Below are 57089 nucleotides of genomic sequence, written 5' to 3'. Positions count from 1 at the left end.
CGCGCACGGTGGCCGATGCAGTGGCGGACGCAGCGGCCGGTGCAGGCGCCGGGACGCCGGCCCGGTCGGCCTCGATCAGGGCGGCGAGGTTGGCCGCGAACTGGTCGAGGAGGCGATTGGAGACCGCGACGATGGCGCCCTTCCCGAACTGGACGATCTTCCCGCGGATGAGCAGGTCGGTCTCGACGCGCAGGACGGCTCCGCCGGGCGCGTCGTCCACGGTGAGGGCGACCTCGGCCTCGGCGTCGCCGTTGCCGTGCGCGTCCGCGCCACGGCCCTGCAGACGCAGCAGGCGCCGCTCCCGGTCGACCTCCAGGAACCGGACGGTGCCGGTGTAGGACGCCGTGATCGGGCCGACCTTGACCTTGACCCCGCCCGAGCAGGTGTCGCCCTCACGCCCGTCGAGGGTCGCGCCGGGAAGGCAGGTGACCACCCGCTCGACATCGTTGATCAGCGCGAACACCGCGTCCGGCGCGGCGGCGACCGCGATCTGGTTGTTGAGGATCATCGTGCTTCTCCCGTTCGGCGCCGGGCGCAGTCCTCGATCGCGTCGACGATGGTCTGGTAGCCGGTGCAGCGGCACAGGTTGGCGGACACGGCCTCTCGTATCTCCTCTCGGGAGGGTGCCGGGTGCTCGTCGAGGAAGCCTTCGGCGAGCATGAGGAATCCGGGGGTGCAGAACCCGCATTGCAGGCCGTGATGCGCCGAGAACGACCGCTGCAGATCGTTCATCTCCCCGTCGGGGGCGAGCGATTCCACGGTGCGGACGTCATGCCCCTCGGCCTGGGCGGCGAAGATCAGGCAGGCGCGGACCGGCGCGCCGTCGAGCAGGACCGTGCAGGCCCCGCAGATGCCGTGCTCGCAGCCGACATGGGTGCCGGTCAGCCCGATGTGGTGCCGGAGCACGTCGACGAGGGTGTGGCGGGACTCCACGACAAGTTCGTGCTCCGCGCCGTTGACGGTTAGGTTGATCAGCAGCTTCTCGGTCATGAGGTCGCTCCGCCGGAGTGGAGGGTGCACCGCACCGTCTCCGGATGGATGGGGGTGTCGTCCAGCTCGACACCGGTGCGGCGCAGGGCGTCGTTCACCGCGTTGAGGACGGCCGCTGGCGCGCCGATGGTGCCGCCCTCGCCTGCGCCCTTGGCCCCGCTCTCGGTGAACGCGCAGGGCGTCTCCAGGTGGTGGATCGTGATGTCGGGGATCTCGCTGGCCGTCGGCACCTTGTAGTCAAGGAAACCGGCGCATGACGGCTCGCCCTGAGCGTCGTAGGTGACCTCCTCGAACAGGGCGCCGGCGATGCCCTGCGCGATGCCGCCGCGTGCCTGTCCCTCGACGACCTGCGGGTTGATGGCCACGCCGCAGTCCTCGACGCAGACGTACCGCAGGATCTTCACCCCTCCCGTGCCGGGGTCCAGCTCGACGACCACGCCGTGGGCGGCGTTGGAGAAGGTGCCGTCGCCCTGCACGTCGAAGCTGGCGGAGGCGGTCAGCCCTGGCTCGGCGTGCTTGGGCAGCAGATGCGCCTTCAGGTAGGCGACGTCGGCCAGGTCCTCGAACGACAGCGCCCGCGCCGGATCGTCGCGCCTGCGGACGCCGCCCTGGTGGAGCTCGATGTTGTCCCGGGTGGTCTCCAGCAGGTGGGCGCCGAGGTGGGCGAGCCGGTCGGCCAGGGCGGTGGCGGCACGGGCCACGGCGCTGCCGCCGATCGTCGCCGAGCGGCTGGCGAAGGTGCCGAAGCCGTAGGCGACGCGGTCGGTGTCGCCCTGGCAGATCTTGACCTTGGCGATGTCCAGCCCGAGGCGGTCGGCGACGATCTGCGCGAGGGTCGTCTCGTGACTTTGGCCGTGGCTCATCGTGCCGGTGGTCACCGTGACGCAGCCGGTCAGGTCCATGCGGGCCTCGGCGATGTCGAATCCCGGGACGACGGCCATCCTGCGTTTGGCGAATGCCGTCGAGCCGTATCCGGTGCGTTCGCTGAAGCACGAGTAGCCGATGCCCAGGAACGGGTCGTCGTCCCGCTTGGCGTACCAGCCCTCCTCGCGCAGCACCTGCTCGCACAGGTCGAGCGACTCCAGGTAGGAGCCCGGGTCGTAGGTGATGTCGTTGACCCCGGTGTAGGGGAACTCGGTGATCAGGTTGCGGCGCCGGATCTCGACCGGGTCGATGTCCAGCTCGCGGGCGGCCCGCTCGAAGACCCGCTCCATCACCATGACGATCTGGGGCCGGCTGACGCCGCGGTACGGCGCGGTCGGGGCCTTGTTGGTGGTGACGGCGCGGGCGCGCACACGGTAGGCGGGGACGCGGTAGACGCCCGGCATCTCCGCCGAGGCCATCAGCGGCTCGATCCCGGCGGTGAAGGGATAGCAGGAGTAGGCGCCCATGTCGCAGACGATCTCGGCGTCGAGCGCCAGGATGCGCCCCCGGTCGTCGAACGCCGCCCGCACGTCGTAGCGCTGCTCCCGGGCGAGGAACGAGGCGGTCAGCGCGTCCCGGCGGTCCTCGATCCACTTGACCGGGCGGCCGAGCCGCAGCGCGACGGCCCCGGCCGCGATCTCCTCGCGGCCCACGACGCATTTCTGCCCGAAGCCGCCGCCCATGTCGGGCACCACCACGCGGACGGCCGCCTCCCGCAGCCCGAGGCAGGCGGCCATCACCGTCCGGACCTGGTGCGGGGTCTGGGTGCACGTCTGGACGAGCAGTTGCTCCTCGCGCGCGTCCCAGTTCGCCACCACTCCCCTCGTCTCCAGCGGCAGCGCGTTCTGCCGGCCCGTCTTGGTCCGCACGCGCACCTTGCAGGGGGCGGAGTCGAGGACGGCGTCGATGCCCTCGGTGGCGAACATCGACACGTCCACCAGGGTGTTGGCCTTGGCGGCGGCGTGGACGAGCGGCGCGCCGGGTGCCAGAGCCTGCTCGTCCGACAGCACGGGCGGCGCCGCCTCGTAGGTCACCTTGGCGGCCTCCAAGCCGTCCTCCACCGCGTAGGCGTCTTCGGCGACGACGATGGCGAGCGGCTCACCGACGTACCGCACCCGGTCCCGGGCGAGGATCGGCATGGCGGTGGGCACGAACTCTGCGGGCGGACGGTCGAGCACGGCCTCGATGTCGCCCAACTCCAGGTCCGCTGCGGTGAACGCGGCGACCACGCCGGGTACCGCTCGGGTGCCGGACAGGTCGATCCCCGTCACCGCGCCGTGCGCCACCGTGCTCCGCACGAACTGCGCGTGGAGCATCCGCGGCAGGTGGATGTCGTCGACGAACCGTCCGCGCCCCGTCAGCAGGCGCCGGTCCTCCCGGCGGGCGATCGAGCTGCCGACCCATTGATCGGACGTCTTCACCGCGTCGCCTCCTCACAGGCGCGTAGGACGAGGGCCCGGGTGAGGGCCCGGCGCTGGTCGTCGGTGGCATCGACGGTGGCGGCGGCCGCCTCGGCGCATTCCTCGAACGACCGTGACAGGGCGGTCTCCGCCTCCGGGACGCGCACGGGGGCGGGCGCGACGCCGCCGAGGACCACGGTCCGCGCGTCCAGATCCACGGCGGCGGCCACGATGGCGAAGTCGCCGCGGCGCTCGGCGAACTCGGTGAGCGCGGCACGCGGGGCCGGCCGCGGGAAGACCACCTCGATGATCATTTCGGCAGGGTCCAGCGCCGTGGTGAAGAAGCCGAGGAAGAGGTCCTCGGCCGGGACGACGCGCCGGCCGTCCGGCCCCTGGACGACGACCTCGGCCCCCAGCAGCAGGGCGAGCAGACACCACTCGGCGGTGGCGTCGCCGTGGGCGAGGCTGCCGCCCACCGTTCCTCGCGTGCGGATCGGCAGATGCCCCACCCGCTCCATGGCGCGGGCGAGCACCTCGAAGCCCGGGATCCGAGCCTTCGCCACCTCGTGGTGGGTGGTGAGCGCGCCGACGCGAAGGGCGTCGCCGTCCCGCCGGACGAAGGCCAGTTCGGAACGCAGCCCGCCGAGGTCGACCAGGTGCGCGGGGCGGGCCAGCCGGAAGTTCATCATGGCGATCAGGCTCTGGCCGCCCGCCAGGTACTTGGCGTCCTCCAGCTCCGCCAGCAGCCCCACGGCCCCGGCCACGTCGCGGGCGCGGTGGTAGGTGAAGGCCGCGGGCTTCATCAGGCCCTCACCTCCGCCGGAGTGCCCGCGCCCGCGTCGCCCGTCTCGGCGGCCCCGTCCAGCTCGCGGCCCTTGGTCTCGGGCGCGCCGACCGCCATCCACAGAACCGCCGCGAGCGTGACGGCCGCGAGGAGCGTGAAGGTCAAGGTGAGGCCGAACGCGGGACGCAGCAGGCTGCCGAAGATGTACGGGACGAAGCCGGTCACCGCGCGGCTCACCGAGGAGGCCCACCCGAAGCCGCTCGCCCTGATCGGCGTCGGGTAGAGCTCCGACACGTAGGCGTACAGCACCGGAACGGCCAGCTGGATCAGGAACCCGAACACCCCCAGCCACACGAGCGCCGCGGTCTGCACGTCCAGCGCCGCCGCGAACGCCACCAGCGCCGCCGCGGCCAGGGGCGCCGACGCGCCGATCACCCACTTGCGCCCGACGACCTCCACCAGCCACGCCGAGAGCAGCACGCCGAGGACGCCCACGCCGGTCATCAGTGTGGTCTTGCCGAACGCGGCGACGTCGCTGTAGCCCTCGTCCTTCAGGATCGTCGGCATCCAGGTCAGCGCGACGTAGTAGACCGTCATCACCACGACGAACAGCAGCCAGGCCACCGACGTGACGCGCGGGCTGAACGACCACACCAGCCGGAGCTGGTCGTAGGCCGCGCGCGGGCCGCGGCGCCGGCCGTCCGCGGCGGGCGGCGCGGCGACGGAGTAGGGCTGGACCGGTGCGCCGGTCCGGGCGACGAGGTCGTCGATGACCGCGCGGGCCTCGCGTTCGCGGCCCGTGCGGACCAGGTAGATGGGCGACTCGGGGATCCCGCGCCGCACCCAGAACAGCAGCAGCGCGGGAAGGATCATGATCGTGAGCATCCAGCGCCAGTTGCCGTCGGCGGGTTCCAGCAGCGTCGCCACCAGGCCGCAGAGCGTGGCGCCGATCGGCCACCAGACGTCCATCGCGGAGAGGATCTTGCCGCGCAGCCGGCTCGGCGAGAACTCCCCGACCAGCGCGTAGTCGACGGGGATGCAGCCGCCGAGGCCGACGCCCGCGAGGAAGCGGAACGCGAGGAAGACCCCGTAGCCCGGCGACAGCGCCCCCAGTACCGAGAAGAGGGCGAACACCAGCAGTGTCAGGCTGAAGGCCCGCTTGCGGCCGAGCCGGTCGGCGACGGTCCCCCACGCCACGGCGCCGACCGCCATCCCGACCAGGTTGGCCGTGGCGACCAGCCCTTTCTCCCCGACCGTGAGACCGAAGTCCTTGGCCAGCAACGGCGTGAGGAAGCCGTTGAGCGCGACGTCCCAGGCGTCGAACATGTAGCCGAGGCCACCGATGATGAAGATCTTTCCTTGGACGCCCCACTTCCAGGGCAGCTCCTGGACGATCTCGTTCCCTGTTTTCATGCTGGCTCGCTTCTCGGCCGCTTACTCAGCCGTGGAACTGGTAGGAGAAGGTTTCCTCGTCGGGATCGTTCAGCGGGGTGCCCCGCCACAGCCACTCGTAGGAGACGTCGGACTCCCCGCCGAAGCGGGTGAGCTTCCTGTCGCGTTCGCGCTGCTCAGGGCCGTCGGGCAGATGGTAGAAGGTCATGTTGTTCCAGGCGGCGTCCTGCACCATCCCGGCGTGCTTGGCGCGTCGCGCCACATACCGCGCGAGTGCGTCCTGCACGTTCCCCACCGGGACGGATCCGAGCTCCTCGGCGAGCACCGCCGCGTCCTCCATCGCCTGGGAGGCTCCCTGCGCCTGGTAGGGCAGCATCGCGTGGCACGCGTCGCCGAGGAGCGCCACGTGGCCGTCCACCCAGACCGGATCGCGGCGCCGGTGGTACATGGCCCACGCGGAGATCTCGCCCTCCGCCTTGGCGAGCATCGCGGGTACCCGGTCGTCCCAGCCTGGAAACGCCTCCGCCAGCTCGTCGACGGTGGCGGGCGCGGTCCAGTCCCGCTCGACCTCCGGTGTCGACGGGACGATGGCGACGACGTTCAGGTACTCCCCGCCCCGGATCATGTAGTGGACCAGGTGCCGGTCCGGCCCGTACCAGATGGTGCTCTGGTACCGGTCCACCAGCCAGCGCGTCGCCGGATCAGCGGCGATCTTGTCGCCCGGGATGAGAGCGCGGTAGGCCATCTCGCCGGAGAAGAGCAGCGAGTCGGGCATCCCGAGGGCGTCCCGCACCGCGGACCTGATGCCGTCGGCGCCGACGAGCACGTCGGCGGCGTGCCGTTCGCCGCGCGCGGTGACCGCCGTTGGACGAGCGGGATCGCCCTGGTCGATCTCGACCACCTTGCTGCCCGTGCGCACGTCCACCGCTGGTCCGGCCCCCTCCGGGTCGAGGCAGGCGTCCAGCAGGACCTTGTGCAGGTCGGCGCGGTGGTAGTGCCAGTACGGGGCGTTGTATTCGCGCTTGCAGAACTCGCCGAGCGGCGTGAGGCCGATGACGCTGCCGTCCTGCCAGCGGCGGCGCACCTGATCCAGCGGCTCGGTGCGGATGGCCTCCAGCGCGGCGCGCAGTCCGAGCCCCATCAGGACTCGGCTGGCGTTGGGCGCGGTCTGGATTCCCGCGCCCACCTCCCCGAGTTCCGCCGCCTGTTCCAGAACGGTGACGCGAAGTCCCCGCTGCCGCAGCGCGAGCGCCGCGGTCAGCCCGCCCAGGCCGCCGCCGACGATCGTGACGCTGTACGACTGGCTCGCCGACAATGCTCCTCCAAGAGATCGTCCGTGTTCGGACTAACTAATCCGAACACGGACGATCTCCGAAAAGCAAGGCCCCGGGAGGAAGTAACCGGGGATCGGGGCTAGTGGTCTTCCAGCAGCCCTTCCCAGTGACCGGCCAGCGCGGTCATCTCGCGGAGCCACCGTTCGCGCTCGGCGGCGGAGTAGCCGCGCATCAGGTCCTCGTCGAGGCTGCGAGTGCGTCGCTCGGCCTCTCTCAGCCGCCGCTCCCCCTCGTCGGTCAGGTACAGCAGCTTGCGGCGCCCGTCATGCGTGGCGGTGTGGCGGACGATGAGGCCGTTGTCCTCCATCCGGCGGACGATGTCGGCCATGGTCGACCGGTCGAGGGCGACCGTGGCGCCCAGCGACCCCTGGTCCACACCCGGATAGGCGTTCACGGCGGTCAACACGGCGAACTGCGGACCGGTCAGGACGGGATCGACCGCCCGCGTCCACAGCGCCACATACGACTGGTACAGCCGCCTCGCCACGTACCCCGGGGCGGCCAGCAGCTCCTGAGGTGTGGTGATCTCCCCGCCCCGTTCGGATACACCCTTGCCCACGTCCGCCATGTCCTTAGCTAATCATGACCTTGAGGTCACACGTCCAAGACCCCGGCCGAGGACGGCGGCACGTGCCGCCACGGCGGTCGCCGCCGACCTCATCGACGTCACCGATCGCCGCCTGGAGAGGCCTACCGGCCGACGTCACCGCCGTCCCCTCGCCGGCCCGGCAGTAAGATCCTCTTGGTGAGCTCCTCCCCCCGCGAACCGGAGCTGGCCGCTCTGGCCTCCGGCGCCGGAACCGACCACCCGCGCAAGCTCAAGTCGGCCTTGACCAGACTGGCCCGGCCGCTGTCAGCGGCGGACCGGATCTCCTTCTTCGAGGACGCGTGCCGCGCGTTCGTGGCCGCGGGTGTGTCGGACACAGCCGCGGAGCTCGCGACATGGTCCTTCACCCAGGCCCGCAAGGCCGAGAAGGACGACGCGAGCGCGTGCGACCTGGAACGGCTGCACGCGACGCTCCTGGAGTTCGTCCCGGCGGGAGTGGTCGGTCCGGCCGTCCTGCGCGACCACGCCAAGACGCTCAGCGGGCAGCTTCCACCAGACGAGGCGCATGCCCGGTTCCGCGAAGTGATCTGCGCGGGCTTCGACGCCGGGCTGATCCCGTACGCACGCCTCTTCCCCGACCTGCGGAAGCTGGCCGTCGCGACCGGGATCGCCAAGCACGATGAGGAGGAGTTCCTCGCCGCGCGGCTGCTGCGCGACGGGCTGCTGCCCGGCGCGTCCCAGACGATCTGGGCCGCCGCGCGGAAGGCCCTGGCGGCGGTGGCCGGCCGCGACGGCGACCTGATGGAGCTGCTGATCGCGGCCGAGCCCGACCGGGCACGGCACGAGGAGGAGGGCGGCGCCGAGGTCGCCGAGATGATGCGGCAGATGTGGCTGGCAACGCTGGCGGACGCGGGAGCAGGTGCCCGACTGCCGGCGGACTGGTTCGCGACCACCGGCCGCCGCTGCGCCGTCGACGTGCTGCTGACGCTGGTCGACCAGGCCGGGGAGCGCCTCTTCCGGGACGGCGCGGAGCCCGGCGGCGACATCGACCCCGACAGCGATCCGGCGGCCGTCCCGCGCAGCCGCGCGCGCTGGAGCGATGTGCCTGACGCCGAGCTGAGGACCCGGCTGAAAGCCGACGTCGAGGCGGGTTACCTGTACCGCTTGAACCGAGCGCTGTCGTGGCTGGTCGACGAAGGGTACCGGTTCCGGGAGCGCAATCCCGGACTCGCGCGCGAGATCGAGTTCTGCGATCCGGTGGACGCACTGCTGACGGAACTGCGTGCCGGCATCCCGGAAGAGTTCGGGATCCCCGTCTCCTTCACGGACAATGTCGCGCGGTCCGTCGTCCAACATCGCGAGTCCCTGTCCGTGCGGACCCGCCGGGAGGTCGAGGTCGACGACGGCGGCGGATCCCCGTGGAAGGTGCATCTCGGCCGCTTCCCGAAAGAGATGATGCCCTGGTACGACGGCGAGGCCATACGCGTGTCGCGGGTAGGGCCCGGCGGCCGCTGGCAGACGTTCCGGGCGGAGGGCCCGGTCGCCGCCGGGCCGGAGAGCGGGGAACTCGCGCTGACGTACGAGCCGGGGGCATGCACGGCGCGCCCGGAGGCGCCCGGGACCGGGGAGGTCACCTATCCGGGGGCCTCCGCGCCGAGCCGGGTCCGGCTTCATCAGGGCCGGATCAGCGTCACCGCACCTGACGGCTCACAGAGCGCCCGGCTGGGCTACTCGCCGAGGGACCCGTCCGTGCCGCCGCCCGCCGTCTGGGGCAGGCGGAACCCTGTGGACCCGGCCGGGTCGGCCGCGCTGCGCACGCTGGACCGGGACACCGCCGTGCGCATCGTGACGGCCGCGCTGCCGGCCTCTCGCTGGGTGCTGCGGCCCGTACGGGACGAGCTCCTCCGCCTGGTGCCCGAGATCACCGAGCCTTCGCTGATCGCCGCAGTGACCCAGCGGATGCACAGCACGGCGCAATGCCTGCTGAATGAGCATTGGCTCCGGATGAAGGATGGGGCGGCGCCCCGGCCGCCGTGCTCCCCGCTGCCGGAATTCCATCCCGAGTTGCCGGTGATGGGCGTGCGGGACCTTGTGTCGCTGCGGGTATTCGAGAAGCACGCGCTGGCGGCGGCGGAGCGGCCGAACCCCGCGGAGCCCGAGTTGCTGTACAAGGTCGAGCAACCGCATGGGGCCGACCGTCTCATCGAGGATTTCGGCGGGCTGGCGCGCCACGTGACACCCGTCCTGTGGCCGTGGCAGCGGCCCCATGCCGTGTGGAGCCTGGACGAGCTGAGCACCTGGGCCAACTCCGGATGGGGCGACGGAAGCGGACGTTACCGGCTTCTCTGGTTCGAGCAGCCGTCCCCCGGCCCGCCGTCAACGCCGAATATCCAGGTGTGGCGTACGCACAACGGATCGCTGCTGTCGTTCAGCGGATGGCACCTGCGGGGGTTCGCGGCGGTCGAGTATTCGTCTGGCGGACGTTTCGTCCCGATCCGCCTTCCGGAGCGTGACCTCGTCGGCGATCCCGTGCCGCAAGGATGGCTCTCCCAGGAGAGGTTGCTGCGGCTGAAGCGCCTGCTGACCGAGAACGGGCCGCCTCCGGTTCGTGCCGAGACCGCGCGGGAACTGGCCGCCCGGACCCGCCTCACGACCGCGCAGGCAGTCGATCTGCTGTACGGGGACGCGGACGGCAACCTCCGGCCTCGGGCTCTGCCGTCAGGGGCGGACCCGGGTCTTCCCTCCGAGATCGTCGACCTGCTCGAAGCCACGAGGAATGAAAGGCCGGACCGGAATCACCAGTTCGCGTTCCGCCGCGACTCCGGCCGCCTGGGACTGATCCGGGAACAGCTGATGCCCGACGACCCGGCCGAGCTGTGGAACACCGGCTTCGACCTCGCCCGGGCCGCCGACTGGTGGCGCCTGGAATGCGAGCGCGAGGGCTGGTGAGAAACGCGCCTTGACCCCGGATCGCACGTCAAGGTGATCGGGAGACCTGCGAGGCGGCCTCCTCCATGACCCTCCGCGCGTCGCGCTCGAACGACGCCCTCGCCCCCAGCGTGAGGAGCCCGCCGGCGACCGTCGGGATCACCAGGATGTACATGCCGGCGAGCAGCGACCCGAGCCGGTCCGAGGCGATGCCGACGACGAGGGGCCCGAAGGCGCTGCCGGCCGTGATGAGCAGTTGGAGGACGCCGAAGCCGAGGCCGCGCGAGGCGGCCGGGAGCACGTCCGCCAGGCACGCCGTGAGGTTCGGGATCGCGATCGCCATCAGCGAGCAGGAGAGCAGGACCAGCGCGGTCAGCGGGCCGATCGACTCCATCGACAGCGCTCCGGCCAGGACCAATGAGCCCGCCGTGATGCCGCTGCCGCCGGCCAGCAGCCGGCCGCCCCGGCGGGTGCCGTGCCACTTCCCGCCCAGCCACGAACCGGCCAGAGTGCCGGTCAGCGTGCCCGCGACCGGGATCAGTCCGCTCAGCGAGCCCGCCGTGCCGGTGCCGGTGCCGAGGGTGCGCACCATGAACGTGGGCAGCCAGTAGAAGATCCCGGCCAGGCCGAGGATGAGCAGGGACTGTCCGGCACAGACGAAGACCAGGGTGGGGATGGCGAGGACCTGCCGGACCTGCCCCCGGAACGGCGGCTTGGGCATGGGCTCCGCGGAGGCGTTGGAAGTGGACATGGAGACGGCGGAGTCCGGACCAGCGGCTACCGGCAGGGGCGGGGACACGGCGTCGGCCGCCACCAGGCGGTCGAGCTCGCCGCGCTGCGGCTCGCGCAGCAGCCAGACGAGCATTGCGGTGAGCACGCCCGGCACTACCATGACCAGGAACGCTGTCCGCCAGGAGAACACCTCCGCCAGCACCCCGCCCAGCAGCGTCCCGATGCCCCCGAGGTGAGCGGTGACGCGTGTGAGCCCGTACGCCTGGGCGCGGCCGACCGGCGGGTAGTAGTCGGCGAGAAGGCTGCCCGAGGCGGGGTTGTCGATGTTCTCGGCCGCCGTGAGCAGCACGCGCATCAGGTAGAACATGACGAACCCCGTGGCCAGCCCAGAGCCGAGCGTGGCGATCGCCCAGAAGAAGACGACCACCGCGATGATCCGGGTGCGGCTGAACCGGTCCGCCAGATACCCGGCGGGCAGGCACACCACCGCCGCGGCCAGGGCGGCGGCCGTCGGGATCGAGCCCGCGGCCGTGTCACCGAACCCCCACTCCCGCTGCACGGCCGGGAGCACGCCGGACAGCAGGTTGTGCTCGATCCGGTCCACGAGTCCCACGATGAACAGGACGACCAGCGGCGCCCAGCCGAACGGCGCGCGCGAACCCGCGTCGATGACGCCGCCGCGCCGAGGGCCGGTCACAACCTGCCGAGGGCCTTGGCGAGGGCGGTCGCGGTCGAGGCGATCACCTTGTCATCGTGCGGGGTGTCGTCGACGTTGCGGTTGGTGAGCACCGACAGGATGATCGGCGCGTTCGATCCGGGTGTCCAGGCGATCGCGATGTCGTTGGCGGTTCCGTGGTTGCTCGCGCCGCCGGTGCCGGTCTTGTCGCCGACCGTCCAGGTCTTGGGGAGTCCGGCCCGGATCCGGGTGGCGCCGGTGAGGCTGGCCTTCAGCCAGCCGACCAGGCGTGCCCGGTCGCGTGGGTGAAGGGCCTTCCCGGTGGTGATCCGGGTGAACGTCTGCGCGGCTGCCGCGGGAGTGGTGGTATCGCGCTGTTCACCGGGCTCCCACTCGGTCAGGGTGGGCTCGGGCCGGTCCAGGCGGCTCATCCGATCACCGGTGGAGCGGAAGAACCCGGTCAGCCCGCGCGGCCCGCCGATCTGCTTCAGCAGCGTGTTGCCCGCGAAGCCGTCGGACTTGGTGATCCCGGCGCGGCACAGCTGTGCGGGTGTCATGCCGGTGTCGGTGTACTCGGTGGTCTCCGGGGAGTTCGCGGTCAGCCCGGCCATCTCGGCAGGTTTCCAGCGGACCACCCTGTCCATCAGCCCGGGGTCGCCCGTGCGTGCCTTGTGAAGCACCGCCGCGCACGCGAAGACTTTGAACATGGAGTTGAACGGGAAGCGCTCGCCTGCCCGGTAGCCGACGGTCCTGCCGGTCCCCATGTCGATGCCCACCGCGCCGATACGCCCGTTGTAGGACGTCTCCAGGTCCCGCAGCGTCTTGTCCAGATCGAAGCCGGACGGAGCGGTGTTCCCCGTCCGGGCGGCGACGCTTGAGGCGTCCTTCTCCCCGATGGCGGCACCCCCCGCGTAGACGAGGCCGCTGAGTAGGGCGGAACCGGTCAGCGTTGCGACTCCAAGTCGCAGCCGGAGGCGTCGTGTCATACGGAGAAGAACATCAGAAAGCATCCACATCGGTCCAATACCGATATGGATCAATTATTGATATGTGAATCCATATCAACGCTGGTTCTCTGCGGACCCGATGCAGGTGGTGCCATCAGTGCTGTGCCGGGTGGTTCTGCCGAGGCTCGTTGCGGCGCGAACCATCGGCCGGCGTCACGAGGGTCAGGGGGAGCCGGAGGACGAAGCGGGCACCGCCGCTGGTGGATTCGCCCACCTCAAGCGTGCCGTGGTGGGCGTGGGCGATCTCGCGGGAGATCCCCAGGCCGAGGCCGGTGCCGTCGCGGTCGCGTTCGCGGGAGGCGTCGAGCCGGACGAACCGCTGGAAGATCTTTTCCCGGTCGGCCGCGGCGATGCCGTCGCCGTCGTCGGAAACGATCAGTTCGGCGCTGTCGCCGTTGCGGCAGGCCTCGACCACGACATTCCGCTTCGCGTGCCGCTGGGCGTTGTCCAGCAGGTTGGCGAGGACCCGGGCGATCTCGCCGCGGACGCCCGTGACGGTCACGCCTGGTTCGAGAGTCTGCCCGGCGGCGAGCCGGTCCGGCCGGTGAGCGAGCTCCGAGGCCACCAGTTCGGCCAGGTCCATCGCCTCGAGCTTTCTGCCCCCGTTCACGTCGTCGCCGTTCGTCGCCTCGGCCTGAGACAGCAGGCGCAGGTCGGTGACGATCGCCTCCAGCCGGCGGACGTCGCGCAACGCATCTTCGATCAGATCGTCCATGGAGGTCTGGTCGGGGTACAACTGGGCCTCCTCCAAGCGGGCGCGCAGCCCGGCGATGGGGTTGCGCAGCTCGTGGGAGACCTCGGAGGCGAACCGGCGCTGCTTCTCAAGCGCCCGCTCCAGCCGTCCGATGCGCCGGGTGAGGAACCGGGTGAGCCGAGTGGCCAGGCGCGTACCGGGCGACGTGGAGATCTCGGTGGGCACGGGGATGCTCTTCTCACCGTCGGCTGTCGGCGGAATGCTGAATGTCCTGGTGGGCCGATGCAATCTGATCAACTGTTCCATGCAGGTTGTCCTCGATCTGACCGGCGCGGTGCCGCCATAGCCGAGCGTCCTTCTGGTACAGCCCGATACTTGCCAACGGCCCGGCACCGCATATCCCCCATCCATGCGGGTTGTGGTGGCGATGTCGATGACCATGCCCGCGGGTCCTGCCGGTCGATGTGCTCACCGGCCTCACGAGTCACAGGAGATATCAGCCGTCGGTCGAGTCGATCCCGGTGCGCCTGCCCGCCACGGGCAGGTCGGCGGACGACCCCGCGTCGGCGTTCTCCGGATCCAGCAAGGCACGGGCGACGCCGAGCAGCACGCTGACATCGGCCGGTTTCTGCACGTATTCGTTGGCGCCGGCGGCGATCGCCTTCTCCCGTTCCCCGGCGATGACCTTGGCGGTGAGCGCGATGATCGGAAGATCGGCGTAGCGCTGATCGCTCCGGATCGCCCGCATGGTCTCGTAGCCGTCCATGCCGGGCATCATGACGTCCATCACGACGAGCGACACGTCGGGGTTCCGCTCGAGCGCTTCAATGCCCTCTTCACCGTTCGTGGCGTGCGCGACCGCCATGCCCGCCCGTCCAAGGACGTGGGTCAGGGCCGTGACCATGCGGGGATCGTCGTCGACGATGAGGACCTGGGCGTCGGACAGACTCTGCGGCGCGCGGTGCTCGTGAACCGTATGGGACGTACGGTCCTCCTCTCCGGCGTACGCGGTCCGGTCGGCCGTCGGGCCGTCGAAGGAGGCGTCGCGCGACGGCGGCCGGGCGAGCAGGGACTCCGCGGAGCCGGCGCCCGTCGTCGCGGGAGCGGGCTCCTCGGGGACGGTCCATGCCGCGGCCTCGCCACGCTGCGGCGGCTGTTCGAGCAGGTCCGCCGGCATCTGGCGCGCCACGGGCACCAGCAGGGTGAACGAGCTGCCGCGGCCCGGCTCGCTCCTGGCCGTGATCCTGCCGCCGAGCAGGCCCGCGAGTTCACGGCTGATGGACAGGCCGAGGCCGGTGCCGCCGGTGCGGCCGTGTGGATCGTGCGCCTGCTCGAAGGCCTCGAAGATCGTGGTGAGCTTCTCGTGCGGGATGCCGATGCCGGTGTCCTCGACGGTGAAGGCCACGAACTCCTCGTCGGGCCGCGGGGGCTCCTCGTCGCTGCTGGTGGCCTTCCCCACGCGCAGCCTGACGTGACCTTCGGACGTGAACTTGAACGCGTTGGACAGCAGATTGCGCAGGATCTGCTGGAGCCGCTGGCCGTCGGAGTAGAGGTCGTGCGGGGCGTCCGGGGCCACCTCGATGTCGAAGTCGAGCCGATGGTCCGCGGCGATCGGCCGGAAGGTGGCGTTGACGTAGTCGAGGAGCTTGGCCAGCGGAAGGTACCGCAGCTGGATGTCCATCCGGCCGGCCTCGACCTTCGACAGATCGAGGATGTCGTTGATCAGCTGCAGAAGATCGGAACCCGACTGGTAGATGTTCTGCGCGAACAACTGCTCGTCCTGGGAGAGGTTCTGTTCGGTGTCGTCGCACAGCAGCCGGGCGTAGATGAGCAGCGAGCTGAGCGGGGAGCGCAGTTCGTGCGACATGTTCGCCAGGAACTCCGACTTGTACCTTGAGGCGGAGGCCAGCTGTGCCGCCTTCTCCTCAAGCTGCTCGTTGGAGCGCCGCAGTTCGGCCTGCTGCCGTTGCAGCTCCACGGAACGGTCCTGGAGCTGGGCCGTCAGCTGCTGGGACTGGCTGAGCAGTGCCTCGGTCCGGGAGTTGGCGATGATGGTGTTGATCGCGACGCCGATGGTGTCGACGAACTGGTCGAAGAAGGCCAGGTGCACATTGGAGAAGCGGCTGAACGAGGCCAGTTCGATGACGCCGAGCACCTTGTCCTCGAACGGGATCGGGATGATGACGACGCTCGTCGGCGCCCCCTCCCCGATCCCGGAATTGATGGTGATGTAGCCGGGTGGGGCGTCCTCGACGAGGATGCGCTTCTTCTCCTGGACGGCCTGCTGCACCAGGCCGTGGGCCGGCATCTCGCTGGTGTCGACGGTCCGCTCCTGCGAGGCGTAGCCGGCGATGTACGCGAGCCCCTTGCCCGGGGCGCCCCTGCCGTCGGTGTCGGCCAGGAAGAAGGCGCCGTACTGCGCCTTGACCAGCGGGGTCAGCTCGCGCAGGACCAGGTCGGCGACCTCCATGAGGTCGCGGTGCCCCTGCATCAGCCCGGCCAGGCGGGTGAGATTGGACTCCAGCCAGTCCTTCGCCTGGGTCGTCTCCCGCAGGTTGGAGACCATCTGGTTGATGTTGTCCTTCAGCTCGGAGACCTCACCGCGGGTCTTGACGGTGATCAGCCGCGACATGTCACCCTGCGTGACCGCCGAGGTCACCTCTGCGATGGCCCGCACCTGGTTGGTGAGGTTGAGGGCGAGCTCGTTGACGTTGTTGGTGAGGTCCTTCCACACCCCCGACACACCGCGGACCTGTGCCTGCCCGCCGAGCTGACCTTCGGTGCCGACCTCGCGGGCCACCCGGGTGACCTCGTCGGCGAACGCCGACAGCTGATCGACCATCGTGTTGATCGTCGACTTGAGTTCCAGGATCTCGCCGCGGGCGTCGACGTCGATCTTCTTGCTGAGATCGCCCTGGGCGACCGCCGTGGCCACCTGGGCGATGTTGCGGACCTGCGAGGTGAGGTTCCCGGCCATGAAGTTGACGTTCTCGGTGAGGTCCTTCCACACCCCTGAGACACCGCGGACGTGCGCGCGGCCGCCGAGCTGACCTTCGGTGCCGACCTCGCGGGCCACCCGCGTGACCTCGTCGGCGAACGCCGACAGCTGACTGACCATCGTGTTGACGGTGTTCTTCAACTGCAGAATCTCACCCTGGGCGTCCACGGTGATCTGCTTGGACAGGTCCCCGTCCGCGACGGAGGTCGTGACCTCGGCGATGTTCCGCACCTGGTTGGTGAGATTGAGGGCCAGTTCGTTGACGTTGTCGGTGAGGTCCTTCCAGATTCCGGACACGTCCCGGACCTGCGCGCGCCCGCCGAGGTTGCCCTCGGTGCCGACCTCGCGGGCCACGCGGGTGACCTCGTCGGCGAACGCCGACAGCTGATCGACCATCGTGTTGATCGTCGACTTGAGTTCCAGGATCTCGCCGCGGGCGTCGACGTCGATCTTCTTGCTGAGATCGCCCTGGGCGACCGCCGTGGCCACCTGGGCGATGTTGCGGACCTGCGAGGTGAGGTTCCCGGCCATGAAGTTGACGTTCTCGGTGAGGTCCTTCCACACCCCCGACACACCGCGGACCTGTGCCTGCCCGCCGAGCTGACCTTCGGTGCCGACCTCGCGGGCCACCCGCGTGACCTCATCGGCGAACGCCGACAGCTGATCGACCATCGTGTTGACGGTGTTCTTCAACTGCAGAATCTCACCCTGGGCGTCCACGGTGATCTGCTTGGACAGGTCCCCGTCCGCGACGGAGGTCGTGACCTCGGCGATGTTCCGCACCTGGTTGGTGAGGTTGTAGGCCATGAGATTGACGTTGTCGGTGAGGTCCTTCCACACCCCTGAGACACCGCGGACCTGCGCGCGCCCGCCGAGCCGTCCCTCGGTGCCGACCTCGCGGGCCACGCGGATGACCTCGTCGGCGAACGCCGACAGCGTGTCCACCATCGTGTTGACGGTCAGCTTCAACTCCAGCAGCTCACCGGTCGCCTCGACGGTCACCGACCGGGTCAGGTCGCCACGGGCGACGGCGGTCGTCACCAGCGCGATGTCCCGCACCTGGGCGGTGAGCCGGCCGGCCATCGTGTTGACGGCCTCGGTGACGTCCCGCCAGGTGCCGGACAGGCCGTGCACCTTGGCGCGTCCGCCCAGGCGGCCTTCGATGCCGACCTCGCGGGCCACCCCGGTGACCTCGGCTGTGAACAACGACAGTTCGTCGACCATGTGGTTGACCGTCTGCCCCAGCCGGCGCAGCCCGCCGCGCAGCGGCCTGCTGTCGTCATGCAGGTCCACCCGCTGGCTCAGGTCGCCGTTGGCGACCGCCTCCAGGACACGGCTGGCGTTCATGGTCGGTGCGACCAGGGCGTCCATCAGCGAGTTGGACGCCTCGACGGTCGCCGCCCATCCGCCCTGCCCGGGGCTGGGGGACAGCCGCTCGTCCAGCCGGCCATGGCGGACGATCTCGCGGCGGACCCGTCTCAGCTCGTCCGACTGGTGCAGGTTGCGGTCGGCGATCTGGTTGAAGACGATGGCGAGCTCGGCAGGCACGCCGTCGCGGTCGACCGGCAGCCGGACCTGGAAGTCTCCGTCGCGGAGCGCCTGCATCGCCGCCAGCAGCGGGTGCAACTCGTCCATCTGAGTCGGATCTGAAGCCATAAAACCACGCTATAACCCATATGCGAACTTTTACTTTTTGATGGGGTCAGATTGGGAATCGCATTGCATCTCGGGGGACTGCGCATTTTTCGCTGATTGCCGGAGAAGCTCGCACCATACGCCTCACGTAGCCGTTCGTCGAGCGTTCACGCAGGTCGCGCAGGGCCGAGCCGTGAGTAATGACAGTTCCAAACGTTGCGCGCGGGCCTGCCGCGTTGTGTCATGGATCCATGGAGGCGGACAGGGGAAGGGATCGGCCGCACGACACGGAGGCGGGAATCGACGCATCCTGGTCCCGTCCCGGATGGCGCGGCCGGACACGCGAATGGCGGCCCATCGCCGAATTGTTGAGGGCGATCAGGCGCGGCCGAGGTGGCGTGGTCCTCGTGGAAGGCCCTATGGGGGTGGGGAAGACCCGGCTCCTCCATGAAGCCGCGGAAGCGGCCGCGCGGGCGAAGATCGCGGGCACGGACGCCGCGGGCGACGAGTTCGGGCGCCTGGTGCCGCTGGCCCTGCTGGCGACCGCGCTCAGGGAGCCGGCGCTGGGCTCACCCGAACCCACGCTGTCGTGGCGCGCGCTGACGGCGGAACCGCCCGGTGCCGAGACGGTCGATCTCCGGCCGTCGCTTGTGGAGCGGCTGCGCTCCCGATTCGAAGAGCGGGCGGGCCGCGGCCCCTTGCTGATCACGCTGGACGACCTGCAGTGGGCCGATCCGACGACCCGGCTGGCACTGCGGTCCCTGCTGCCGGAACTCGCCTCCTATCCGCTCGGGTGGATCCTGAGCCGTACAAGCGGTATGGGTGATCAGGCCCTGGACGGGCTGTACAGTTCGCTCGCGCGGCATGGCGCCGCCCGTGTCGTGCTCGGGCCGCTGGACGACCATGCGGTCGCGGAGATCGCCGCGGACGTCCTCGGCGCGCCGCCCGGTCCGGACGTCCTCGACGTGACGGCCGACGCGGAGGGAAACCCGTTCCTGCTCATCGAACTGCTCAAGACATGGGAGCTCGAGGGTGCGGTCGAGGTCGCCAGGGGCGGTGCGCGGCTGACCCCGGCGGCACGTGTCCAGGCGAGCGCGCGGAGCAGGCTGCTCCGGCAGCCCGAGCCGACCCGGCAACTGCTCCAGGTGGCGGCGATCCTGGGCCATTCCTTCTCGGTGGACGATCTGGCCGAGATGCTCGGCGAGCCGGTCGACGGACTGCTGACGCGGCTCACCCAGACGATCCGGGCGGGCATCATCGTGCCCGACGTGGACCGGCTGGCGTTCCGGCACGACATGCTGTGGCAGATCGCCACTGAGATGGTCCCCAAACCCGTGCGCCTGGCGCTGCAGCGGCAGGCCGGGGAGATGCTGCTACGCCGCGGCGCGGTCGTGCCGGCCGCCGGCTACCTCGTGCGCTGCGCCCGGCCGGGAGACGAGCGGGCGCTCGACGGGCTGGAACGGGCGGCACACGCGGTACTGCCCTACTCGCCGCCGTCCGCGGCGGACCTAGCCGTCCGGGCGCTCGAACTCACCGACCCGTCCGATCATCCCGCGCTCCTCGCCCGCACGATGACGGCGGTGGACGCCCTGAAGGCCGCGGGGCGGCTCACCGAGGCGATGGACTCCGCCCGCGAGACGCTGCGGCAGGCCCCCTCCGGACCATGGGCCGACCGATTGCGGTACGAACTGGCGTCCATCTTCCTGCTGAGCGGGCGGCCCGCCCAGGCCGTGACCGAGGCGGAGAACCTGCTGATGCGCCAGGACCTCGGCAGAGAACTGCACGATCTCACGGAACTGGCGAGGTTCCAGGGCCTGCTGGCGTTGCACGAGTTCGGGCGGGGACGGGCGCGGGCCAAGGCGATCCTCGCCGACCGGCCCGGGCATGCCGACACCGCTCTGGTCGGGGCGTTGCTGCTCAGTGCGCACCTCGCGTGGGAAGAAGCCCGGGCCGACGACGCCTTCCGCGACCTACATGAGGCCGTGCGCCTGGCGGACAGGGGATCGATCGGTGCCCGGCTCGCCTACCCCCGCCTGTTCCTGGTCCGCTGCCTCACCGGGATGGGACGGCATGGCGAGGCCGACAACGTTCTCTGGGCCGCGACCGCGGATTTCGAGACCTACGGGTCGGTCGCACACGCCGCCACCCCGGCCTTCTTCCGGGCCTGTCTGTCACTGGCCGCCGGCCGCACCGACGACGCGGCGGCCGAGGCCGAGACAGGACTGAAGGCCGCGGACGAATGGGGTACCTACGCGTTGACACTGCTCGGCCTGGCCGCGCTGGCCATCGTCGCGGTGCGGAAAGGCGACCTGGAGACGGCCGAGCAGCACATCGAGCGCCTGGAGTCCGAACGGCGGGCGGCACAGGGCGAGCTGTACGGGTCGCTCTGGAGCACCTGGGCCGTCTCCCTCGTCACGGAGGCCCGAAGCGGCCCGCGGGAGGCGATGGAACCGCTCCGCAACTGCTACGCCAACGTACGAGACCGGTGCTGGATGCTCATGCTCGAACCCAACGCGGCGGCCTGGATGACCCGTATCGCCCTGGCCGCGGGCAACCACTCGGCAGCCGCGGACATCGTCGAGACCGCCCGGCAGATCGCGCACGACAACCCGGGCCATCCCGCTCTGGCCGCCGCGGCCGCCCACGCACAGGGAATCCTCAGCGGCGACGCCACGGCCCTCGTCCAGGCCGCGGCACAGCACAGCGACCCCTGGGGCACCGCCTCCGCGACGGAGGACCTCGGGCTCCTGCTGATCAATGATCGCGAGGCGGCCATCGAGAAGTTCGACGAGGCCGCCGAGGGCTACCGGAGGATCGGCGCGCTCCGGGACGCGGCCCGGATCCGCGCCCGGCTGCGGAACCTGGGCGTGCGACGCCGCCACTGGACCTATGCCGACCGGCCGGCCATCGGGTGGGACAGTCTCACCGACTCCGAGCGCAGCGTCGCGTCCCTCGTGGCCCAGGGCCTGACCAACCGCCAGGTGGCCGCCCAGATGTTCCTCTCCCCCCACACGGTCTCATTCCACCTGCGCCAGGTCTTCCGCAAGCTCGACATCGGTTCCCGGGTAGAGCTGGCCCGCATCGTCCCCGAACAACCCGGTCCCGACGAAAGCGCGGTCGACTGATCCGCACGTAGCCGACGAAACTTCGGCCGAACACCGGAGACGAGCATCCTGCCGGTCCTACAGGAAATCGTTTGAGCGAGGCGGCGCCCCGCTGCTACCGTCTCCGTCGGCCGTGAAGACGTCGCAAGGAGGTGAGACCCGTGAACACAGTCACCCATGGGTGCTCCCTCAGCCCGTCACGGTCCGGCGGCTGACGTTCGGTGTCGCCAGGAGCGCCTGAGATCGAGGCACTCCTGGAAGGAGACTCCGATGAACACGAAGCCTTTCACATCCGGCCTGGGCGAGAACGCGGTGATGATCACGCGCGTCGCGGACGGGCATTGGCATGCACTGGACGACGACCTGGTGGTCGGCCGCGGGTATGCGGAGCACCGGCCCGACGGACGCTTGTTCGTCAGCATCGACGCCTGGCACGACGCCGCCTTCGACCGGCTCGCCGAGGCGATGCCGGCGGAACTGCCGGCGCCGCTGTACACGGTGGTCGACGAAGCCGACGCCGAGCTGACGGCCGGCTGGCGGCGGGCCGGTTTCAGGATCCGGCGCCGCGAGTGGGAGTACGTCGTGCCGACCGACCCGCGGGTCACAGGGCTCGGAGAAGTCCTGCCGCCTCCGGGCGTGACGATCGTGCCCGCCGGTCAGGCGGACGAGAGTCTGCTGCGGGCGGTGGACCGCGCGATCCGTGACGAAGTCGAGGCGACCGTCGGGTGGTGGCAGTCGATGCCCGCGGAGGTGCTTCCCCGCCCCGAGGGCGACACCATCGTCGACCCGTCGAAGTACGCGGTGGCCGCGGCGCCGGACCGCTACCTGGGTCTGATCCGGGTGGTGACGGTGAACCGGCCGCGCATCGGGCTGGTCGCGGTCCGGGACGGCGAGCAGCGCCGCGGCATCGCGCGGGCGCTGCTCGCCCACGCGCTGGAGACGCTGCACCGCTCCGGGTTCGACACGGCCTGGGCCGAAGTCCACGAGTCCAACCAAGCGGCCTCGGCGCTGTTCGAGGGCGTCGGGGCCCGGCCGGTGAGCAGCAACCTGGAGCTGGTGCGATGACCAGGAACAAGAACGGCATCGAAGTCGAGGGCAAGGTCGTCGAGTGCCTGCGCAGCGCCATGTTCACCGTGGAGCTCGAGAACGGCCACCGGGTGCTCGCGCACGTCAGCGGTAAGATCCGCAAGAACTACATCAAGATCGTGCTGGAAGACCGGGTCCTGGTGGAGCTCACGCCGTACGACCTGACGCGCGGCCGGATCGTGTTCCGGTACCGGAACTAGCGGCCGCCGGCACCTTCCGCGGTAGCCGACCCTGGGCCCCGGTCACGACGTTTCCGTGACCGGGGCTGCCGGCCGCCTGTGCGCGATGACTGCGCCCCTGAAGACCTTCTATGGCGCAGATCACGTACCCGCACCTGTCACAGGAGGCGGGTCGTCGGCATCTGGTGTTCGGCAGCCGACAACGGAGGGACGGAACGCCATCATGGGCAAGGTCTGGTTCGTCACCGGTTCATCGCGCGGTCTGGGCCGCAGCTTCGTCGAGGCCGCTCTGTCTCGGGGCGACAAGGTGGCCGCGACCGCCCGGGGCTGACCGAGCGGGAGCTGCGCGACCAGATGGAGACCAACCTGTTCGGCGCGGTGTGGGTCGTTCAGGCCGCGGTGCCCCACCTGCGCGAGCAGGGCTCAGGACACATCGTTCAGTTGTCTTCGGCCGCCGGCCTCATCGCGATGCCGCTCGGCGGCGCGTACCACGCCTCCAAGTGGGCGCTGGAGGGGCTGAACGAAGCCCTCGCCCGCGAGGTCGCCGGCTTCGGCATCAAGGTGACCGTGATCGAACCCGGCGGATTCGCCACCCGGTCCGGCGAGAACCCCGATCCACTCGCCAACGGCCACATGGCCGAGACCAACCCGGCCTACGACGGTCTCCGCCGGCGCCTCGCCGAGGTCGCGGGCAAGCAGCCCGCCGGAGACCCGGCCGCCGCCGCCCAGACCCTCCTCAAGATCGTCGACTCCGACGCCCCGCCCCTGCGGGTGCTGTTCGGCCAGGGCTTCTACCCGATGATCCAGCAGGCCTACGCCGACCGGCTCAAGACCTGGGACGACGGGCAGGACCTTTCGGCCGAGGCCCACGGCCGTGCCCTGGGCGCGGCTCAGGGCTGAGACGGCGGGGCGAACAGGCGGTCGATCATGACGTGCAGGAAGGACTGGAAGCCGTGAAAGTCGGTGTGGCGCGGAGCGCTGCTGGGTGCGTGGCGGTGAGGTGTCTCATCGGGGGTGTGGACGGCGCCGGTGTTGAGGAAGCCGTAGACGCACCACATCACGCTCCACACCAGGTAGTCGGGATCGACGTCGGGGGGCACCCGGTCGCGGATCTTGTCGGCGATCTGTGCTGATCGGGGTTGGACGTAGAGCACGTCCATGCCGGCCACGTCGGCGGCGTCTCCCATCCATCCGTGCTGCCACAGCGCCAGCGCCTGCGGGTGGCCGGCGTAGAAGTCCAGAAAAGCGTCCGCGAGGAGCTTGATGCCCTGGCGGTCGGATGTGAAGCGGGCGACCGCGTCCTCCATGGCCTCGTCCTCGGCCGTGTGGACACGCTGCATCACCTCGCGGTACAGGTCGACCTTGGTCGCCACGGCCTGATGAACAGAGCCGATGTCATACCCTGTCGCGTCGGCGATCATCTGCAGCGATGCCCCGTCGTACCCGAGCTCGGCGAAAATCCGGGGTCGCGGTCTCGACCAGCCGGTCCTTGTCGATCTCCCCCATGTCCTCACTGTATGTGAGGGGTCTGCGACGAGATCTGAGGGCGACGACCAGGGTCGGCTCAAACGCTTGTACTTGGTCGCAAGAGTTTCGGCGAGTGCGAGGCCCTAGGGGATGTCTTCGGGCGTGAGGGTGGCGAGTTGTTCGGTGGTGAGTTCGGTGCCGGTGTTGGCGAGTTGTTCGGTGCGGCGGGCGTGTGCGGTGACGGCGGCGCGGAACAGTTTGTCGACCTCGCGTCCGTTGCCGACCCGGAACCGGTCGCGGTTGGCCGCCAGATAGGTGGCCAGGGCCTGCTGGGTGGGTTCGGGGACGCGGTAGTCCGCCGCTTTGGCCTTGCCCAGGAAGATGGAGACCAGGCCGTCGACCTCGTAGGGCTGGAAATTCAGGGTGCGGGCGAACCGTGAGGCAAGGCCCGGGTTGGTCGCCAGGAACCCCTCCATCTCGGCGGTGTATCCGGCGGCGATGACGATGATCTCGTCGCGGTGGTCCTCCATCAGCTTGACCAGGGTGTCGATGGCCTCCTGCCCGAAGTCGTTGCCCGATCCGGCCTGGCGGGACAGGGTGTAGGCCTCGTCGATGAACAGCACCCCGCCGCGGGCCCGCTCGAACACCTCCGCGGTCTTTTGCGCGGTGTGCCCGATGTACTGCCCGACCAGATCGACCCGTGCCGCCTCGACGACCTGCCCTTGCGCCAGCACCCCCAGCGCGGTCAGCAACTCCCCGTACAACCTGGCCACGGTGGTCTTGCCCGTCCCGGGCGGGCCGGCGAAGATCAGATGCCCGGTGAACGGTTCGGCCTCCAGCCCGGCCGCGCGCCGCCGCCGCGCCGAGGCGATCAGGTTCAGCAGGTCACGGATGTCGGTCTTGACCTCCTGCAGCCCGGTCATCGCGGTCAGCCGGGCCATCACGGTGTCGACCTGCCCGGCGTCGCGGGCCTCCCCGAACCGGGCCGCCAGACCACCGGTGTCGACGTCCAGATCCTCGGCCACCAGCTCAGACAACTCTTCGGCCGAGGGCAGTTCCTCCATCTCGCCCAGCCGCTGCGCCTGCCGCTCCACCGCCGCCTCGAACACCTGCCGCGCCGCCCGCCCGTTACCGAACGAGGCGTCCCGCTTCATGGCGGTGAAGTGCGCCAGGATGGCTTGGCGGGCGTTGTCGGCCAGCTGGTAGCCGTCCTTGTCGGCCTGGGCCTGAACGATCTGGACCAGTTCGGCGGGGGTGTAGTTCTCAAACTCCACCGTGCGGGAGATCCGCGAGGTCAGGCCGGGGTTGGCGGACAGGAACTCGCGCATTTCGGCGGAGTATCCGGCCGCGATGACCACGACTTCGTCGCGGTGGTCCTCCATCAGTTTGACCAGGGTGTCGATGGCCTCCTGCCCGAAATCGGTGCCGGTGGCCTTGCGTGAGAGGGTGTAGGCCTCGTCGATGAACAGCACCCCGCCGCGGGCGCGCTCGAACGCCTCGGTGGTCCGCAGCGCGGTCCCGCCGATGTTCTCCGACACCAGGTCGGCGCGGCTGACCTCGACGACCTGGCCTTGGTCGACCACGCCCAGCGCCGCCAGGATGCCGCCGTACAGCCGCGCCACGGTGGTCTTGCCGGTCCCGGGCGGGCCGGCGAACACCATGTGCCGCCCGATCGAGGGCCCCGGCGGCAACCCCGCCAAACGCCGCCGCTCAGCCACCTTCTGCAGATTCGTCAACTTCCGAATCTCACGCTTCACCCCCGCCAGCCCGACCATCGACTCCAACTCGGCCAACAGCACATCCGCCTTCGTGCCGCCTGGTTCTTCCGGGCTGGGCGCCTCGCTCTTGGGCTCGGGCGGCGCCTGACTCACGGGCGCTGCGGGCGCCGGTTTCGCGTCGTCGCCGGTCTTGCCGGGGACCTCGACATCGAACCGGTCCGGCTTCCCGTTGCGGACACTCGTCAGATCGTTGATCACCACCTTCGACCCGAGGGAGGTGACGATGCCCCGGCCGATGTTGTCGATCAGCGAGCAGTCGCGGACGGCGAGCTGCGCCCCCGGGTCCGTGGACACGCCGGCGAGCTTGTTGCCGCTGACCGTCACCCCTTCCAGCACGGCCATGCCGTCGCCGCCCACCCCGATGCCGACCTTCTCCGCCTCGGCGACCCGGCCCCGGACGACCATGAGCTTCGCCTTCTCGGTGACGGCCATCCCGTTGGCGCCGGCTCCGACGACCTCGCAGTCCTCCAGGACCGCCTCGCTCTTGGTCACGATCAGGCCGGCCCGCTCCGACGCGTCCACCTTGACCCGCCGCGCGGTCAGGAGGCCGCCGTTCGCCACCCATATACCGTCGGTCCCCGCGTCCGAGATCCGGCAGTCCTCCGCGTGCATCTTGCCCTTGTCCCGCACGACCAGGGAGGTCTCGCCCGAGTTCTGGATCGTGCAGTTGCGGATCGTCGCGTTCCCGTGGTCATCGACCCTGATCCCGGCGTTGCCCGGACCGCTGATCGTGCACTGCTCGATCATCGGCCGGGACCCCTCGGTCACCCAGATGGCGTGGTTGGCCGCGTCCTCGACGCGGCACGACCGCAGGCTCACCGAGCTGCCGCTGCGGATCGCGATCGCGTTGCCGGTCGCCCCCGTGACACTGGTGTCCTCCATGCTCCCGGACGAGGCGCTGAAAACGACCGCGCCCTCCTCCACCTTGCAATTCCGGAGGTGGAGCTGGCCGCCCTTCGACGTCCGCACGGCGATGTTGGACCGGGACACGAACTCGCACTGGTCCGCGATGACGGAACCTTTGTCGAGCTCCACCGCGGTGCCCTTGTCACTCCAGTTCCGGACGATGAGCCCCTGAAGCGTCACCTTCCCGGAAACCTCGATCGTGGCGACGGTACGGCCGTCGAGCGTGACCGAACCCAGCCCCTCCACGGCCGTCATGACGAAGTCGCCCGAACTCTTGAACCCCGTGTTCGGGTACGAGCCCGGCTCGATCAGGATGTGCCGCCCAGGCGGTGCACCCGGCGGCAGCGGCGCCTTCAGCGCCTCCAGTACGGTTCGATACGCCCCAGGGGAGGTCTGTGACACGACCAGACGGTGCAAGCTCGGCTCCTCACGAATCACCGTAATGGTGCCACGAGGAGGCCCGTTCCCGCTTTTCAGCGGACCCCTCGCGCCCTGAACCGGACGCCGCCGACCCACCGCGCTTCACCCCGGACGGACGACCACCGCACACCGCGCCGATCAGGGCGCCGCGCGGGCGCGGACTTGCCCTGCCTGACGCGCTCGGATCCCAGTCCTTCAGGCGGCCCTTGGCGCCGTCACCGCAGCAGTAGCGCTGCCAGGTGCCCTGGGCCACGGCGGCGAAGGGGTCTTCGGCGGCACGTCCGATCGTCCGCCAGGCCAGTTCCGGCTTGATGGCGAACAATCCGACCGGACTCGCAGCCGTGGCCCCCGCCGCCCAAAGAAAGGGTCCACGACCAGGGGCACGCAGTGGCTGCCCGGCGGCTGGAAGGTCGTCCGGAAAAGCCCCCAATAAATGCTGGTCACGTAATATCGACAGGCAATGTCGCCGAGTTCCGGACGGCCTCCACCTTGAAAGCCGCTCGTCTCCGTTCCACCGCAGGTCCTCGCCATGCCCCGGCAAGGCGGGCCCGCACGCCGAGCCGGTCGGTGCCAGGCCCGACCGGCTCGCACAGACTCCGCCGTCAGTACGTGTAGAACCAGACCTGGCCGTACGCCTTCTTGCGCACGCTCATGATCGCTTGCACGGAGCCGGAGTTCTTCGCCTTCCAGGGGCTGCACGTCTTGTTCTTCGGACCCCAGTACTTCTTGCTCCAGATGGTCTTGGTCACCCCATGGGTGCCACGGCGGTCCAGGCGGATCGTGAAGCCCTTGCGCGTGCCCGAACCCCAGAAGTTGTAACAGATCCGGACGTGCGCGTTCTTCACCCTGATCGACGGGGTCGCCCGGCCAGGCCACTTGGCGCCGCCATCGATGTACCACGGCCCCGAGGACCCGCGCATCGCCGCAGACGCGGCCGGGGCCGCCACGGCGGGTGCGGAGCGAATGGTCTCGGCGTTCGCCGGGGCCGCGAACGCACCGACCATGGCGAGGGCCGCTGCCAAACCTGTTCCTGCCTTCAAATGAGCGAGTGAGGTCATGAATCGTTCTCCCTTCCGAACAACACCGACAGACGGCGAGTCTGAAGTGCTGGACTCCCAATTGGAAGACCTTTCCACCACGGTGGAAAAGTGGCTTTCACGGCCTGCGATTTCAGCACCACGCCACGGCTCACCAGGGAAAAGACAATGCTGAGGCTTCATTTCCCAGGCGAGGACCTACGGCGGATCCAACTCGCACCGGGCCCGGACGCACTCGAAGCCCTGCGACGCACCCCACGCACCCGGTTACGAGCCGATGTCACCGAACTGGCCACCCGCCACCCGGCCGCCCCGCACCAGGCTGGCCCCGCCTGCTCACCGACGGCCGCGACAACGCCCTCGACTGGGGCGCCCCGGTCACCATGCTGGACCCGGCACTACCGCCCGTCCTGACCTACCCCATCCCCCACCAGCTGTCACGGCCGAGGTAGGGGTGTGGAGCGCGCGATGCGGAACCCCACGTCGTCGATCCGGAAGGTCGGGTGGCTGCGCCGCCGCACCGACGCCCGGCAGCTCCAGTGCTCGTCGGCCCAGCCACCACCACGGAGGACGCGATAGGTGCCATACACCTCTGGGTCGTAGACGTCCCAGCACCAATCCCAGACATTGCCCAGCATGTCGTATAGGCCCCAGGCGTTGGGGTGCTTGCCGCCCGCAGGGTGGATCTGCCCATCCGAGTTGCCCTGGTACCAAGCGACCTCATCAAGCCGGCCGTATCGCGGGCCGGTGGTACCCGCTCGACAGGCATGCTCCCATTCGGCCTCGGTCGGCAGCCGGTACCCGTCTGCGGAGGTGTCCCATTCGGCCGCCTCAGTGTCGGCAGGGAGGTGATACGCGGGCGTTAGCCCCTCGCGCTGGGACAACGCGTTGCAGAACCGGATTGCGTCCCACCACGAAACGCCCTCAACGGGCAGCCGGTCGCCTTGGGCACTACTCGGCCGCTGACCGGTAACCTGTGCGTACCACGACTGTGTGACCGGGAACACCGCCAGCTGAAACGACGCGATCTCGACCGGCCAACTGCTCTGCGTCCGCCGGTCCGACAGCATCACCCGTCCCGGTGGGACGGCAACCATCTCGTTTCCTGCCCCCGCGTCCACAACGGGCCACCCTATCGGCGTCTTCTCACCGCTCTACCGATCATTCTGAGGGGAGCTGGGGAGGCGGCGGAGGCAGATAATGCTGCTGGCCAGTTCCAGCAGAGCTTGGTGGACGTCCGCTCTGCGTTCGCAGTGGATGCGGAGTCGTTTGAACTGGTGGAGCCAGGCAAAGGTGCGCTCGACCACCCACCGGGTCTTGCCCAGGCCCCGAACCTGTGGCGATGCCGCTGCGGGCGATAAGGGGCTTGATGCCGCCCTCGTACACGAGGGACCGCGTCAAGAAGAGGGATCAGCTGGGTGACGTCGTGCCGGCTCCCGCCGGTCAGCGAGACAGCGAGCGGGGTGCCATGGCGGTCGACGAGCACATCGTGCTTGGAGCCGGGACGCCCCCGGTCGACCGGCGACGGTCCGACATGGTCCCCCCTTTGAGAGACCTGACGTGAACGATCCCGGCCATCGATCTCATTCTGAAACGATCAGTAACTGCGGCATCAAGCCGGGGCACATCGGACTTCACCAGATCCACCGGACTCCAGTTACGATCAACCGGTGCTGATCAGGTGGAAACGCCATGTAACGCACCATCCGCTACTTGGGGCCATCGAGTTGACGCTCGCCTGGCACGCCGTCCTGCTGCTGGTCGCGAAGGTTCTGTTGCCGCCGCTCGCGCCGGGATGGTTCCCCGACCTCGGGGCGGCCGTCGTCAACATGGTGTGCTTCGGCGCGGTCATGCTCCTGCTGTGGAGGTGGGGCCGGCTTCGCGAGTCCGGGGTTGCCGCCCTGGGCGTGGCGCGCCGCTGGTGGCTCGCTGCGCCCCTGCTGATCGTCGCGTGCTCGTACGCCCTGGCCGGCCTCGCCGGGAGCACGACGGTGGTGGTCAGCAGTCTCGTCTCGCTGATGTGGGTCGGGATCAACGAAGAGGTCTACAGCCGCGGGCTCGTCCAGCAGGCACTCACCCCGCTCGGACCGATTCGCGCCGCGATCTGGGTCGGCGTGCTGTTCGGGGTAGGACACATCCAGAACTACCTTTTCTTCGGCCAGTCCCTGGGCGACACGCTCTGGCAGGTCCTTTCCGCCGGACTGTTCGGCTTCTGCTGCGCCGCCCTGCGGTTCGCGATCGGCTCGGTGTGGCCGATGGTGTTCGTCCACGGGTTGGACGACTTCATGCAGATCCGCTCGCCTGGGGCGGCGCCATGGTGGTGGGATGCGTTCGTGTACGCGTTCCACGCCGCGTTCGGGCTGTGGCTGCTGCGGCAGTACGGCTCGGAGACGAAGCCCGAGCGCGACCGCTCATCCGTGTCCTTGCGAACCGCTCCACCTCGCTCCCGCCCGGAAGGCCGTGGCCATGGCTCGGTCTCAGGCTGAGGTCTGCTTTGCGGTGGCTGAAGTGAGGTCCGTCTGTCGTCGGAGGTCGATGCCCAATGCCTCGGCTGCCGTTGCGGCAATGGTCGCCAAGGTGGAGGCGTCCGGGACGGTGCCGGATGGGAGTCGCTGGTTGTAGTGGAGCACGGGGACGAACTCCCTTGTGTGGAACGGATGGCCGATCGTCGGGTCGTTGCCGTGGTCGCCGGTGACGATCAGGTGATCGTCGGGGCCCATGGCCGCAAGGAGAGAGGCAAGCCCCCTGTCGACCTCCTCCAGAAGGGAGCCGTATCGCCACGCGTCCTGCTGGTGCCCGGCCAGGTCGGTTTCCTGCACGTTCGCCACGACCAGGGCATCGGCCGTGCGTGTGAGGGCCATGGAGGTCTGTTCGAGGACTTCACCGGTCTCGACGGCCGGCCGGTGCTCGGCGGACGGGCACACGATGATGTCGGCGGCCTTGCCGATGAGGGTCACCGGCAGGCCCGCCGCGGCAGCGCGTGAGGGGAGCTGCCGGGTGTGGTCGATCTCCACGGCCAGGTGGGCGACCCGGAGGCCGTCGTTGACGTAGAAACCCGAGGCGGGCGTGTCCAGTCCCGCCGTGCCGCTCGCGCCGGACCGGACGGCGCGCAGGAGCGGTGGGGGGCCGTGGCCGCCGACCGCGATCACCCGGGCCGTCGGGGCCACCGTCCGGACCGTCCGCGCGATGGACAGGATCGACTCGAACGGCAGGTCGTCGAGGCGGCCGCTGACGTTCCAACTGAGGCCCGGATCGGCTTCGAGGTTGTCGCCGACGACGGCCCCCTCGTCGACGAGGAGGACGGGGAGGGCGTCCAGCGGATGTGCCTCATGCCCGGCCGCGTGCAGTGCGGCCGCGACCATGTCGATGTGGTCGGAGAACAGGGCGAGGGCCGTCCCGCTCATGTCGGTGCCCATCATCGTCTGGTGGCCGCTGAAGGTGTCCGCGCCCGGGTATCCGAGGGCGGACCGTCCCGCGGACGCCCCGGCGGCGATGGGAGAGGCCAGGCTCTCGTGCGGATGCAGCAGTCCGAGTCCAAGCGCGCCGAGCGCGGGAAGGCGCAGTGTTCCGCCGGCGGTGTCCAGGACGTGGCCGAGGGTGTGCGCGGCGGCGTCGCCGGGACGCGAGGCGGACGCGCCCGGCATGGCACCGATGCCGAGGCCGTCGACCACGAGGATGGCGACTCGGGTCACCAGGGCCTCCCGTGCGAGTCCGACAGGCCGAGGAGCCGGGGCCTGCCCGAGGAGACCCCTTGCAGGGCGCCGACCGCGCTGCGGGTGACGAAGATCTGCGTGCGGAAGGAGAGGACGGCGGTGTCGCCGACGCGGAGTGGCGCCCCCGAGGACGGGGCGCCCAGAAGGCGGTAGTAGTCGATGTTCTCGGGCGGAGCGGGTTCGACGGGGAGGGTGAACGGCTCGCCGGCGCTGGGGAACACGAGGGCCTCGTCCGGTCGGCCTCGCGGGTAGAAGCCGCCTCCGAAGACCGCGGGCCGGCCGTCCGGGAGGATGTGCGCGATCTCGGAGACGTAGACCATCGCGGGCTGTTCGGGCTGGGTGAGGTCGGTGGCGTGCAGCGGGGTCGTCGCGGTGAGCGCGTGACCGGGCTCACCGTGGGTGACGCCGTGCGCGGCCAGCAACGGGATGCTCGCGGTCGCCGTCGCGCTGGGCGCGCTGACGACGCTGATGGGCGACCCGGCCGCAGCGAGGCGGGACTTGGCGGTCAGGAGGGTCCGCAGGTTCGGGGTGGGTGCGATCGCCGCGGACGACTCGTCGTAGAGCAGGCAGGGGAACGAGGTGACGCCTTCGAGGGTCACGGCGTCCATGTCCCGGACCTCGGCGGCGAACTTCTCGACATCGGGCAGAGGGACGCCGCCCTCCTGCCCCGGGTAGATCTGGTCGGTCGCGGCGACCACCCGGGCCAGCAGCGGCTGGGTGATCCCGAGGTGCTCCGCGGCGGCGGACACCGCGCGGGCCTGATCGACTCCGAAGACGGTGACGTACTCGGGGCGCCGGGCCAGCACGTCCCGCATGGCGTTGAACGGGAGTTGGACGAGGTGGCCGACGTTGCCCAGCCCGGCCCCGGCGTCCTGGATCGCGCGGGCGTCGCGCAGGTCGATGGCGGCGGCGAGGGGAAGATGCTCGGCCACCGTCCGGATCACGTGCGGGTTGCGTCCCACCTGTTTGAACACCGGCCACAGCCGGACGTCGTGGGCGGCGCCCACCGCGGCGAGCGTCGCGGCGTTGGCGGCGACCGCCTCCAGGTCGATCAGGTAGGTGTCGGGTGGGATGCGGCCGGCATGGTGGAGTTCCGCGGCGGCCTCCACGAGCCGCGGGTTGCGCGCCAGCGTCGCGGTCAGGAACACCGGACCTCCCGCAGCGCTCCGGCCAGGATCTTGATGACGAGGTCCGCGCCCGACCGCATCGGGTTGATCCGGATCGTCCAGTCGGCCAGCTCCGGGGTATCGGCGAGGAAGGTCTCGGAGAGCCGGTAGAAGAGCGGGGTGATCTCGTACCGGGAGTTCGCTCCGACCGGGTAGGTAGCCGCCCCGAACCGTGCGGCCGCCTCGATGACCCGCCGGGCCACGGGGGCGTCCAGCCGCACGAGCACGCACCGGTCCTGCGCGTTGGCGACGCAGACCTGGGCGACCCCGGGAACCTCGCCGGCGTCCAGCCGCTCGGCGATCTCGGTGACGACCGCGGACTGCACGGCCCACAGGACGGGGACGTGGGTCAGCGCGCGCAGTGCGTCGAGCGCCTGCGGCCCCTGGACCTGGCCGCCGCCCGAGTAGTTGTCGGCGTGCACGCGGTCGACGAGGTCGCGCGAGCCGACGACCAGCCCGACGCCTTCGGGGCCGAGCAGCTTGAACATTGACAGCGCCGACGCCTCCGCGCCCATCTCGACACCGGTGCGGGGGACGCGGAACGCCGCGTAGTTGTCGTCGACCAGCGCGTGGACGCCCAGGGCCGCGTACCGTGCGATCACGTCGGCCGGATCATAGGAGTCGTCAGGGCGCTGCCTGGAATGCTGGATGTAGACGTAGGGGGCCGCCGCCTCGGCCGGGGATGTGTTGAAGTCGGTCTCGACCAGGTCGAGCCCCATCGAACGGAAGGTCGTCGCGGTCGTCGCGTAGGCGGGGGAAGCGTGCACGACCAGGCGGTCGCCCGGTGCGAGGGCCGCGGTGAGCATGGCCCTGATCGCGCCGCTGCCCGCGCCCTGGACGAGGACCGCCGCGGGGGCGCCGAGGAAGTCGGCCAGTGCCTCCTCCGTCCGGCGGGTGGCATCGGGCCGCCCCCACCGCGGCGTCACGCCGACGTCGGCCGAGAACAGCCGCTGCCCGTCGAAATGGTCCGCCACGCATTCCAGCAGCCGGAACTGCCGGGCCATCGCCTCCTCCAAGGGGACGGTCGGCAGCGGGTGGGTCTCGCGCAGCTCCGGCGCGGTCATCGGGCCTCCCCCGAGGTCAGGAACCGGACGGGATTGTCGTGCAGGATCAGGCGCAGGGTCGTCTCGTCGACGCCCGCGGCCGCCAGCCGGGGCGCGAAGGAACGCAGGACGGTGCCGTAACCGCCGCCGCCGTTCGCCGTCAGGTAGCCGGCGCGGGAGACGTCCGCGCTGAGCAGGAGCCGGTCGGCGTGGCCGGCCTCGATTAGGTCGAGCGCCCGCCGGAGCCGGACGTCGTCGCTCTGGTAGGACGTCTTGCCGATCGTGTCGAAGGCGACGTACGCGCCGGCTTCGGCGATCTTGCGGTGGGTCAGGGCGTCGTCCAGGAGGTCCTGGTGACCGATGCTGATCCGGCCAGGGGCGACTCCCCCGGCGGTCAGCACGTCGAGCTGCGCGAGTCCGCCGCGGCCAAGATGGGCGTGCGTGGCGAGCGGCAGATCCGAGTGGAGGGCGGCCCGGGCGGCGGCCTGCAGGCAGCGCTTCTCGTCCCCCGAGGGCGTCGGGCCGCTCGTGCCGACCTCACCGATCACGCCCGGCCGGACGGCGGTGCCGTCCAGACCGTTCTCGATCTCGTCGAGCAGCCGGCGGGTCAGGTCCGCGATACTCGATCCGGCGACGTAGGACGGGTGGAAGGCGGCGTGGTAGAACCCGGTCGCCGCCACCACCGCCACTCCGGCCCGCTCACTGATCCGGGCGAGCGCGGCGGCGTCCCGTCCCATGCCGAGACAGGTCAGCTCCACGACGACCGCGAGGCCGTGCGAGCGCCGCAGCGCCGCCAGTTCGCCGGCGACCGCCGTCTCCTCGTCGAGGAGCGCCGCGGGATCCGGTGCCCGGCCCGCGGGCCCGCGCAGGTCGACGCGCAGATGCTCGTGGGCGAGCACCGGTCCGTCCGGTACTGGGACCTCCCCGAGTACGGTCCTCAGCCTCATGTCATCCCTTCAGCGGAGTGAACAGATCCAGCCAGTGCAGAACGTTCAGCGCGATCCCGGCGACGACGACCGCGGCCGGGCCCGCCGCGAGCCGGACGACCGGCCGTCCGAGCGACTCGTTCAGCAGGTAGAGTCCGCCGACGAGGGCGATGCCGAGCCCGCCGCCCATCTTCGCGGCGGCGGCGATCGCGCCGAAGAGGATCGCGATCTCCAGGGTCTTGCCGATCGCGTCGCGCAGATGGTCCGAGGCGTCCCGGATCGACGGGAGCATCGCCAGGCCTTTGCCGATGTAGGACAGTGCCAGGATCTCCACCGTGAGCAGCACGGCGCCGCCCAGGGCGGCCACCACCACGTTGGGCGCCAGGTAGGCCAGCGGATAGATGAAGGTGAAACCGACGATCTGGTACGCGCCGCTGGCCAGCGCGGTCGTCGCGATGAGCGGCAGGAAACCGAACGCCCGGTAGAAGTCGACCTGCGCGGCCTCCCCGTAGTCGCCCTTGGCCACCAGGAAGCTCGTCGCCTCGCCGCCGCCGAAGATGTGCAGGTTCACCATCGCGGCGAGGGCGGCGCCGAGCAACGCGAACCACGGCAGGTGGCGGCGGAGCCGTTCCGCGTTCGCGCCGAACAACGACGCGACCGGGTCCGCGGCGGGCTTCTCGTCCACCGAGGTCTGGGGCGGGATCGTCGCGGCCCCGGGCGCGTCCGCACGCTCCGCGGCGGCCGCGGCGCCGACCGTGCGCCGCTCCCGGACGTCCTTGGCCAGGGCGAACCCGAGCAGCATCAGCACGCCCGCGGCCATCGCCAGCGCACCTGGGAACTGGTCGGGCCACACCTTCATGGAAAGGACCACGAAGGCGACCTCCACGGCGAAGGAGACGAGCCCGTGCACCCGCCCGAACTGGGTCGCGATCGCGATCACCGGAAACAGCAGGAACATGAACAGGATCGGCGTCGCCATCTCCTGCATCGCGGTGAGGAAGTCCACCGGCAGGTCATGTGCCGCGTTGTTCGCCCCGGACAGCCCGAAGGCGACGAGCGCACCCCAGGCCCCGCCGAGGATGGGGGCCGCCCAGCGCCGCGGCGCGAAGATGCCGAGGATGTCGGTCGGCAGGAACAGCAGCCAGGGGTTCAGCACCCCGGTCGACAGCGCCATGGGGGCGCCGAGCCCGAACACGAACCCGGCCGACAGGCCGAACGACACAGCGGTCATCTCGCCGCGGTTGGTGTTGCCTCGGATGAAGTCCAGCAGGAAGGGACGGACGCCGTCGTTGAAGACGGCGAGCGCCATGTTCGAGATCAGCGCGGTGAGCGCGCAGACGGCGACGACGGTGAGGGCCTGCGGCACGGAGAAGTCGAGTTTGTCCGCCGCAGCGGCATAGGAGAGGGCGTAGGGCATGGCTGCCTCCGAGGGGAATTTTCAGGACGGGCCGATCACCCGTTCCGCCGCCGTTCGTTGATGGCGCCGGCCAGGACCGGGACGACCTGGTCGGCCTGGTCGACGGAGAAGCCGAAGGCGACCTTGCCCTCGGCGAGCGCGGCCTCGGCGTCGGCCGAAGCGGCCTGACCTCGGCCGAAGGTGAAGCATCGGGCGGCGCCGAGCAGCCCGACGAGCACACCCAGGGAGCCCCCGGCCCCGGTGTGGCACGTTCCGATGTAGTAGTCGGCCTGGCCGGCCATCAGCCGCGTGGCGGCGTCCATGTCGTTGGTCACGACGACCTCGAAGCCGCCGATCTCCTCCAGCCGCCTCGCCACGTCGGCCTTGCCGACACCGCCCACCAGGATCTTCGTCATCGCGTCGCCTCCCGTTGTCCGAACAGGGCCAGATGCAGGGCGAGGAAGCGCACTTCCTGCTCGGGCAGGCCGGCGCCCAGCGCGGACCGGGCCCGTGCGGCCAGCGCCCTCGCGCGTTCCACCGCGTCCGGGTGGCCGGCCAGTTCCGCCCGGACGGTCTCGTCCGCCGGGAACTCGGTCAGCGCCGCGCCGTCACGGGCGCGCTGCAGGGCCAGCAGCAGATGGCTGACCAGCGTCCCCGCGCTGTCCTCGGTGACGTGGCCGCCCGCCGTGTCGAGCGCCCCGAGCTCGTCCCGTACGAACCGGCAGATGTCCGGCGCGGCCTGACCGGTCCGTTCGAAGATGTCGAGCCGCTCCGCCAGCAGCCGATCCATGGTGGTCTCCTTCAGTACGAGGGCAGCCGGTCGCCGGTCAGGACGGCCTGCTGCGTGCGGGTCACGAGATCGGCCGAGATGCGGCCGCGGACCGCGTCCAGCGCCGGGGAGTCGTCGGCGCGGACGGCCAGGACCGCGCTGGAGTTGCGGTCCGCGAGGTCCGCGGAGGTCACCTCGTCGAACGGGATGGTCGTGCAGTCCTCGCCGATGTGCTGGTGGACCTCGTCCAGGTTCCACACCGAGGCGTCCACCTCGCCCCGGCGGAACAGTTCGCCCAGCTGCATGTACGAGGTCTCGACGTACCGGACGGACCGCCCGGAGAAGACCAGCCGGGTGAGCTCCTGCTGGTCGGCGGAACTGGTGTCGACCGCCACGGCCAGCTCCGGATCGTCCAGCGACACCCCCGCCCGGAGCAGCACCCCGTGCGCGCCGACGTACGTCCGCGGACCGAGGTCGGCGAGCCTGGCGATGGGGAACCCCTCGCCGAACTCCTCGAACGCCAGCCGGGACACCGCGATCAGATCGACCTTCCCGTCCATGAGCGCGTCGAGCCGCGCCTGCGCCCCGCGCATGAACGTCAGCGCGAACGGGATCTCGGCGTCCTCGAACGCCGCCCGCAGGCCCGTCGCCAGCCCCTCGTACCGGCGCGAGTACGGCAGCGGCATCGCGGCGAGCATCGTCCCGAGCCCGGCCAGCTGCCACAGCCCGGCCCGGTCGAGCTCCCGGAGGTAGGTGCCGAGGTGCCCGCGCGCCTCCGTCCGTACGGCGCCGGTGTTCTCCAGCAGCTGCAAGGCCGCCTGCACCGTGCCGTTGCCGACCCCGAGCCGCTGCGCGTAGTCGCGGATCCTCGGCAACCGCGAATCCGGCTGCTGGTTGAGCAACTCCGCCGCCAGCCGACGAGCCGCCAACCCGTTCCGCGTCAGGAACCGTGCGTCCAACATGGCTCGGAACAATAACCAGGATCCTGTACAAGAACAAGAGGCCGACCGATCTGGCCGGCGGACCCCATCTCGGCCAGGTCCCGGTGGAGCCTCGTGGTCACCTCAATTGCGTATCAAGTGGATCTCCAGACGGTCGCTCGTATGGATCTTTCGAGATGCCGCCCTGCGGAGTCCGCAGGCACTCAAGCAGGCGACACACGCTGGTGGCGTGACGCGGTCATCTACCAGATCTATATACGCAGCTTCGCCGACGCCGACGGGGACGGCATCGGCGACCTGGACGGGATCCGCAGCCGGCTTCCTTATCTGGCCGCGCTCGGCGTGGACGCATTGTGGATCACACCGTTCTACGATTCGCCGATGGTCGACGGCGGCTACGACGTCACGGACTACCGCTCGGTGGATCCGACGTTCGGCACGCTCGCCGACGCCGCCGGCCTGATCAGGGACGCGCACGACCTGAAGCTGCGAGTCATCGTCGACATCGTGCCCAACCACACCTCTGACCAGCATGTCTGGTTCCAGGAGGCACTGGCCGCCGGCATCTCCGGTCCGGCACGGGAGCGCTACGTCTTCCGGCCGGGGCGGGGAGCCGCCGGCGAGTTGCCGCCCAACGACTGGGAGTCGGTCTTCGGCGGTCCCGCCTGGACCCGGCTGCCCGACGGACAGTGGTACCTGCACCTGTTCGCTCCGCAGCAGCCCGACCTGAACTGGGAGCACCCAGATGTGCGCGCCGAGTTCGACGATGTCCTGCGATTCTGGCTGGACCTGGGGGCCGACGGATTCCGCATCGATGTGGCACACGGCATGGTCAAGGCGGCCGGGCTACCCGACGTCGGTGACGCGCCGCAGTCGCGGCTGCTGGGACGGGGCAAGGTGCCGTACTTCGACCAGGATGGAGTGCACGATATCCATCGAGGCTGGCGACGGCTGCTCGACTCCTACCCGGGAGAGCGGATCGGGGTCGCGGAGGCGTGGGCACCCTCACTCGACCGGCTCGCCAACTACGTACGGCTGGACGAGTTGCACCAGGTGTTCAACTTCGACTACATGAGGACCGACTGGGACGCCGGTGCACTGCGCTCGGTGATCGAGAAGTCCCTGGCCTCGACCGGCTCCGTCGGCGCACCCACCACCTGGGTGCTGTCCAACCACGATGTCCAGCGGCATGTCACCCGCTATGGCGACGGCGACCTCGGATGGCGGCGGGCCCGAGCGGCGGCGCTGCTCACCCTGGCGTTGCCCGGCTCGGCGTACGTGTATCAGGGAGAGGAGCTCGGCCTCCCCGAGGTGCTCGACATCCCGGCCGAGCTGCTGACCGACCCGCAGCTCGAGAGCCTCAAGGGCGGCCGGGACGGTTGCCGGGTTCCACTGCCGTGGTCCGGCAACGAGCCCCCGTTCGGGTTCGGATCGGGCGGCGGGTGGCTGCCGTCGCCGTCCGAATGGAAGTCGCTCACCGTGAAGGTGCAGCAGGACGACGAATCTTCGATGCTGAACCTCTACCGCCAGGCCCTCCGGATCCGGCGCGACCACCCCGCATTGGGCGACGGTGAGCTGCGCTGGCTGGACGGGCCGCCCGGTTGTCTGGTGTTCCAGCGCAGCGGTCATTCCGGCGGCCCTCGAATGCTGTGCGCGGTGAACACCGGCGACCAGAGCATCCAGATCCCGGCCCGCGGCCCCCTCCTGCTGAGCAGCCAGCCGATCCGTACGGAAAGCCAGAACGCGGTCCTCCCGCCCGACACGGCCGCCTGGTGGAGCCTTGCGCCCGACGGCGGTCACCCGCCGATCTAGATGATCATTTCTTGTCGATCAGTGTGTAGCCGCCGTGGAGCACCGGTGCGTCGGCCGCGGGGGCCATGCACTTGCCTGTGACCGCCGCTCCGGCCGCGCTTCCCCCTCCCGGATGATCAGGCTCCCCGTGCGGGCGAACCGGCGGCCTCGACGTCCGCCCGCACCGGAACGGCCAGTGGCGGTGGACCCGAGGCCGCCGTCCGACGCTCCGGTCAGGGCATCTGGTGGAGACTGCTACCGGTCACCGGTCCAGTTCGCGTCCCAAGTCCTCCAGCTCGCGTCCCAGGTCTTTCAGATCGCGCGGGTCCAAGCCGCGCAAGGCGTCCCTGAGGGCCTCCCGTTCTTCCTTGCTCAGGCCACGCACGTCGCGTCTCAAGTTCCGCAGGTGGCGCAGGTTCGGCAGATGGCGCCCCAAGTCCTCCAGGTCTCCGCCCACACGTCGCAGATCGCTCAGCGTTGATCATCTCCCTCGTTCAGGTCCCGCGCGGGACGCTGCAGGACGTCTCAGAGGAGACCGTGCGCGGCTCAGGGGTGTTGTCAGACAGGGCTTGCGCAACGTCCTGAGCCGCAACGACCGTCGGGCCCCGTGACCTGGCTTGTCACGCGGGTCCGGCGGAACGGGTTCGGGGGGACGGCTCGCCATGGTTCGGTTTGCCGTCGCGGGACGCGGCCTGGGACAGCACACCGATTCCAGCCACGGCAAGCAGGAGGGCACCGGTGACGATGTATTTGACCCCGACGCTGTAGCCCATCAGCTCCATACCGTTGTCGATCACGGCGACGACGGCACCGCCGAGGACGGCGTCCATCATCCGGCCCTTTCCGCCGAACAGGCTGGTGCCGCCGATGACCGCGGCGGCGACCGCGTAGAGCAGGACGTTGACCCCACCCGTCTCCGCGTCGACCGAGTTCGTACGCGAGGTCGCGACGATTCCGCCGATCGTGGCCATCGTGGAGCAGATGACGAACGCCGAGACGCGCACCCGGACCAGGTCGATGCCGGTCTGGCGTGCCTTCTGCGGATCGCGGCCGACCGCGTAGAGGCGGCGGCCGTAGACGGTACGGCGCAACACGAACGTCCACCACAGGAGCAGCAGCGCGATGCCTGGCACCACGATCGGGACTCCCTTGTGGGAGACCACTGCGGGGTTGGCGCTGCGTTCCAGGTTCAGCACGAACACGCAGGCCGCCGACAACCCTGTCACCGCGACGACGCGCCAGATCGCCCACATCGTCGATTCACCGGACCGTCTGTGGTGCGTGCCCTTGCGCTTGCGTCGCACCTCGATCATCCCGTACGCCAGCACGCACGCGCCCCAGACCAGCCAGCCCGTCCGAGGTGAGATCGTGCTGTTGGTGATCGCCAGCACCGTCTCGTCGGAAACCCTCAAGCCGGCGTTGCCTATGAGGACCAGGACCACCCCCTGGAGCCCCAGCAGGACCGCCAGGGTGACGATGAAGGAAGGGATGGCCGTCCTGGCGACGATCAGGCCCAGGCACAGGCCGACGACCAGTCCGGTTGCCAACGCCGCGGGCACCGCGAGATACCAGGGCAGCTCGCCGTTGTGGAGCAGGACGGCCATGACGGCGCCGCCCAGCCCGGCGGTGTAGCCGACCGACAGGTCGATCTCGCCCAGAATCAGGACGAAGATCAGCCCCATGGCGATGATCGTGACCGCCGCACCCTGGGTGATCAGGTTGGCGAAGTTGCCGGCCGACAAGAACGAGGGCCGCAAGAACGAGAAAAGAGCAGCGAAGACCACCAGGCCGGCCAGTGCGGGCACCGCGCCCAGATCGCGCTCGGCGAGACGTTTCCCACGCCGCGGGCGCCCTCCTCCCGGTGGCCTGAGGCGATCCGCCTGAGAGTTGACCGGCGGACCGGATCCAGGGTTCACAGGCACAAGCTCCGATCTACGCACGCCGACCCGTACTTGGAGCAGGCTTCGCACCAGATGCCGCGACGGGGGTGAACAAATTTTCCCCCACGGCGTATCCCGCTGCATCACAATCTGCTCTCGATTCCACCTCCTGCCCGCAGGGAGGCCCAACCCCGACAGGCCCACCGCCGGAACCGCCGGGCCCACCGGAATCATCGGGCCTGCCGGGCCGGACGGCGCGCGCGGGGTGGTTCGGCGGTAGGGCCCCGTGGTAGGGATGGCGGGCATGACCGAGACGCCCATCCCATACTCCGGCGACCACGACGGCCCCACGCGGGTCCTGCAGCTCCACACGCGCCGCGGGGTGGTGGCCAAGGCCGGCGTCACCGTCGGTATCGACGGCGCCCACTACCACCAGCCTTGGGGCAGAGTGGCCTTCGAGATCCCGGCGGACAAGCCAGTGCACGTCGCCGTGTCGCAGGGAGGCGGCCAGATCGGCGTCGCCGCCACGGTTCTCACCCCTGAGCAGCCATCTGAGCTGGAGTACCGCGGCCCGGCGGCCCTGTACCTCGCAGGCACCATCGGAACTCCCGGCACTGTGAAGCAGCGGGGCTGCCTGCTCCAACTCGCGATCTTCGCGCTTCTTCCCCTGGCGCTGGCACTCGTGATCGTGATCGGCATCCTCCTGTCCCGATGACCGCCGCCCCGGCTCTGATCCCCCACCCGCCACAGACCCGGCCGCATCGGCGGCCACCTGCATCACGCCCCTGTGCTCAAACTCGCCACTCCCCTTCTCAGGGGCGCTGGCGTTCTGCTCGCTGCCGGATCAGCTCCTCGACCGGGCTCGGCAGAGTCGTCTCGAAGTCGATCAGCTTCGCCCAGGTCGGGGTCACGACAATCCGGACCATGCCGTCTTGGTAGAGCGAACGCACCTCCGCCTCCCACTCGACCCGTTGCTCGGGAGTCATCTCGTAGGTGCTGGTCGCCTGGAGATACTCGTCCGGGATGCCATCGACGTAGTCCAACTCGGCCCGGCCCCGGATGAGCAAGATCTTGGGCGGGTGCACCTCGGTGTCGATCGTCAGGGCGACCATCGGGTTCTCGCCCAACGACCGAAGCTTCGGCGCGTTCTTCGCCGTGCACATGACGATCTCCGAGCCGTTCCAGGCGAACGCGATCGGGACGTTGCGGGGTGTGCCGTCCTTGGCGACATAGGCCAGGCGGGTCAGGTCGCGAGCCAGTAGTTCCTGACTGGTCGGCCGGTTCAGAACCTCGGTGATCTCGTTCGGTCGCACGGTTGCCTCCTGTTGTCGTTCTCGGCCCATACGGTGGATCGTTCTGGCAGGTCACTGGTCGCAGGTCGGCGGCGACCGGCGGTCAGCCGAGCTCCTCGGCCAGTGCGACGACGATGCCCTCGGGGCCGCGGACATAGCAGAGCCGGTAGCTGTCCTCGTACTGCACCACCTCGCCGACGAGTTCGGCGCCGTGGGCGAGCAGGCGGGCGATGGCGTCGTCGATGTCGTCGACCGTGAACATGATGCGGCGAATGCCCAGAGTGTTCACCGGGGCGTCCTCCGGGACGCCGCCGATCGCCTTCGGTATGTGGTACTTCGCCAGCTCGATCCGCCCGTGGCCGTCCGGGGTCCGCATCATCGCGATGTCGACGCGTTGGTCGTCGAGCCCGACAAGACGCGCCGCCCAACGCCCCTCGACCAGGGCCCTGCCCTCCAACTCCAGGCCCAGTTCGACAAAGAACGCGATGACGGCCTCAAGGTCGTCGACGATGATGCCGATATTGTCCATCCGCTGAATCGTCATGCCGGCCCTCGCTCTTTCGGTGTTCGGCGTGCTCATTTGGTGGCTTCGGTCGGGAGATCGTAGAAGCGGCGGACGCTGGAGCCGACGCGGCGCAGGTCGGTTCCGTAGATGTGCAGGGAGATGGCGGTGTCGTCGCCGATGTTGCGGACCCGGTGAATGTCGCCGGGCGGGGCGAAGCCGCTGACCTCGCCGGTCCGGTTCGCGTTGCTGCCGATCTCGGTCAGGCTGGTGCCGTCCTCGGAGAGCACGTACAGGTCCTCATACTCCACACCGGCCAGGACGCCGAACACGCACCAGGTCACGTGGTCGTGGACGCGGGTCACCGCGCCGGGCCGCCAGACGATGGCCACCATCGAGAACGAGCCGTCCGGCTCCACGTGCAGGCGGTGGCCGCTGGAGGTGCCGCGCTCGCCGGCGAGTTGATCCGCGGTGAGCAGTTCGGCCGGCGGCAGGTGCTCGTGCAACGCCTCGGCCACGTAGGACGCGGTGTCGCGCCAGCCGGCGTCGCGGGCGACGGCTCCGCGTACTGCGGTGATCAGTTCGTCCAGTTCTGCGGCGGGGCGCACGGCTAGGGTGTTCATGGTGTCTCCTTTTTCGGATGTGCTTCCAGCGTCCGCCCCGGGGGGACCCGCGGTCATCCGTGCCGACCGCAGAGCACCACGGATGCCACCACGGAAAGGGGACCCGGTGGCGGAGCGAGTATCGGAGCGGGAGGCCGAGGTGCTGGCCGCGCTTGGCGCGCGGCTGTCCAACGCGCAGATCGCCCATCGGCTGCACATATCCGTGCGCACGGTGGAGAGCCACGTGTCGTCGCTGCTGCGCAAATACGGCATGGCCGACCGGTGGGCGCTGGCGGAGCTGGCCCGCTCCGGGGAACGGGAGCCGGGTCTTGTCGTCGGCCTTCCGGCGTCCAGCACGACGTTCGTGGGCCGCGACTCCGAGCGCGCCGCCGTAATGGCCGCGCTGGAGGAGGCCCGCCTGGTGACGCTGCTGGGTCCGGGCGGCGTCGGCAAGACCCGGCTGGCCGCGGTGGCCGCCGAGAGCGCCGTCGCGTCGTTCCCGTCCGGCGGCGGGTTCGTGGACCTGGTGCCGGTACGCGACGGGTTCGTGGCCCGCGCGGTCGCGACCACGCTCGGCGTCACTGAGGGCTCGCATCAGCCTCTGGATGAGGCGGTCGCAGCACGCCTGGGTACTGGGCGGTCGCTGCTCGTACTGGACAACTGCGAGCACGTGATCGACGAGGCGGCCGAGTTCGCCGAGCGGATCCTGGCCGCCTGCCCGGGCACCCGCGTACTGGTGACCAGCCGGGAGCGGCTCGGCCTCCCGGGCGAACGCAGCGTGCCGATCGCGCCGCTGCCGCTTGGCTCGGACGCCGAGCGGCTGTTCCACGACCGGGCGCTGACCGCCGACCCGGAGTTCGTGGCGGAGCCCGCGGTGGTCGCAGACCTGTGCGCGCGGCTGGACGGCATGCCCCTGGCGATCGAGCTGGCCGCGGCGCGGGGCGCGTCGCTGGGCGCCACAGGACTGCTCGCCGCCCTGGAGGACGCGCTGCGGCTGCTGTCTGGCGGGCGCGGCGGCGACGAGCGGCACCGGTCCCTGCGAGCGGTGCTGTCGTGGAGCTACGATCTCCTCGGCGAGGAGGAGCAGGCGCTGTTCCGCCGGCTCGGGGTGTTCGTCGGGGCCTTCGATCTGGACGCGGCGGCCGCCGTCGGCGGGGACCGGGCGAGCGTCGCGGACCTGCTCGGCCGGCTGGTGGACAAGAGCCTTGTGGTGCACGTGCGCGGCCGGGTCAGCCGATGGCGCCTGCTGGAGACCGTACGAGCGTTCGCGCTGGCCGAGATGTCGGCCGCAGGCGAGGAGGACAAGACCAGGGCGCGCCACCTTCGCTGGGCCGCCGACGCGGCGTCCACGGCGGAGGGCAGGCTCGGTGATCCCGCGTGGCGGGAGGACTTCGACGCCATGGCCGCCGACCTGCGGGCCGCGCTGGCCGCATCCGGCGGTCCGGGCGAGGTGACGCATCGGCTGGCGAGCGCGCTGGCGCACCTGACCTTCGCCCGCCGGCACCTGCTGGAGTCCTTCGCGCACCACCGGACCGCCGCCGCGGTCGCGCCGGACGCCGCCTCGGCGGCACGCGATCTGCGCGCCGGAGCCGGGTGCGCGCACGTCAGCACGACGTCCAACCAGCACGTGTACGACCTGCTGCTGGAGGCGGCCGAACAGGCGCAGCGGTCCGGCGACGACCGCGGCCGGGCGATCGACCTGGCCCGCGCGGTCGAGACGGCGTGCCGGTACCCCGAGGCGTTCGAGACCGGCATACCGCACGAGCGCCTGCGCGGCCTCCTCGACGACGCGGGCAGGGCCGGGTCCGGCGACGACCCGGAGGTGGCGGCGTGCGTGACCGTGGCCCGCGCGTGGCTGGCGGGCCCGGCCAAAGGCGCGCCGGACATCGAACTCGCCTCGGCCGCCGTCGCCGCCACCCGGGCGACCGCGGACCCGGTCCTGATCAGTTCCGGGCTGTGCGCGGCGGGGACCGCGGCACTGCACGCCGGACGGCTGCGCGAGGCCAACCGCATCACCCGCGAACGCCTGCGGCTGCTGCCGTCCATGGACCGCGACGACCCGTACTGCGCGCCGGAGATCTGCAACACCTACGGCCGCGCCTGCGTCTACGCGATCATGGCCGGCGACCTGCCCGGCGGGATGGCCGCGGCGCGGGCGGGCATCGAGGACGACCTGCTGAGCGACACCCACATCACGGCCAGCCGCCTGGTCCAGCCGCTCGTGCTGACCGGCCGCTTCCGCGACGCGATCGGCTACGCCGAGCGGATGTGGGACCAGTGGGAACGCGCCGGACGGCCGGCCCCGCTGTGGATGCTCCCGGCCGTCTGCACAACGGTGCTGGCGTGCGCAATGGTCGAGGACGACGTCGCGCTGTGGCGGTCCCGCGCCGCGGAGGTGGCCGGCGGCACGCTCGGCACGGCCGCGGTCGCGGCGTTCGTCGACGCCCGCCTCGCCCTCCACGACGGCCGGTACGACGCCGCCGACCCCCTCGTACGCCAGGCCTTCGCCGTCAACGAGCCGCTGGACCCGTACCTGGCGTACGCCCGGGCGGCGGGCGCGGAACTGGCCGTGGCGGCGGGCCTGCCCGACGCCGCGGACCGGCTGGCCGCCGCATCCCCGCTCGCCGAGGAGAACGCCTGGACGGCCGCCTGCCTCGCCCGAGCGCGCGGACGCCTCCACGAAGACCCTTCCGAGCTGGCCCGCTCCATCGAAGCGTGGGAACGCTTGGACGCCCAAGCCGAAAGTGCCCACACGGAAACTTTGCGAGCCCAACTCGATGCATGAACGCGGTGACCGGCGGCTCGGTTCGGTCAGTAGGCATCGACTGCCTCCGGCGTCGCGAGGACGGCGGGCTTGAGAGTCTGCGCGCACCACTGCGCGAATCCGGTGGCCGGGCCCGCCTGCGGCGAGCGGTCGACGACCGAGTCCAGGCCCTGGTCCTTGGCGCGCTTCATGTCGACCATGCCCTCGACGAACGCCTCGTTGAGACCGTAGCCGAGCATGGTGGACCGCAGCTCGTCGAGCGGCTGGCGCCGGTAGCGGACCGGACGGCCCAGCTCCTCGGTCATGATGCGAGCCAGGTCGTTGGGCGACAGGTCCTGCGGGCCGAGCACTGGAACATTGCCGACGCCGGTCCAGGAGCGGTCCAGCAGCAGCGCGGCCGCCGTAGCGGCGATGTCGGCGACGGCCACCAGCGGGGCCGGACGGTCCGCGGCGACGGTGTCGGACAAGACGCCGTTCTCGCGGATCGAGTCGGCCTCCTCCAGCAGGTTCTCGTAGAAGGACGGGCAGGCCAGCGCGCGGTAGGCGACGCCGGAGTCGGCGATCAGGTCGTCCATGGCCAGGGAGGCGGTGACCAGCCCGGCGTGGGCGGCCTGCGGGGTGCCGCGGCCGAGCGCCGAGACGCCGACGACATGGCCGACGCCGTGGGCGGCGAACGCCCGCGCGGCCGGGCGGGTGAAGCCGCTGTACGCCTCGTCGGGCGTGACCGAGGCGTCCGGCGGCACCAGCCAGAAAACGGCGTCGGCGCCGGTGAAGGCGCGTTCGGCGGTCGCGGCGTCACCGTGTGAGCCGGTGACCACCTCGATCCGTCCGCGCACGGCCTCGGGGAGCCGGGCGGGATCGCGGACCACGACGCGCAGCTCCTCTCCACGTTCAGGCGCGGCCTCGACCAGCAGCGACAGCAGCCTCCGACCGATGTTCCCGGTGGGGGCGGTAATGACGATCATGAAACCTCACGGTCTGTGTCGGATCGTTGAGCCCCCTCATCGTGCAGACCTGAACCGCATTGCCACAATGGGAACTTCAGCATCCAATCATTGCCTGAAACGGAATAACGCCGGTGACGAGCCCAGCCCCGAACCTCGATGCCAACCTCGCCGTCGCCCTCGACGCCCTGCTGACCGAGCAGAGCGTCACCCGTGCCGCCGCGCGGCTGCGCACCTCCCCCGCGGCGATGAGCCGCACCCTGGCCCGGCTGCGCCGGGTGCTCCAGGATCCGCTCCTGGTCCGGGCGGGCCAGGCGATGGTGCCCACACCCCGCGCCGAGGCGCTGCGGGACGAGGCCGCCGCGGTGGTGCGCCGGCTGGAGGCCCTGCTCACCCCGAGCGGCGAGATCGACCCCGCCGCACTGCGGCGCACCTTCACCGTGCAGGCCTCGGACCTGGCCGGCGCGGCGCTGGCGCCGGGTCTGCTCGACCTCGCCCGGCGGCGGGCACCGGGCGTCTCGCTGCGGGTGCTGGCCGAGGAGTGGGAGGCGGGCCCCGCGCTGCGCGAAGGCCGGATCGATCTGGAGATCGGGGCCATCGACCACGTCGACCCCGAGACCCGGGTCGAAGAACTGGTCACGCTGCGCATGGCGGTCGGTGTCAGGGCCGAGCACCCGCTCGCCGAAGGACCCCTGACGCCTGCCAGGCTGGCCGCGGCCGAGCACGTGGCGGTCAGCCGCCGGGGTCGCTTCACCGGCCCGCTGGACGCGGCCTTGGCCGAGCAAGGGCTCTGCCGGCGGGTCGGCGCCGTCCTGCCCGGACATCTGGCGGCGATGGCGCTGGCCGCGGTCGGCGACGTGGTCTGCCTGGTGCCGACGGCGCTGCCGGGCGAGCCCCCTTCACCACTCAGCGCCACGGCGCACAAGCTGGGACTGCGCCTGCTGGAAATCCCGCTGCCGCTGCCCCCACTGACGATCGGCATGGCCTGGCACCCGCGCCACACCGCCGACGGAGCCCACCAGTGGCTGCGCGGCGCCGTACGCCGGGTACTCCGTCCACCCCGGGAGATATAACCCCCGGCACGGGGCTTGCCGAACCAGCGGGAAAGGCGGTCGTTCAAGGCCTGCTGATCGGCCGGACGCTACCTGCAACCGCACAGCGCTCCAGGTCGTCATCGCCGCCAAATATCCGTCCCCGCACTCGTTGATCCGGACGCGTGAAGCAGTGGTGAAGCCGTCGTGAAGCCGCGATGAAGCCGGCGCCTGTTGGACTGGTCCACGGAGACGGCATCCAAAGAAGGGACCTCCGTGCCAATCGGAAAGAGCGCGGTCAAGAGACTCAGCGTCATGCTGGCCACGGCAGCCGCAGTGGCCGGCGCCTCCGTCGTGGCCAGTGCTCCGGCACACGCCGCGGGCGAATGGTGCAACAATTGGGTCTGCATCGAGACCTACGACACCGGTACCTACCTGGGCCGCGTCGAGTTGAACGTCTGGTCGAGCAGTCTCGGCGGCACCGTCACCGGCCGAGTCTGGACTACCAATGGCTGGAGCGCCAACACCAAACGGGAGACGGTCGGCGCGTTCACCACCTACCGCGACTACGTCTACCCGCAGCGCCGCTTCCCCGCGGGTACGCGGCTCTGCGGTGAGGGGTGGCTGGACGGCCGGAGTGTCGGCCTGCCCTGCGTAACCATCACAGCCTGACCGACGGAGCGCCCGGCCCTGCATCTCTGATGTGCGGGCCGGGCATTCGGCCTGGTAACTGCTTACCCCTTACAAGCGGAAGAAGGACCGCAAGCCGAGGGCAATACGCAAGAACTGTTCAATCGGCATCACGCTGGAAATCCTGATCCTCTGGAGGATGGTTGCGTCCCATGAACATGCTCGCCGTCGGCGTCGGTGCTGCATTTGCCCTTTCCGGGTGTGGGATTGTGGACCGGGCCACCGCTGATGATCATTACGTCAGCGAGACCGACCCGTGCCCTCCAATGAAGTCAGTGGCTCTCGAGTTGCTCGGCTCCGGTGCCCAAGACGACCCGGGAATACTCAAGGGGCAGGATTGCGGCTGGAAGGTGGACACCACTACAGCCAAGCCAACGACACCGCAGGAGATTAGCTGGGGCAAATTTCAAGTGGCGCTCGTTGTATTTCGGGCCGACGGGATGATCAGCGGTGAAAAGCTGGCGAGACTACACCACGAGAAGCTGAACAACGGCAACGGCAGCTTCCTCAAATGCCCGAAGGTGCCCGCCGACTGCCTGTACGAGAGCAATCCTGTTCTTGGCTGGGTAACGGTTCGTGTCCGGGATCGCAACCGGATCGTCGAGGGCAGACTCGAACCTTTGAATGGCGTAGATGCAAAGTTTGCGCTGTACGCGAGCGCCGAGGTGCCACTGTTGGGAAAGGCCCTCGCCGCAGTGCCTTAGAGGTGGGCCTACATCGGAGTCGGCAGCACGATCGGCCCCTGCAAGCGCAGAGCGTCAGGTTCACCCAGGTGACGCGCGGCAACCGCCCCGGGGCTACCCGGTGGGGTCCGAGGCGACGCTCGATCCGAACGCGGACCCGTCCGGTACGCCGTCTCGGCCGGCGAACCAGTTGTCCGCTACCGCGGTCGTGCCGAACAGCGCCCGCCAGGGGATCGCGTGGGCGGCGCCCTGGCCGGCGTGCCCGGGGGCGCCGACCACGACTCGCGCCGCACCGGGCCCGAACGCCAGCGCCGCGCCGAAGCGAGCGCCCGCCCGCGGCTCCCCGCCCAGACCGTCGGTCTCCTGGCTGACGGACCCGTCCACCCGCGGGACGGACCCGACCTGCACCCCGTGCACCCGGCCCGCGTCGGCCAGGTCGCCCAGGTCCTCGCCGGGCGCGCCGATCGCCACCGACACCTCCGGGCCCGGCAGCGACGCCGACTCGATGACTCCGGCGGCCACGCTCGCACCGAATCCGTCGCCGTCCTCGCCGGCCCCCGGCACCCCGGGCGTGTCCTGGTGCACGGCCAGGACCTCGGTGGCCTGCCGGCCGTCATAGCCGAGGACGGTCACCATCCCGGCGTCCGACGCGTCGCCGATGTCCTCGCCGGGCGCCCCGGCGGCGACGCGAACCGGCAGGGCGGGATCCCAGGCCGCCGTGACGCTCGCGCCGAACCGGTCGCCGGGCTCGGCCGCGCCGCTCACTCCGGCGGAGTCCTGGCCGATCCCCATCTCCTCGATCGCCACGACCGGGTCCTCGACGATATGGACCATCCCGGCGTCCTTCTTGTCGGCGACGTCCTCGCCCGGCACCCCGATCACCGCGGTGGGCTTGTCGAACGAGCCCGCCGCCAGCGACGCGCCGAACCGGTCGCCGGCCTCCACGGTGCCGTCGAAGTCCTGCCGGTCCTGGGTCAGCTCCGTGACCCCGCCGACCCGGCCACCGCCGACCGACACGACATGGACGGCGCCCGCGTCGGCCTTGGCCTCGGCGTCGCCCAGGTCCTCGCCCGGCGCGCCGACGAGCACGGTGCCGCTCATCCCGGCCACGGCCGATCCGTATCCGTCGCCCGCCTCGGACCTGTCGGGCACCCCACCGGCGCCCTGCCGCAGGGTGATCGGCGCGGGCTGCCCCTCCCGCCCCGGACCGAAGACCACATGTACCGCGCCGGCGCCCTCGTCCTCGCCGGGCGCGCCGATGATCAGGTCCGCGGCGCCGTTCCGATCGATGTCGGCCACCGAGACCGACGCGCCGAACCGGTCACCGGCCTCGGGCGAATCACCGAGCCCCGCCGAGCCCTGCCGCACCGGCAGCCACCGGTCGCCGCACCACACCTGGACCACGCCGGCCCCGGCCTGCCCGTCGACGGTCGCGGCGGGGTCGCCCACCGCCGCCCGCAACTCGCAGTTCTCGGCCGCCTCGGCGGTCCCGATCGGCACGGGCGCGACGAGCACGGCCGCCGCCACCACTCCCACGATCCTTCGACGTCTGGTCATGAACGCCTCTCCTGCGGGGATTGCCGGTAAAGGTCGCTTCTATGAAGGAGACGCCCGATGACCTTGAACGGATTACCGTGATCTTCCCGCGGCAAACGTGGCCGTTCGGAGCTGATCAACCACTACCAGCGCACCTGATGCATGAGCACCGGCTGCATAAGCTCTGACCTGCGTGGACGATATTTTCGGCACCCACACCGTCGCCGCCCTCAAGTCCTGGCGGCTTCTCCGCAAGCTCCGCTGCTCACCCACCCGAATCACGAGCCTCGTGCAGGCCATCCTCACCCTTCACTATCTGACCAGATGAAGCCGGAACAGGTCAGTACGTTTTGATGGCATATGTGCGGTCGACCAGTTTGGGGTATTTGGACGTGCAGAAGGTCACCGAATACTTGCCAACTTCCATCCAGGGGCCTTTGGTCGTTGTCGTTGCACCAGACTTGTTGGCGCAGACTGCGATGTCTCGGCTTCCCGGCCGGGCGGGATGATGGGCTGGCCAGCGGTGAGGGCGGCGGCGGCATTGGGGCCGGGGTGGATGCGGACGATGCCGCGAATACGGGCGGCGACTTGGTCGACGAGTTCAGGCGGGTGTTTTACCGTGGGCTCCGTACGTCTCGGTGGTGGCCGGAGTGCGGGCTTCGATGAGCGTGCTCGGGGGTGCTTCGCGGAGGACGAGGGGCGGGCCACCCCTCAGGCCGGACGACGCAGCGGGGCACGTAGTCCTGCGCCTTGTCGGAGCACGCCAGGCAGTGCAGGCCCCACTCCCCCGATGCCGTGATCAGGACTTCACGCCTCACTCCGAAACAAGGTCCCCGCGGCTTCGCCGTGGGGACCAGGTTTTTGAAAGGCCAGCCGTCTGGCCGGTCCTCGTGTGGCAGTTCGTTAGTTCTCTCTGAGCGAGGTCATGATCATGCCGGCGCCGATGCTGATCGCTGTCAGGCCTAAGCCGATCAGGAAGAGAGCAAGTGGCGGGGGCATGCCTTCGACGCTGCCGAAGACTCGCTCCCCACCGGGGACGAGACCGCAGACGCCACCAGAAAGAACGGTGGCACCGATGATGTTGCAGATCAAGCCCATGAGACAGTCAGAAATAAGACGCATAATGCCGGACTCCTTTGCGTTGCGTGGCCCCTGTACCTGGTACGCCGGGGCGGTGTGTGGGTTGTGTTGCCGCGCGCCGATGCGCGGACGTCTCGTGATTTGCAGTGCCTGGCCAACCGGCCACGCAACCCAGGGTCCAGGTGCTGTCGGGCTGCGCAGGAACGGTTGAAGTCTCGTAACCGTCTGGCGCGTGTTGCGGGGAGGAGCCGGCCCTGCCGAGGACGTGCCGGTCATGGCACGCCGCAGACTACGGTCCCTCCGAGCCGGGCACGTAGGAAAGGGTGCATCGACAGAATGAATACAGTCGCATGCCCACCGTCCCGCCGTTCGTCGGCTCCGCGGCCGCCGGCGGCCCCGCTCACCTGATCGCATGGGAGCGGGATCCCAGACGACTCGTGGGGCGCATACATCGCCTGGGTGATCCTCGAAGGCGAGGCGTGGAAGGTGAAGTCTGCACGGGTCACCGCCGATGATCTGGATCGGATTGAGGGGCAGCAGTTTGAGCGAGTGCCGCGCCGCCAGGCCTGAGCTGGATTGCAGTGGGGATCTGTCCCCGCGCCGGCCCGGGGTCTCGGCGGCACGGCGGTAGCGGTCCTGCGCTCTGCGATCTCTCGGTTCGCCGGCTTCGAGTTGGGCGAACTCCTCCGCGGTGCCGTTTGGCGAGATTTTCTTCGGGCGCGTGTGATCGTCCAGGGCTGCTCGACGTCACTACCCACGCCGAGCATGGGTGACCCGCCTTCACAGAGGACAGGGTCCACCGTCGGCACCACGCGGACTTCACCTGGGACTAGCGGTACTTCTGGGGGAGCTTGACGCTCGGATAGATCCCGACCGTGAAAGCTCCGGCCGCGGTGGCCTTGAAGCCCTTGAGCTGAAGGGCCCAGGCGATGAAACCGGCGCCGTGGACGTCCAGAGGGGAGAAGGCTGCGGGGCATCCCATCTGGAGTGCGTACCAGGGGTCGATGATGACGGCGTCGGTACCCCAGCTCCCAGAGTCTGCGAGGCTGCCGTTCTGGTCACGGTTGACGAGCACAAAGGTGTGCCCGCTGACCGAGGTCTTGACGACTGTGCAGATCTCGGCAAGAGACCCGGCAGGGAAGTGGCTGCCTTGGGCGACTACGAGGCTGGTGACCACGCTCGCGAAGGCGTCGCACTGGCCGTAGAAATAGGTCCCGTTCAGGCGGGCCAGGCCCCAGGTGAGGTAGTCGGTGCCGGTTGTGGGGCCTGAGTGTAGTTCGTGGAGTTTTTGAGTCGAGGATTTGGCTGGGCCGATATGTGTGGTGTTGATTGGCCAGGGGTTCTGAATGTAGACACCCTGCGCTGCGGAGTTGTCGTATGGGGCAGTGGTCTTCGGCGCCATGGGCGACAGAAGGTAGACACGTTGGAACTCCGCGATGACTTGGAGGGATCCGGGACTGGGCTGCTGGGCTGGGTGCATGATCGCAACCCTCACACCGATCGATCACCTTTGCCAGCCATATTTGGCTTACCTCGCGGTTCCCCGGCTTGCGGCGTGCAGGAGGCCTGGGTCGTGGCCGACCCCGATTGAACTGCCGCCGCAGATTCGAAATCAGATCCCGCTCTCCCGCTGGAAGACGCGGTCCGATCGACGCCCATTTCTCACATCGCCATGCGCCATGATAACTGGACCTATCGGCGCACATGCCACGCAGAAAAGCCTGATGATCTCAACTCCAAACAGGGCCTAGCCCTGGTGGCATCGGGCCCGCCGATCTGGCGGTTACGGCCTGACAGGCAACAAAAGCCTCGACCCCGGACACCGAATTGGCGCAGCGGGCCGAGGCTTTTCCGGGCTTACAGCAAAGTCCACATCGGCCGCGTCCGGCCACGTCGAGTCACGCCCTGTGCCTGTCGGTAAGGACCGTGGCAGCATCAGGCGCGTGCCTCCCGACCGTGACATAGATGTCACCCGCCCGTCCCCCGCCCGCGTGTACGGCTACCTCCTCGGCGGCACCGACAACTACGCGATCGACCGGCAGACCGCTGAGCACGTCCTTCCCCAAACTCCAGAAGCGCGGCGCTCGGCCATGGAGAACCGCCGGTTCCTGATCCGAGCCGTCGAGTACCTGTGCGACCAGGGAGTGCGGCGGTTCCCCGACCTGGGGTCCGGGCTGCCGACGCCGGCGAACGTTCACGAGGTCGCGCAGCGGGCCGGGAACGGGACAAGCGCGTGTGGTGTACGTGGACCGCGACCCCAGCACCCTCACGCACGCGAAGGCGCTTCTTGGGGAGCAGGACCGCACCGGGTACGTGCACGCTGACATCCGGGACCTCTCCGCGGCGATGAGCGCACCAGAGACGCGGCAGCTGCTCGACCTCCGCCAGCCCGTGGCGCTGCTCATGGTCGCCGTCGTGCACTGTCGCCGACGAGGACGACCCGGCCGGGCTGATCCGCCGTTACGTCGACGAACTGGCACCAGGCAGCTACCTGGTGGTGACGTCCGCGTCGAGCACATGGTTCGACGAGCGCACGCGCCAGCTGGCCGACGAGGCGTCCACAAGGTTCCGGTCCCCAATGCATCTACGAACACGAGAAGAGATCACGGGAATGTTCGGCCGACTGCTCCTGGAGCCGCCGGGAGTCGTTCCCTTCAGGAGTGGCCCACGCCAGGCGCCGGCCAGGACCTGGTGGTACCGATGTTCGGCGGGATCGCGAAGATCACAGGGTCTTGAGGCGAGCCGGCAGCGCGACCCACGCGTCCGGTTGGACCGTCAGGAGTGGCCCGTCGGGGTCTTTAGAGTCTCGGGCTGCCACGATCCCGGGCGCCGCAGCGACCTCGACGCACTGTCCTTGGGCGTCGCTGTAGCTGCTCTTACGCCAACGGATCGGAAGGTTTGTCACGGTGCCTGTCCCTCGCCTTTAGAAAAGCCGCTCTCGCGGCGATGGCGGTGAGGGTATCCGGTGCCGGGAGCGCCGACGCGATGAGCCTCTCCCATCCGGCCAGGAACTCCGCCACCTGTGGGTCGTCTTCAACCCACAGATCACCTGCTCGGCATAGACGGCCTCGGGGTCCGCCTGTTCAAGGAACCTGAGGATGGCGAAGAGGCCGCGGGCGGGGGCGGCTCCCGCAGAGAAGGGATGTACCTGCAGTTGTACGTGCGGGAGCTGCGAGACCTTCTGAAGGTGGTTGAGTTGCTCGGCCATCACCAGGTTGCTGCCGACGACGCTGCGGAGCGCGGACTCGGACACTATGGCCCATACGCGGATCGGATCGTCCACGGCCAGGAGGCCTTCCTGCCACTTGTCACCACCAGGCGAGGGAGCCCAGTTCCCTCGCTCGCAGACAACGGTGTGCCCACTGGCTTCAGTCCGACGATCGGGCCGTACCGCGCCGAGCGCGGTACGGCCCGATCAGCACCGCAGTGTTCTCACGGCACCCGGTTCAGGATGAACACCGGAATCCGGCGCGCGGTCCTGGCTTGGTACATGCCGGCCGTAGGCGCTTCCGCGACCAACTCGGGCCAGAAGTCGGCGCGGGCGGCGTCGTCGAGTTCGGCGGCCTCCGCGACGAAGGCCTCAGTGCCCATTTCGATGGTGACCCGGGGATGGGCCTTGAGGTTGTGATACCAGGCCGGATGGGTGGGCGAGCCCCCGTTCGAGGCGATGACGGCGATGCCGCCGTCCGGCCGGCGCGAGCAGGCCAGTGGCGTGACCCGCTCGATCCCCGACCGGGCCCCGATGTGGTGCAGGAGGAGCATCGGCGTGCCCGACAGCGAGCCGCCGACGTATCCCCCGTTCGCCCGGAACTCCTCGATGACCCTGGCGTCGAGGTCGTTCACCCGGCTGAACCGTAGACGAGGCTCACCAGGCCGTCCGGCAACTGCTCGACCTTCAGGAGCTCCAGTCCGTGCCGCTGCTCCGTCCCCGAGAAGAGGGCCTTTCCCTTCCCGGCGATGAGCGGGTAGACGATGAGGCGGAGTTCGTCCACCAGCCCGGCGTCGATCAGGCCGGCGGTGATCTGAGCGCCGCCCATCAGGTAGATGTCCTTGCCGGGGTGTTCCTTGAGCGCGGCGATCTCGTCGAGGCCGCGCAGAAACGAGGTGTTCGGCCACTGCGCCGACTTCATGGTGCTCGACAGCACGTAGTGCGGGGTCCGCGCGGCGAAGCGCGCCCACTCAAGCTCACCCGGCGTGGGCGGCCGGCCAGTGATCCAGTGGTCCCCCTCGGGCTCGTTCTGGATCGCGGTCCAGTACGACTCGTAGCCTGGGTACATCCCCGCGCCGAGCAGGCACGCGTCCACCTGGGCGGTCAGGTCGTA

General features: G+C 70.0%; 50 protein-coding genes and 3 pseudogenes (2 of these 53 cut by a window edge). 15 read left to right on the top strand and 38 right to left on the bottom strand.

Going from position 1 to position 57089, the window contains the following annotated elements:
* The 7 genes from ACQPXG_RS21370 to ACQPXG_RS21340 all read right to left on the bottom strand — a co-directional run.
* On the bottom strand, window positions 1-508 hold the 5' portion of the coding sequence (locus ACQPXG_RS21370) for an SRPBCC family protein (protein ID WP_433469460.1). 176 nt of this gene lie to the left of the window's left edge; only the first 508 of its 684 coding nucleotides appear in the window; the start codon lies at window positions 506-508; its stop codon lies beyond the left edge, outside the window.
* A complete protein-coding gene (locus ACQPXG_RS21365) occupies window positions 505-990 on the bottom strand; it encodes a (2Fe-2S)-binding protein (RefSeq protein WP_433469459.1) in 486 nt (161 codons plus the stop codon). The genes ACQPXG_RS21370 and ACQPXG_RS21365 overlap by 4 nt, the downstream gene beginning before the upstream one ends.
* Window positions 987-3335, bottom strand: a complete 2349-nt coding sequence (locus tag ACQPXG_RS21360) for a xanthine dehydrogenase family protein molybdopterin-binding subunit (protein WP_433469458.1) — start codon at window positions 3333-3335, stop codon at window positions 987-989. The genes ACQPXG_RS21365 and ACQPXG_RS21360 overlap by 4 nt, the downstream gene beginning before the upstream one ends.
* Window positions 3332-4117: an FAD binding domain-containing protein gene (locus tag ACQPXG_RS21355; RefSeq protein ID WP_433469457.1), complete on the bottom strand. Its 786-nt coding sequence runs from the start codon at window positions 4115-4117 to the stop codon at window positions 3332-3334. Before ACQPXG_RS21355 ends, ACQPXG_RS21360 begins: the two co-directional genes overlap by 4 nt.
* Window positions 4117-5511 (bottom strand): MFS transporter, encoded by a 1395-nt coding sequence (locus ACQPXG_RS21350; protein ID WP_433469456.1) that lies wholly within the window; start codon window positions 5509-5511, stop codon window positions 4117-4119. The genes ACQPXG_RS21355 and ACQPXG_RS21350 overlap by 1 nt, the downstream gene beginning before the upstream one ends.
* A gap of 25 nt (window positions 5512-5536) precedes the next feature.
* The gene (locus ACQPXG_RS21345) at window positions 5537-6805 is read right to left on the bottom strand and encodes an FAD-dependent monooxygenase (protein ID WP_433469455.1); all 1269 of its coding nucleotides are present in this window, start codon (window positions 6803-6805) and stop codon (window positions 5537-5539) included.
* A 98-nt stretch (window positions 6806-6903) separates the two neighbouring features.
* On the bottom strand, window positions 6904-7392 hold the full coding sequence (locus ACQPXG_RS21340) for a MarR family winged helix-turn-helix transcriptional regulator (protein WP_433469454.1): 489 nt from the start codon (window positions 7390-7392) through the stop codon (window positions 6904-6906).
* Window positions 7393-7569: 177 nt separating this feature from the next.
* On the opposite strand from ACQPXG_RS21340, the gene ACQPXG_RS21335 reads away from it, so the two are divergent.
* Window positions 7570-10320, top strand: a complete 2751-nt coding sequence (locus ACQPXG_RS21335) for a hypothetical protein (RefSeq protein WP_433469453.1) — start codon at window positions 7570-7572, stop codon at window positions 10318-10320.
* A 28-nt stretch (window positions 10321-10348) separates the two neighbouring features.
* On the opposite strand, the gene ACQPXG_RS21330 is transcribed toward ACQPXG_RS21335, so the two are convergent.
* The 4 genes from ACQPXG_RS21330 to ACQPXG_RS21315 all read right to left on the bottom strand — a co-directional run bounded on the left by ACQPXG_RS21330 (window position 10349) and on the right by ACQPXG_RS21315 (window position 18062).
* Entirely contained in the window at window positions 10349-11728 is a 1380-nt protein-coding gene (locus ACQPXG_RS21330) for an MFS transporter (protein ID WP_433469452.1), read from the bottom strand.
* Window positions 11725-12693 (bottom strand): class A beta-lactamase, encoded by a 969-nt coding sequence (gene bla / locus ACQPXG_RS21325; protein ID WP_433469451.1) that lies wholly within the window; start codon window positions 12691-12693, stop codon window positions 11725-11727. The genes ACQPXG_RS21330 and bla overlap by 4 nt, the downstream gene beginning before the upstream one ends.
* Window positions 12694-12808: 115 nt before the next feature.
* Window positions 12809-13633, bottom strand: a complete 825-nt coding sequence (locus ACQPXG_RS21320) for a sensor histidine kinase (RefSeq protein ID WP_433469450.1) — start codon at window positions 13631-13633, stop codon at window positions 12809-12811.
* Window positions 13634-13904: 271 nt separating this feature from the next.
* Window positions 13905-18062, bottom strand: coding sequence for a HAMP domain-containing protein (locus ACQPXG_RS21315; protein ID WP_433469449.1), 4158 nt, complete (start codon window positions 18060-18062; stop codon window positions 13905-13907).
* Window positions 18063-18241: 179 nt separating this feature from the next.
* Between ACQPXG_RS21315 and ACQPXG_RS21310 the strand changes: the two genes are divergently transcribed.
* From ACQPXG_RS21310 to ACQPXG_RS21295, 4 genes are all read left to right on the top strand, one after another.
* Complete coding sequence (locus ACQPXG_RS21310) at window positions 18242-21166, top strand: helix-turn-helix transcriptional regulator (protein ID WP_433469448.1); 2925 nt, start codon at window positions 18242-18244, stop codon at window positions 21164-21166.
* 249 nt (window positions 21167-21415) lie between these two features.
* Entirely contained in the window at window positions 21416-22210 is a 795-nt protein-coding gene (locus tag ACQPXG_RS21305) for a GNAT family N-acetyltransferase (protein ID WP_433469447.1), read from the top strand.
* Window positions 22207-22431, top strand: coding sequence for a translation initiation factor IF-1 (infA, locus tag ACQPXG_RS21300; RefSeq protein WP_433469446.1), 225 nt, complete (start codon window positions 22207-22209; stop codon window positions 22429-22431). The genes ACQPXG_RS21305 and infA overlap by 4 nt, the downstream gene beginning before the upstream one ends.
* A gap of 333 nt (window positions 22432-22764) precedes the next feature.
* Window positions 22765-23310 (top strand): SDR family NAD(P)-dependent oxidoreductase, encoded by a 546-nt coding sequence (locus ACQPXG_RS21295; RefSeq protein WP_433469445.1) that lies wholly within the window; start codon window positions 22765-22767, stop codon window positions 23308-23310.
* On the opposite strand, the gene ACQPXG_RS21290 is transcribed toward ACQPXG_RS21295, so the two are convergent.
* The 6 genes and pseudogenes from ACQPXG_RS21290 to ACQPXG_RS21265 form a co-directional block, all read right to left on the bottom strand.
* Window positions 23301-23783: a hypothetical protein gene (locus ACQPXG_RS21290; RefSeq protein ID WP_433469444.1), complete on the bottom strand. Its 483-nt coding sequence runs from the start codon at window positions 23781-23783 to the stop codon at window positions 23301-23303. The two genes, ACQPXG_RS21295 and ACQPXG_RS21290, sit on opposite strands and share 10 nt — an antisense overlap.
* 237 nt (window positions 23784-24020) lie before the next feature.
* Complete coding sequence (locus ACQPXG_RS21285; protein WP_433469443.1) at window positions 24021-26963, bottom strand: right-handed parallel beta-helix repeat-containing protein; 2943 nt, start codon at window positions 26961-26963, stop codon at window positions 24021-24023.
* A gap of 25 nt (window positions 26964-26988) precedes the next feature.
* A complete protein-coding gene (locus tag ACQPXG_RS21280; RefSeq protein ID WP_433469442.1) occupies window positions 26989-27303 on the bottom strand; it encodes a hypothetical protein in 315 nt (104 codons plus the stop codon).
* Between the two features lie 280 nt (window positions 27304-27583).
* Complete coding sequence (locus ACQPXG_RS21275) at window positions 27584-28003, bottom strand: hypothetical protein (RefSeq protein ID WP_433469441.1); 420 nt, start codon at window positions 28001-28003, stop codon at window positions 27584-27586.
* Window positions 28004-28455: 452 nt separating this feature from the next.
* On the bottom strand, window positions 28456-29115 hold the full coding sequence (locus ACQPXG_RS21270; RefSeq protein ID WP_433470022.1) for a formylglycine-generating enzyme family protein: 660 nt from the start codon (window positions 29113-29115) through the stop codon (window positions 28456-28458).
* 57 nt (window positions 29116-29172) lie between these two features.
* Window positions 29173-29567 (bottom strand): annotated as a pseudogene (locus ACQPXG_RS21265) (transposase); the annotation flags it as partial.
* A gap of 121 nt (window positions 29568-29688) precedes the next feature.
* On the opposite strand from ACQPXG_RS21265, the gene ACQPXG_RS21260 reads away from it, so the two are divergent.
* Complete coding sequence (locus ACQPXG_RS21260; protein ID WP_433469440.1) at window positions 29689-30504, top strand: lysostaphin resistance A-like protein; 816 nt, start codon at window positions 29689-29691, stop codon at window positions 30502-30504.
* Here the strand turns inward: ACQPXG_RS21260 and ACQPXG_RS21255 are convergent.
* The 8 genes from ACQPXG_RS21255 to yhfZ are packed head-to-tail and all read right to left on the bottom strand — an operon-like array spanning window position 30496 to window position 37993.
* On the bottom strand, window positions 30496-31710 hold the full coding sequence (locus ACQPXG_RS21255; RefSeq protein WP_433469439.1) for a phosphopentomutase: 1215 nt from the start codon (window positions 31708-31710) through the stop codon (window positions 30496-30498). The genes ACQPXG_RS21260 and ACQPXG_RS21255 overlap by 9 nt on opposite strands.
* Window positions 31707-32879, bottom strand: a complete 1173-nt coding sequence (locus tag ACQPXG_RS21250) for an alanine racemase (RefSeq protein ID WP_433469438.1) — start codon at window positions 32877-32879, stop codon at window positions 31707-31709. Before ACQPXG_RS21250 ends, ACQPXG_RS21255 begins: the two co-directional genes overlap by 4 nt.
* The gene (locus ACQPXG_RS21245) at window positions 32870-33961 is read right to left on the bottom strand and encodes an aminotransferase class I/II-fold pyridoxal phosphate-dependent enzyme (protein ID WP_433469437.1); all 1092 of its coding nucleotides are present in this window, start codon (window positions 33959-33961) and stop codon (window positions 32870-32872) included. Before ACQPXG_RS21245 ends, ACQPXG_RS21250 begins: the two co-directional genes overlap by 10 nt.
* The gene (locus ACQPXG_RS21240; protein WP_433469436.1) at window positions 33958-34887 is read right to left on the bottom strand and encodes a phosphotriesterase family protein; all 930 of its coding nucleotides are present in this window, start codon (window positions 34885-34887) and stop codon (window positions 33958-33960) included. The genes ACQPXG_RS21245 and ACQPXG_RS21240 overlap by 4 nt, the downstream gene beginning before the upstream one ends.
* Window position 34888: 1 nt before the next feature.
* Window positions 34889-36283 (bottom strand): YhfT family protein, encoded by a 1395-nt coding sequence (locus ACQPXG_RS21235; protein WP_433469435.1) that lies wholly within the window; start codon window positions 36281-36283, stop codon window positions 34889-34891.
* Between the two features lie 35 nt (window positions 36284-36318).
* On the bottom strand, window positions 36319-36678 hold the full coding sequence (locus ACQPXG_RS21230; protein ID WP_433469434.1) for a DUF2620 family protein: 360 nt from the start codon (window positions 36676-36678) through the stop codon (window positions 36319-36321).
* Complete coding sequence (locus ACQPXG_RS21225; protein ID WP_433469433.1) at window positions 36675-37052, bottom strand: hypothetical protein; 378 nt, start codon at window positions 37050-37052, stop codon at window positions 36675-36677. The genes ACQPXG_RS21230 and ACQPXG_RS21225 overlap by 4 nt, the downstream gene beginning before the upstream one ends.
* Window positions 37053-37063: 11 nt before the next feature.
* Window positions 37064-37993, bottom strand: coding sequence for a GntR family transcriptional regulator YhfZ (gene yhfZ / locus ACQPXG_RS21220; protein ID WP_433469432.1), 930 nt, complete (start codon window positions 37991-37993; stop codon window positions 37064-37066).
* A gap of 141 nt (window positions 37994-38134) precedes the next feature.
* Between yhfZ and ACQPXG_RS21215 the strand changes: the two genes are divergently transcribed.
* Window positions 38135-39784, top strand: coding sequence for a glycoside hydrolase family 13 protein (locus ACQPXG_RS21215; RefSeq protein WP_433469431.1), 1650 nt, complete (start codon window positions 38135-38137; stop codon window positions 39782-39784).
* A 241-nt stretch (window positions 39785-40025) separates the two neighbouring features.
* Here the strand turns inward: ACQPXG_RS21215 and ACQPXG_RS21210 are convergent, their stop codons facing one another.
* Window positions 40026-40148, bottom strand: coding sequence for a hypothetical protein (locus ACQPXG_RS21210; protein ID WP_433469430.1), 123 nt, complete (start codon window positions 40146-40148; stop codon window positions 40026-40028).
* Between the two features lie 235 nt (window positions 40149-40383).
* Complete coding sequence (locus tag ACQPXG_RS21205; protein ID WP_433469429.1) at window positions 40384-41520, bottom strand: sugar ABC transporter permease; 1137 nt, start codon at window positions 41518-41520, stop codon at window positions 40384-40386.
* A 427-nt stretch (window positions 41521-41947) separates the two neighbouring features.
* Between ACQPXG_RS21205 and ACQPXG_RS21200 the strand changes: the two genes are divergently transcribed.
* A complete protein-coding gene (locus ACQPXG_RS21200) occupies window positions 41948-42358 on the top strand; it encodes a hypothetical protein (RefSeq protein WP_433469428.1) in 411 nt (136 codons plus the stop codon).
* A 97-nt stretch (window positions 42359-42455) separates the two neighbouring features.
* On the opposite strand, the gene ACQPXG_RS21195 is transcribed toward ACQPXG_RS21200, so the two are convergent.
* The 3 genes from ACQPXG_RS21195 to ACQPXG_RS21185 all read right to left on the bottom strand — a co-directional run bounded on the left by ACQPXG_RS21195 (window position 42456) and on the right by ACQPXG_RS21185 (window position 44060).
* On the bottom strand, window positions 42456-42956 hold the full coding sequence (locus ACQPXG_RS21195) for a pyridoxamine 5'-phosphate oxidase family protein (RefSeq protein WP_433469427.1): 501 nt from the start codon (window positions 42954-42956) through the stop codon (window positions 42456-42458).
* Between the two features lie 82 nt (window positions 42957-43038).
* Window positions 43039-43464, bottom strand: a complete 426-nt coding sequence (locus tag ACQPXG_RS21190; protein ID WP_433469426.1) for a VOC family protein — start codon at window positions 43462-43464, stop codon at window positions 43039-43041.
* Window positions 43465-43511: 47 nt separating this feature from the next.
* Window positions 43512-44060 carry a cysteine dioxygenase gene (locus ACQPXG_RS21185; protein ID WP_433469425.1) on the bottom strand — a complete coding sequence of 183 codons (549 nt, stop codon included), beginning with the start codon at window positions 44058-44060 and terminating at the stop codon, window positions 43512-43514.
* 106 nt (window positions 44061-44166) lie between these two features.
* Here ACQPXG_RS21185 and ACQPXG_RS21180 point away from each other — a divergent pair, with 106 nt between their 5' ends.
* Window positions 44167-46824, top strand: coding sequence for an ATP-binding protein (locus tag ACQPXG_RS21180; protein WP_433469424.1), 2658 nt, complete (start codon window positions 44167-44169; stop codon window positions 46822-46824).
* Window positions 46825-46850: 26 nt separating this feature from the next.
* Here ACQPXG_RS21180 and ACQPXG_RS21175 read toward each other — a convergent pair whose 3' ends face one another.
* A complete protein-coding gene (locus ACQPXG_RS21175) occupies window positions 46851-47768 on the bottom strand; it encodes an NAD(P)H-binding protein (RefSeq protein WP_433469423.1) in 918 nt (305 codons plus the stop codon).
* A gap of 113 nt (window positions 47769-47881) precedes the next feature.
* On the opposite strand from ACQPXG_RS21175, the gene ACQPXG_RS21170 reads away from it, so the two are divergent.
* The 3 genes from ACQPXG_RS21170 (at window position 47882) to ACQPXG_RS21160 (ending at window position 50172) form a co-directional block, all read left to right on the top strand.
* Entirely contained in the window at window positions 47882-48820 is a 939-nt protein-coding gene (locus ACQPXG_RS21170) for a LysR family transcriptional regulator (protein ID WP_433469422.1), read from the top strand.
* Between the two features lie 273 nt (window positions 48821-49093).
* Window positions 49094-49450: a hypothetical protein gene (locus ACQPXG_RS21165; protein WP_433469421.1), complete on the top strand. Its 357-nt coding sequence runs from the start codon at window positions 49094-49096 to the stop codon at window positions 49448-49450.
* A 170-nt stretch (window positions 49451-49620) separates the two neighbouring features.
* Entirely contained in the window at window positions 49621-50172 is a 552-nt protein-coding gene (locus ACQPXG_RS21160) for a hypothetical protein (RefSeq protein WP_433469420.1), read from the top strand.
* 93 nt (window positions 50173-50265) lie between these two features.
* Here the strand turns inward: ACQPXG_RS21160 and ACQPXG_RS21155 are convergent, their stop codons facing one another.
* Entirely contained in the window at window positions 50266-51708 is a 1443-nt protein-coding gene (locus ACQPXG_RS21155) for an FG-GAP repeat protein (protein ID WP_433469419.1), read from the bottom strand.
* A gap of 199 nt (window positions 51709-51907) precedes the next feature.
* Between ACQPXG_RS21155 and ACQPXG_RS21150 the strand changes: the two are divergent.
* A pseudogene (locus ACQPXG_RS21150) lies at window positions 51908-52015 on the top strand (IS5/IS1182 family transposase); the annotation flags it as partial.
* A gap of 575 nt (window positions 52016-52590) precedes the next feature.
* Here the strand turns inward: ACQPXG_RS21150 and ACQPXG_RS21145 are convergent.
* Window positions 52591-52809, bottom strand: a complete 219-nt coding sequence (locus tag ACQPXG_RS21145) for a hypothetical protein (RefSeq protein WP_433469418.1) — start codon at window positions 52807-52809, stop codon at window positions 52591-52593.
* Between the two features lie 787 nt (window positions 52810-53596).
* Entirely contained in the window at window positions 53597-54169 is a 573-nt protein-coding gene (locus ACQPXG_RS21140) for a hypothetical protein (RefSeq protein WP_433469417.1), read from the bottom strand.
* 505 nt (window positions 54170-54674) lie between these two features.
* On the opposite strand from ACQPXG_RS21140, the gene ACQPXG_RS21135 reads away from it, so the two are divergent.
* Together ACQPXG_RS21135 and ACQPXG_RS21130 are read left to right on the top strand one after the other, a co-directional pair.
* A complete protein-coding gene (locus ACQPXG_RS21135; protein ID WP_433469416.1) occupies window positions 54675-55091 on the top strand; it encodes an SAM-dependent methyltransferase in 417 nt (138 codons plus the stop codon).
* Window positions 55003-55414: pseudogene (locus ACQPXG_RS21130) on the top strand (SAM-dependent methyltransferase); the annotation flags it as partial. The gene ACQPXG_RS21135 and the pseudogene ACQPXG_RS21130, both read left to right, overlap by 89 nt.
* 75 nt (window positions 55415-55489) lie before the next feature.
* Here the strand turns inward: ACQPXG_RS21130 and ACQPXG_RS21125 are convergent.
* From ACQPXG_RS21125 to ACQPXG_RS21110, 4 genes are all read right to left on the bottom strand, one after another.
* Window positions 55490-55672, bottom strand: coding sequence for a DUF397 domain-containing protein (locus tag ACQPXG_RS21125; RefSeq protein ID WP_433469415.1), 183 nt, complete (start codon window positions 55670-55672; stop codon window positions 55490-55492).
* Between the two features lie 18 nt (window positions 55673-55690).
* The gene (locus ACQPXG_RS21120; protein ID WP_433469414.1) at window positions 55691-56050 is read right to left on the bottom strand and encodes a Scr1 family TA system antitoxin-like transcriptional regulator; all 360 of its coding nucleotides are present in this window, start codon (window positions 56048-56050) and stop codon (window positions 55691-55693) included.
* A gap of 149 nt (window positions 56051-56199) precedes the next feature.
* Window positions 56200-56610 carry a nitroreductase/quinone reductase family protein gene (locus ACQPXG_RS21115; protein WP_433469413.1) on the bottom strand — a complete coding sequence of 137 codons (411 nt, stop codon included), beginning with the start codon at window positions 56608-56610 and terminating at the stop codon, window positions 56200-56202.
* Window positions 56607-57089, bottom strand: partial view of a dihydrofolate reductase family protein gene (locus tag ACQPXG_RS21110; protein ID WP_433469412.1) — the 3' portion only. It continues 96 nt past the right edge of the window; the window shows 483 of its 579 coding nt (coding positions 97-579); the start codon falls outside the window, past its right edge; its stop codon occupies window positions 56607-56609. The genes ACQPXG_RS21115 and ACQPXG_RS21110 overlap by 4 nt, the downstream gene beginning before the upstream one ends.

This window comes from Spirillospora sp. CA-128828 (assembly GCF_050945415.1).
GTDB lineage: Bacteria > Actinomycetota > Actinomycetes > Streptosporangiales > Streptosporangiaceae > Spirillospora.
Note: the sequence above shows the minus strand (reverse complement) of the source record. Positions and strands in the feature narration are given on the sequence as shown.

Excerpts from the sequence above, each read along its gene's own strand:
- ACQPXG_RS21315 (WP_433469449.1), bottom strand. The coding sequence starts at position 18,062 with ATGGCTTCAGATCCGACTCAGATGGACGAGTTGCACCCGCTGCTGGCG.
- ACQPXG_RS21340 (WP_433469454.1), bottom strand. The coding sequence starts at position 7,392 with ATGGCGGACGTGGGCAAGGGTGTATCCGAACGGGGCGGGGAGATCACC.
- ACQPXG_RS21365 (WP_433469459.1), bottom strand. The coding sequence starts at position 990 with ATGACCGAGAAGCTGCTGATCAACCTAACCGTCAACGGCGCGGAGCAC.
- ACQPXG_RS21200 (WP_433469428.1), top strand. The coding sequence starts at position 41,948 with ATGACCGAGACGCCCATCCCATACTCCGGCGACCACGACGGCCCCACG.
- ACQPXG_RS21355 (WP_433469457.1), bottom strand. The coding sequence starts at position 4,117 with ATGAAGCCCGCGGCCTTCACCTACCACCGCGCCCGCGACGTGGCCGGG.
- ACQPXG_RS21270 (WP_433470022.1), bottom strand. The coding sequence starts at position 29,115 with ATGGTTGCCGTCCCACCGGGACGGGTGATGCTGTCGGACCGGCGGACG.
- ACQPXG_RS21190 (WP_433469426.1), bottom strand. The coding sequence starts at position 43,464 with ATGGACAATATCGGCATCATCGTCGACGACCTTGAGGCCGTCATCGCG.
- ACQPXG_RS21215 (WP_433469431.1), top strand. The coding sequence starts at position 38,135 with ATGGATCTTTCGAGATGCCGCCCTGCGGAGTCCGCAGGCACTCAAGCA.
- ACQPXG_RS21160 (WP_433469420.1), top strand. The coding sequence starts at position 49,621 with ATGAACATGCTCGCCGTCGGCGTCGGTGCTGCATTTGCCCTTTCCGGG.
- ACQPXG_RS21235 (WP_433469435.1), bottom strand. The coding sequence starts at position 36,283 with ATGCCCTACGCCCTCTCCTATGCCGCTGCGGCGGACAAACTCGACTTC.
- ACQPXG_RS21295 (WP_433469445.1), top strand. The coding sequence starts at position 22,765 with ATGGAGACCAACCTGTTCGGCGCGGTGTGGGTCGTTCAGGCCGCGGTG.
- ACQPXG_RS21145 (WP_433469418.1), bottom strand. The coding sequence starts at position 52,809 with ATGCGTCTTATTTCTGACTGTCTCATGGGCTTGATCTGCAACATCATC.
- bla (WP_433469451.1), bottom strand. The coding sequence starts at position 12,693 with ATGACACGACGCCTCCGGCTGCGACTTGGAGTCGCAACGCTGACCGGT.
- infA (WP_433469446.1), top strand. The coding sequence starts at position 22,207 with ATGACCAGGAACAAGAACGGCATCGAAGTCGAGGGCAAGGTCGTCGAG.
- ACQPXG_RS21155 (WP_433469419.1), bottom strand. The coding sequence starts at position 51,708 with ATGACCAGACGTCGAAGGATCGTGGGAGTGGTGGCGGCGGCCGTGCTC.
- ACQPXG_RS21225 (WP_433469433.1), bottom strand. The coding sequence starts at position 37,052 with ATGGATCGGCTGCTGGCGGAGCGGCTCGACATCTTCGAACGGACCGGT.
- ACQPXG_RS21310 (WP_433469448.1), top strand. The coding sequence starts at position 18,242 with ATGACAGTTCCAAACGTTGCGCGCGGGCCTGCCGCGTTGTGTCATGGA.
- ACQPXG_RS21230 (WP_433469434.1), bottom strand. The coding sequence starts at position 36,678 with ATGACGAAGATCCTGGTGGGCGGTGTCGGCAAGGCCGACGTGGCGAGG.
- ACQPXG_RS21185 (WP_433469425.1), bottom strand. The coding sequence starts at position 44,060 with ATGAACACCCTAGCCGTGCGCCCCGCCGCAGAACTGGACGAACTGATC.
- ACQPXG_RS21240 (WP_433469436.1), bottom strand. The coding sequence starts at position 34,887 with ATGAGGCTGAGGACCGTACTCGGGGAGGTCCCAGTACCGGACGGACCG.
- ACQPXG_RS21165 (WP_433469421.1), top strand. The coding sequence starts at position 49,094 with ATGCTGGCCACGGCAGCCGCAGTGGCCGGCGCCTCCGTCGTGGCCAGT.
- yhfZ (WP_433469432.1), bottom strand. The coding sequence starts at position 37,993 with ATGTTGGACGCACGGTTCCTGACGCGGAACGGGTTGGCGGCTCGTCGG.
- ACQPXG_RS21305 (WP_433469447.1), top strand. The coding sequence starts at position 21,416 with ATGAACACGAAGCCTTTCACATCCGGCCTGGGCGAGAACGCGGTGATG.
- ACQPXG_RS21245 (WP_433469437.1), bottom strand. The coding sequence starts at position 33,961 with ATGACCGCGCCGGAGCTGCGCGAGACCCACCCGCTGCCGACCGTCCCC.
- ACQPXG_RS21175 (WP_433469423.1), bottom strand. The coding sequence starts at position 47,768 with ATGATCGTCATTACCGCCCCCACCGGGAACATCGGTCGGAGGCTGCTG.
- ACQPXG_RS21350 (WP_433469456.1), bottom strand. The coding sequence starts at position 5,511 with ATGAAAACAGGGAACGAGATCGTCCAGGAGCTGCCCTGGAAGTGGGGC.
- ACQPXG_RS21140 (WP_433469417.1), bottom strand. The coding sequence starts at position 54,169 with ATGGCGCCGAAGACCACTGCCCCATACGACAACTCCGCAGCGCAGGGT.